Here is a 54,747-nt window from a genome sequence, read left to right as displayed (position 1 = left end):
GGCGCCCGGCGACACCTTCTGGGACACCGTCCGCAAGGGCGCCGAGGCCGCGGCGGCCAAGGACAACATCAAGCTGATCTACTCCGCCGACCCCAACGCGGGCAACCAGGCCAACTACGTGCAGAACGCGATCGACCAGAAGGTCGACGGCATCGCGGTCACCCTGGCCAAGCCCGACGCGATGAAGGGCGTGATCGGCAAGGCGAGGCAGGCCGGCATACCGGTGGTCGGCCTCAACTCCGGACTGAGCGACTGGAAGAAGCTCGGCCTGCTGGAGTTCTTCGGGCAGGACGAGAGCGTGGCGGGCGAGGCGTTCGGCAAGAAGCTGAACACCACCGGCGCCAAGAAGATCGTCTGCGTCATCCAGGAACAGGGCAACGTGGGCCTCACCCAGCGCTGCGACGGCGTGAAGAAGACGTTCCAGGGCACCACAGAGACCCTGTACGTGAACGGCACCGACATGCCGTCCGTGAAATCGACCATCACGGCCAAGCTGAAGCAGGACAAGTCCGTCGACACCGTCGTCACCCTCGGAGCCCCCTTCGCACTGACCGCGGTGCAGTCCCTGGGCGACGCCGGCAGCAAGGCGAAGGTGGCCACCTTCGACCTCAACAAGGAACTGGTCAAGGCGGTGCAGAACGGCACCATCGAGTTCGCCGTCGACCAGCAGCCCTACCTCCAGGGCTACCTGGCGGTCGACTCGCTGTGGCTCTACAAGAACAACGGCAACTACAGCGGCGGCGGTGAGCAGCCGGTGCTCACCGGCCCGGCCTTCGTCGACAAGTCCAACGTCGACAGGGTCGCCGCGTTCGCCGCGAAGGGCACCCGGTGATGAGCATGACCCAGCAGGCTGAGCCGGCGGTCGGCAGGCCGCCGGCGTCCGGCCCGAAGCAGACCGACGGCCGCACCGCCCGGCGCCCGCTGGCCCTCAGGCTGCTGGCCCGGCCCGAGGTGGGCGTCTTCCTCGGTGCCGTCGCCGTCCTGGTCTTCTTCCTGATCACGGCGCCGCCGGTGCGCGACGGCAGCTCGATGGCGAACATCCTGTACCAGTCCTCGACCATCGGCATCATGGCCCTCCCGGTGGCCCTGCTGATGATCGGCGGCGAGTTCGACCTCTCCTCCGGCGTCGCCGTGATCTCCTCGGCGCTCACCGCCAGCATGCTCAGCTACCAGCTGACCGTGAACGTGTGGACCGGTGTCGTCGTCGCCCTGATCGTGTCCCTCGGGATCGGCGCCTTCAACGGCTGGATGGTGGTGAAGACCGGGCTGCCCAGCTTCCTGGTCACCCTCGGCACCTTCCTGATCCTGCAGGGCGCCAACCTCGCCGTGACCAAGCTGGTCACCGGTAACGTCGCCACCGACGACATCAGCGACATGGACGGCTTCGGCCAGGCCAAGAAGATCTTCGCCTCCACCTTCGACGTGGCCGGGGTCCAGGTGAAGATCACCGTCATCTGGTGGCTGGTCTTCGCGGCCCTCGCCACCTGGGTGCTGCTGCGCACCAAGTACGGCAACTGGATCTTCGCCGTCGGCGGCAACAAGGACAGCGCCCGCGCGGTCGGCGTCCCGGTGACGTTCACCAAGATCACCCTGTTCATGCTGGTCGGCTTCGGCGCCTGGTTCGTCGGCATGCACAACCTGTTCTCGTTCAACACCGTGCAGTCCGGCGAGGGCGTCGGCCAGGAGCTGATCTACATCGCCGCGGCCGTCATCGGCGGCTGTCTGCTCACCGGCGGCTACGGCTCCGCGATCGGCCCGGTCTTCGGCGCGTTCATGTTCGGCATGGTGCAGCAGGGCATCGTCTACGCCGGCTGGAACCCCGACTGGTTCAAGGCCTTCCTCGGCGTGATGCTGCTCGGCGCCGTCCTGATCAATCTGTGGGTCCAGCGCACGGCCACCCGGAGGTGAAGCGATGACCGACCACACGACCCACGGCACCGTTCTCCAGGACACGCCACCCTCCGCCGACGGCCTCCTCGTCGAACTGCGCGGCGCGGGCAAGTCCTACGGCAACATCCGCGCCCTGCACGGCGTCGACCTGTTGGTCCACGCCGGCCAGGTCACCTGCGTGCTCGGCGACAACGGGGCCGGCAAGTCCACCCTCATCAAAATCATCTCGGGGCTGCACCAGCACACCGAGGGCGAGTTCCTCGTGGACGGACAGCCGGTGCGGTTCAGCACCCCGCGCGAGGCCCTGGACCGGGGCATCGCCACCGTCTACCAGGACCTGGCCACCGTCCCGCTGATGCCGGTGTGGCGGAACTTCTTCCTCGGCTCCGAAATGACCAAGGGCCCCTGGCCGCTGCGCCGGCTCGACATATCCCGCATGAAGCAGACCGCGGACCAGGAACTGCGCAACATGGGCATCGTCCTGGACGATCTGGAACAGCCCATCGGCACCCTCTCCGGCGGCCAGCGCCAGTGCGTGGCCATCGCCCGCGCCGTCTACTTCGGCGCCCGCGTCCTCATCCTGGACGAGCCGACGGCCGCCCTCGGCGTCAAGCAGTCCGGCGTGGTGCTGAAGTACATCGCCGCCGCCCGCGACCGCGGCCTCGGCGTCATCTTCATCACCCACAACCCCCACCACGCCTTCATGGTCGGCGACCACTTCAGCGTTCTGCGGCTCGGCACCCTCGAACTGAGCGCCGAACGCAGCGCGATCGGCCTCGAAGAGCTGACCCACCACATGGCCGGCGGTACCGAACTGGCCGCGCTCAAGCACGAGCTGGCCCAGGTGCGCGGCGTCGACGTGGCGGAGCTGCCCGAGGAGGGCGACCTCAGCGCACCCGTGGCCACCTCCCCGGAAGGAACCACCTGATCATGGCGCACCCCACTCCGCTCGACCGCATCCGGGTCGGCTCGGCCCCGGACTCCTGGGGCGTCTGGTTCCCCGACGACCCGCAGCAGGTGCCCTGGGAACGCTTCCTCGACGAGGTCGCCGAGGCCGGCTACGACTGGATCGAACTGGGCCCCTACGGCTACCTGCCCACCGACCCCGCGCGGCTCACCGACGAGGTGGCCAAGCGGAACCTGAAGGTCTCGGCGGGCACGGTCTTCACCGGCATGCACCGCGGCCCCGCCGTCTGGGAGGAGACCTGGGCGCACGTCAGCCAGGTCGCCGCGCTCACCCAGGCGATGGGCGCCCGGCACCTGGTGGTCATCCCCTCCTTCTGGCGGGACGACAAGACCGCCGAGATCCTGGAGCCGCCCGAGCTGACCGCCGGGCAGTGGGCGCACCTGACGAAGGGCATGGAGCGGCTCGGCCACGAGGTCAAGGAGGCCTACGGCCTGGACATCGTGGTGCACCCGCACGCCGACACCCACATCGACACCGAGGAGCACGTCGAGCGCTTCCTGGACTCGACCGACTCCGAGCTGGTCAACCTGTGCCTGGACACCGGGCACTACGCCTACTGCGGCGGGGACAGCGTCAAGCTGATCGAGACCTACGGCGAGCGCATCGGGTACCTGCACCTCAAGCAGGTCGACCCGGACGTCCTCGCCGAGGTCGTCGCGGGCGGGGTGCCGTTCGGGCCGGCGGTGCAGCGCGGGGTGATGTGCGAACCGCCGTCCGGGGTCCCGGAGCTGGGGCCGGTGCTGGAGGCGGCGCAGAAGCTGGGCGTGGAACTGTTCGCGATCGTCGAGCAGGACATGTACCCGTGCGCGCCGGACAAGCCACTGCCGATCGCGGTGCGCACCCGCCGCTTCCTGCGGTCCTGCGGGGCCTGAGGGGCCGGCTCGTCCTGCCGGACCGGGCCGCGGTGCTCATGACCGCGGCCCGGTTCCTGCGCTGTCCCGAGGGATTCGGTCACGGGGTGGCCGGGAACCAACGGGGGCACGCGGTCGTTTCGACTGACAACGGGGAACGCCCGCGCGGACGGGAGGACGAGATGACACACGGTACGGAAGCCCGCACCACGCCCCGGGAACCGGCCGACGCCGCGGCCCTGCGACGCGACCGCTTCGGCTCGCTGCCCGAGCGGATACGTCCCGAGGACACGGTGGAGACAAGGCCGGCGACCGTGCCGGACCCGGCGCGGGACACCTTCAACCCCGACGAGTGGCTGATCCGGTACTGCGGCTGACGCGGAACGGACGAGGCGGTGCCGGGCAGACACCCGGCACCGCCTCGGGGGCTCAGCCCTGCCGCACCTCCGCAAGCGTCACCGGCCGGTGCTCGTGCAGGGACAGCGTGCAGGCCTCGGCGATCCAGCCGGCCTCCAGGGCGTCCTCGACGGTGCACGGGGACGGCCGGGTGCCGGCCACGACCTCGGTGAACGCGGTCAGTTCGGCGCGGTAGGCGTCGGTGAAGCGGTCCATGAAGAAGTCGTGCGGGGCGCCGGACGGGAAGGTCACGCCGGGCTCGACCGAGCGCAGCGGCAGCTTGTCGTCCAGGCCGACGGCGATGGAGTCGGCGAACCCGTGGAGTTCCATGCGTACGTCGTAACCACGCTTGTTGTGCCGGGAGTTGGACACCACCGCGATGGTGCCGTCGTCCAGGGTCAGGATCGCGCCGGTGGTGTCGGCGTCGCCGGCCGCCGCGATGTAGTCGGCGCCCCGGTTGCCGCCCACCGCGTACACCTCGGTGACCTCACGGCCCGTCACCCAGCGGATGATGTCGAAGTCGTGCACGGAACAGTCGCGGAAGATGCCGCCGGACGCGGCGATGTAGGCCGCCGGCGGCGGCGCCGGGTCCAGGGTCGTGGAGCGGACCGTGTGCAGCGGGCCCAGCTCGCCGGACCGTACGGCGGCCCGCGCGGCGACGAAACCCGCGTCGAAGCGCCGGTTGTAGCCGATCTGGATCGGCACGTCACTGCCCTGCACGGCCTTGAGGACCTCCACGCCCTCGCCCATCGTCCGGGCGACGGGCTTCTCGCAGAAGACCGGGACGCCGGCCTCGACGCCGGCCAGGATCAGCGCGGGATGGGCGTCGGTGGCCGCCGCGACGACGAGGCCGTCCACGCCGGCCGCCAGCAGGGCCTCGGGCGAGTCCGCGACCTCGGCACCGAACCGCTCGGCGGCGGCCTTGGCCGCGTCCGCGAACGGGTCGGCGACGACGAGCGACTCGACGGCGTCGAGGCCGGAGAGGGTCTCGGCGTGGAAGGCGCCGATGCGGCCGAGGCCGAGGATTCCGATACGCATGGTGCTCCTAGAGTGCGGAAGGGCTGCGGGGAAGGTCAGTCGAGTCCGCCCAGAACGTTCTGGTCCCAGTCGATCACCGACCCGGTGACCACCCCGGACCGCTCGGACAGCAGGAGGACCACGAAGTCGGCGATTTCGTCCGGCCGGCCGAGCCTGCCCATCGGCAGCCGGGCCGCGGCCTGCTCCCGCCAGTCGTCCCGGGCACCGTGGAAGGCGCGCTGGGTGGCGTCCTCGCCCTCCGTCGCGGTCCAGCCGATGTTCAGGCCGTTGATCCGGATCCGGTCCCAGCGGTGGGCGTGCGCCGCGTTCCGGGTCAGGCCCACCAGACCCGCCTTGGCGGCGACGTACGGCGCGAGGAACGGCTGTCCGCCGTGCGCCGACGAGGTGATGATGTTGACGATCGTGCCGGGCGCCTTGCGGGCCGTCATGTCGGTGACCGCCGCCTGCATCGCGAAGAACGGCCCCTTGAGGTTGACCGCGATGTGCGCGTCGAACAGCTCCGGTGTGGTGTCCAGCAGCGTGCCCCGTGAGGTCAGCCCGGCCGAGTTCACCAGGCAGTCGATCCGGCCGTAGGCGTCGACCACCGCGGCGACCGCCGTCCTGGCCTGCTCGGCGTCCGCCAGGTCGGCCTGCACGTACAGCGCCTTGCCCCCGGCGGCCGCCAGCTCCGTCACCAGCGCCTCGCCCGGCTCCGGGCGCCGCCCGCTCACCGCGACGGAAGCGCCCTCGCGGACGGCGGCCCGCGCGATCGCGGCCCCCACGCCCTGGCTGCCGCCGTTGACGAGAACGACCTTGTCGTCGAGAAGTCCCATGACCCGCCTCAGCTCTCCCGGCGTTCCGCCGCCGTCCGCAGTTCCTCGCGCAGCCGCCCGGGCCGCCACCTCTCGCGCACCGCCCGCCGCACCAGGTCCGCCTGCGACGGCGGGGCCAGCCCGTCGACCGGCGGATCGCTGTCCAGGCTGGTGGGGAAGGGGTAGCCCTCGGCGCTCGCCGCGATCACGTTCTCCAGCCACTCCCCGGACACGCCCTCGGCGGCCCGCCGCAGCAGTACCGGGAAGACGGCGTTCGCCACCGCCTCGCGGTCCACGGTCTCCATCGCGCGGCCGAACGCGGACGAGATCTGCAGCAGGTTGGCCGTACGCCGGACGTCCGCGGTCCGGTTGGTGCCTGCGGCGTGGAAGAGTGCCGGGTTGAAGAAGGCGGCGTCGCCCTTGGCGAGCGGGAGTTGCACGTGGTGGGCCGTGAAGTACTCCTGGAACTCCGGGCGCCGCCAGGCCAGATAGCCCGGCTCGTAGCGCTGGGAGTACGGCAGGTAGAGCGTCGGGCCGGACTCCACCGGCATGGCGCAGTGGGCGACCGCCCCCTGGAGGGTGAGCACGGGGGAGAGGCGGTGCACGTGCGCGGGGTAGGCGGCGGCCACCGCGTCGCTCAGGAAGCCCAGGTGGTAGTCCCGGTGCGCAACCTGCCCGGCGCCGCCCGGGTTGACCACGTTCACCTGCGAGGTGACCTGGTAGCCCGGGCCCAGCCAGGCCGTGGCGAGCACGGCCAGGACGTCGCTCGCGTAGTAGTCGGCGAACGCCTCCGGGTCGTACAGGGCCGTCTTCTCCAGCGCGTTCCACACCCGGTCGTTGGCGCCCGGCGCGGCGAAGTGGTCACCCGCGGTCGCGCCGGCGGCCCGCTGCCCGGCGATCAGCGCCTCGAACACCGCCGTGACCCGGTCGACGACCGCCGGCTCCGGGAAGGCGCCCCGGACCACGACGATTCCGGGGCCGTCGGCGAGCGCCCGCACCAGCTCCGCGCGCAGCGCGTGCCGGTCGCCGGCCGTCCGCAGCCGGTCACCGTCGTACACGAGGACGTTGTCCACGACCGACGCGGCATGCGGGTAGCCGGCCGGCTCCGTGGTCCGCTCCACCAGGGCGCGGAACGCGCCGAGGTCGCAGTCCTGCTCGGAGAGCCAGGCGCGGCCTGGCACGGCGGCGACGGACATCGGTGTCCCTCTTTCGGTCACGGGAACGGCTTCCGGTCCCGGGAACGGGTTCCGGCCCGGAGGCGGCGCGGCCCTGTCATTCTTGTCAGTACAAACCCCTCGAACAACCAGCAGGCAGCCATCAAAAACCCCTCAAGGAGCCGGTCCATGGGCCACCCCTTCCCGATCCGGGAGATCGCACGTCAGGCCGGTCTGAGCGAGGCCACCGTGGACCGCGTGCTGAACGGCAGGGGAGGGGTGCGGGAGAGCACCGCGCGTGAGGTGCACCGGGCCATCGCCGACCTCGACCGGCAGCGCACCCAGGTCCGGCTGGTCGGCCGTACCTTCATGGTCGACATCGTGGCGCAGGCGCCCGAGCGGTTCACCACCGCCGTACGCGCCGCCCTGGAGGCCGAACTGCCCGCGCTGCACCCGGCCGTCGTCCGCTCCCGCTTCCACTTCCGCGAGACCGGACCGGTCCGGGAACTGGTCGGCACGCTGGACCGGATCGCCCGGCGCGGCTCGCAGGGCGTCATCCTCAAGGCGCCGGACGTCCCCGAGGTCACCGCGGCGGTCGGCCGGCTCACCGCCGCCGGGATCCCGGTCGTCACCCTCGTCACCGACCTGCCCGCCAGCGGCCGCGTCGGCTACGTCGGCATCGACAACCGCGCGGCCGGCGCGACCGCCGCCTACCTGATGGGCCAGTGGCTCGGCGACCGGCCCGGCAACGTCCTCACCAGCCTCAGCAGCGGCTTCTTCCGCAACGAGGAGGAGCGCGAGATGGGGTTCCGCAGCGTGATGCGGGCCCGGCAGCCGCAGCGCGCGCTGGTGGAGATCGCCGAGGGGCAGGGCCTGGACGCCACCCAGTACGACCTGGTCCGCGCCGCCCTGGAACGCGACCCGCAGATCCGGGCGGTGTACTCCATCGGCGGCGGCAACAACGCCACCCTGCGGGCCTTCGCCGACCTCGGCCGCGACTGCGCGGTGTTCATCGCGCACGACCTGGACCACGACAACACCCGCCTGCTGCGCGAGCACCGGCTGTCCGCGGTGCTCCACCACGACCTGCGGCACGATCTGCGCGAGGTCTGTCACGAGGTGATGCGCTTCCACGGCGCGCTGCCGCCCGCGGGGCCGGTGCTGCCCTCGGCGATCCACGTGGTCACCCCGTACAACATGCCTCCAGGCTGACCCACCGGCCGCTCTGCGCCGACTCCGCCATGGCGTCCAGCAGCGTCGCGCTGTGCACCGCGTCCGCGAGGGTGGCGCCGTACGGGGTGCCCTCGGCGACGGAGCGGACGAAGCGGTAGGCCTCGATCACCTTCAGGTCGTCGTAGCCCATCGCGTTGGCCGCGCCCGGCTGGAACGCGGCGAACTCGCCGGCGCCCGGGCCGACGTACACCGTGCTCACCGGCTGGTCCTGGTACGTCGTACCGCGGCTCACCTTCAGCTCGTTCATCCGGCGGAAGTCCCAGAACACCGCGCCCCGGGTGCCGTGCACCTCGAAGCCGTAGCTGTTCTGCTCGCCGACCGAGACCCGGCAGGCCTCCAGGACCCCGCGGGCGCCGGAGGCGAAGCGCAGCAGGCAGCTGACGTAGTCCTCGTTCTCGACCGGGCCCGGCTCGCCGCCGGCGGCCCGGGCGTGCCCGGCCGTCGCGCCGCTCGGACGGGCCCGCTCCGGCACGAACACCGCCGTGTCGGCGGTGAGCGAGGCGATGTCGCCGAGCAGGAAGCGGGCCAGGTCGGCGCCGTGCGAGGCCAGGTCGCCGAGCACCCCGCTGCCACCGCGCTCACGTTCGTACCGCCAGGTCAGGGCGCCGTCCGGATGGGCCGCGTAGTCGCTGAAGAGGCGGATGCGGACATGCGTGACCGCGCCGAGCTCGCCGGAGGCGATCAGTTCGCGGGCGGCCTCCACGGCGGGCGCGTTGCGGTAGTTGAAGCCGACCGTGCCCTGGACACCGGCCTTGGCGACGGCGTCGGCGACCGCGCGGGCGTCCCCGGCGGTCAGGCCCACCGGCTTCTCGATCCACAGGTGTTTGCCGGCCCCGGCCATCGCCACACCGATCTCCCGGTGCAGGAAGTTCGGCGCCGTGACGCTCACCGCCTGCACGCGCGGGTCGGCGGCCACCTCCCGCCAGTCGCGGGTCGCCGTGGCGAACCCGAACCGCTCGGCGGCCTCCTCGGCCCGCCCCGGCACCGCCTCGGCGACCGTGATCAGCCGGGGCCGCAGCGGGAGCCGGGGATAGTGGTGTGGGAGACGGGCGTACGCCTGGGTGTGCACCCGGCCCATCCAGCCGAACCCGACGACGGCGACACCGAGCGCATCCGCCATGACAGCCTCCCTTTTTGGACCGTTCCACATGGGGTCCAGGTCACCTTTGTTCGGACATGGCCAGCGTGTCAACCCTTTGACAGCGCGGCACGCCGCATGGAACGGTCCATGCCATGAGACCGCCGACGATCCGCGACGTGGCCGAACGGGCCGGCGTGTCAAAGTCGCTGGTCTCGCTGGTGCTGCGCGGCTCCGGCCCGGTGCGCCCGGAGAAGCGGGACGCGGTCCTGCGGGCCGTGCGCGAACTGGGCTACCGGCCGAACGCGGCGGCCCGCAGCCTGAGCGAACAGCGCACCCGCACCGTCGGCGTCCTCCTGGACGACCTGCGCAACCCCTGGTTCGTGGACCTGCTCGACGGGCTCAACGCGCCGCTGCACGCGGCCGGCCTGCGCATGCTCCTCGCCGACGCGCGCCTCAACCGGCGCATCGGCCACGACCTCGCCGAACCCTTCCTGGACCTGGGCGTCGACGGCCTGGTGGTGGTCGGCACGGTCCCGGACGCGGGCGGCCTCGGGTCGCTCGCGCGGCGGATCCCGGTCGTCGTCGCGGGCGCGCGCGAGGCGCAACCGCCGGGCGTGGACGTCGTCGCCGGCGACGACGAGCACGGCGCCCGGCTCGCCACCGAGCACCTGCTCGGGCTCGGCCACCGCCGGATCGCGCACCTCGCGGGCCACGGCGCCGTCGGCGCGCTGCGCCGGCAGGGCTTCGAGGCGGCGATGCGGGCGCACGGCGCCGAACCGCTGGTCGAACCCGGCGACCTGACCGAGGAGGGCGGCTACCGCGGGACCGTACGCCTGCTCAGCCGCCCCGAACCGCCCACGGCGCTCTTCGCCGTCAACGACATGGCCGCGGTCGGTGCGCTGTCGGCGGCCGGGGAGCTGGGCCTGCGGGTGCCCCACGACCTGTCGGTGGCCGGCTACGACAACACCAGCGTCTCCCGGCTGCGGCACCTCTGGCTGACCACGGTCGACACCTCCCCGCACGAGGTGGGCCGGCGCGCCGCCCGCTGTCTGCTGGACCGCTTCGAACGGCCGGAGCGCGAGGGCCGGGTCCAGCTGGCCGTGCCGACACTGGAGATCCGGGGTACGACGGGCCCGCCCGCGGCCGGCCTCACAGGCTGATCGCGTACGCCTTGCGCAGGGTCTCGTGCACCGTCCAGGTCGTACGGTCGCCCGCGCGGAGCACCGCCATGTCGCCGGGGCCCACCGTCAGCGTCGGCCCGTCCGCCACCTCGATCGTCGCCGACCCGCTGATCACCACGAACAGCTCGTCCGCCTCCGTGTCGGTGACCACGCCCGGGGTGATCTGCCAGATCCCGCGGATGTGCCGGCCGTCCGCCGACTCCCAGACCACCTTCCCGGTGACCTCCGGGTGCCCGGAGACGATCTGCTCCGGGTCCAGGGGCTCGGGTTCGAGGGCGGCGTCGGGGATGTGGAGCGCGAAGCTGGGGGTCATGCGGCCGACCCTAGTCGGCGCGCGAGCCGCGCCGCCGTCGACAGGGTGTGCGGCATCGGGCCCGGTCGCAGGACACTTCGTCGCGCCGCGCGGTGGCGGGGGCGCCCGGCGCGCGTGATCGTGGGGACATGGCTGACTCCACGGCGGTCGGCACGGCACCGTCCCGGCACCAGGGCACGCGCGAGGTCGTCCTCTTCGGCGGGGTGTACGGCGCCGTCCTCGCCAGCTCGATGGTCGCGGCGCTCACCCAGTACGGGCACACCTCCGCCGAGGTCCGCGGCTACGACGCCGCGTGGGTGCTGGTCACCGCGTGCGCCTCCGCCCTCGCCCACGGCTACGCCCACTACATCGCCGAACGCGTCCCGCACCGCCGCTGGGACATCGCGCTCGCCCTGCGCAACGAGTGGCCGCTCGTCACGGCCGTCCTGCCCACGGTCTTCCTGCTGGCGGGCGCGCGCTGGGGGTGGTGGCCCGCGAAGGGGGTCGAGTACGCCGCGTTCGTCCTCAACATCGCGATCCTGTTCGTCCTGGGCCTCATCACCGCCCGCTGGTCGGCCCGCAGCTGGCCGATCGCCGTCCTGATGGGGCTGGGGGACGCGCTGCTGGGCCTGATCGTGGTGGTGGCGAACGCACTGATCAAGTAGCCGACGGGGCATTGCCGGCCGCGGCGGGGCGCGTGACCGCCCCGGCGAGGTCAGCGGGAGCATCAGCAACCTGTCCGCCGTGATCGCCGCGGGCGGCGGCGTCGGCATGGTCGCCGCCGGTCCGATCGTGTCCGCGCTCGACTACCGCTGGCTGTTCTGGATCCCGGTGGCGATCGTCGCCGCGACGGTCCTGATCACCCTGCGGTACGTCCCCGAGTCGCCCAAGAGGGCCGAGGTCAAGGTCAGCTGGGGCGGTGCCGTACTGCTCTCCGGCTGGCTGGTCGCCCCGTTGCTGCCGCTCAGCCAGGCCGGCCGGTGGGGCTGGGGCTCGGCGAAGGTGCTCGGCCTGTTCGCCGCCGCCGTCGTACTGTTCGCGGTGTGGTTGACGGCCGGGGCCCGCTCGCGCAGCCCGCTCATCGACCTGCGGGTGCTGCGCCGGCCCTCGGTGTGGACGACCAACGCGGCCGCCCTGCTGTTCGGCGCCGGCATGTACTCCATCTGGTCCTTCCTGCCGGGCTTCGTCCAGACCCCGTCCGCGGCCGGCTACGGCTTCGGCGCCAGCGTGACCGCCTCCGGCCTGCTCATGCTGCCGATGCTGGTCGCGATGTTCCTCTCCGGCGTCCTGTCGGGCCGTCTGGAACCCCGGGTCGGCGCGAAGGCGTTGCTCACCACCGGTGCCGCCCTCGGCGCGGTGGCCTGCGGCTTCCTCACCCTGTGGCATGACGCGCAGTGGCAGATCGCCGTCGTCGCCGGCCTGTTCGGCCTCGGCATCGGACTCGCCTTCGCCTCCATGGCCCGATCGGCGCCGCGCTCACCAGCGTCCTGGTCACCGGCCGGCTCCAGCTCTCGGGCCTGCCGTACGCCTCCGGCTACACCCTCGGCTGGGCCCTGCTCGCCCTCCTCTGCCTGGCCGCGGCCGGCGCCGCCCTCCTCGTCCCGGTACGCCGCCCCACCCGCCCGGCCCCGACCCGGGCACCCGCCCGCGTGCGGTAGGGTTGACCTGCGTGATCACGCGGAACACCCGCGTGAGACCGCAACGGGACGTGGCGCAGCTTGGTAGCGCACTTGACTGGGGGTCAAGGGGTCGCAGGTTCAAATCCTGTCGTCCCGACCATGTTCATGCAGGTCGGAGGCCGTTCTCTCATCCATGAGAGGACGGCCTTTCGTGCGTCCTGGACCATGGTGGTCGCAATGTGGTCGCACGTCCAGCCTGCGGCCGGGAGCCCGAGGCGCTGAAGGCTGGCGGCGCGGCAGCGGCGCCCACACGCCCTCACCGGTCCTGACGGTCCGGAGGCGACGGCCGGCGCCGTCGTGCGCCCCGGTGCGAGGGTCTTCGACTTCACCGGTCGGCCGATGCGTGGCTGGGTCGTCGTGGACGCCTCCGCCCTCGTGGAGGACGGGCCCCTGCCCGAGTGGATCGATGCGGGCCGGACCTTCGCCGCCGGCCGTCCGCGGCCGGTCTTGACATGGCCTAGGACGCGCGTCCTAGAGGTTCGTCGGACCCACCACCGTGTTCGCGTTCATGCAGGCCATGGGGCTGGTCAACGACCACGTGGCCGAGTGCGTCATCCGCGCGCGGGTGGAGGCGGCGCGGTCGGCCTTCTCGCGCCCCTGCTGAACGTCGTGGCCGGGAGGCTCGCGGGGCGGGGCAGTGCAGCCCGATCAGCGCGGGTCAGGCCCTTCCGTCTTCCGCACGGGTGCGGATCCGCCCGGATGCCTGGAGCCTGGACAGCCGCTGGTGTTCCCGGGAGGCCCAGCGTCGTACACGGTCGGGGTCGAGGGGGGTGCCGTGGCCGACGTGGAGTCTGGTGGGGTTCAGGTCGAGCATCTCGCGCAGGCTGGCGAGGTTGAGCAGTGGATCGTCGTGGAAGGGCGGGTTGGCCGGCCGGCCGCGGACGAGGCCGAAGAAGGAGTTGGCGATCAAGTCACCGGCGACGAGGTCGCCCTGGTCAGTGAGGACGGAGATCGATCCGGCGGTGTGCCCAGGGGTGGGCATGATGCGCGCTGCGATCCCGAAGTCCTCCAGGTCCCTCTCGCCGGTCACGAGGACGTCGGGTTCGAACGGTTCGACCTGCATGTGCAGGTCCTTGTTCCTGGCCATGAGGTGGCCCATCGGACCGGTGGGCAGGTACGGCTCCCGGACCCGGCCGGTGCGGAACGGACCGAGGTCGGCGACGTGTCCCGCTACCGGCGCCCCGGTGAGGCGGTGCAGTTCGGCGGCGGAGCCGAAGTGGTCGATGTGGCCGTGCGTGACGACGATCAGCGACACGTCGGCGGGGTCGACGCCGTGGGCGGCGACCTGGTCGTGGATCCGCCGGCCGCTGCCGGGTGTTCCCGCGTCGACGATGACGGGCCGGCGGCCCAGCAGCAGGTAGGCGTTGATGTTGTGCCGGCCCATGACGGGGATCGGGACGACCTTGGTTCGGGACACGGTTCTCTCCTGGGGCATGGCTGACTTCCGCCGCGCGGCGGTCCGCGGGCGGTGGGGGACGGGGGGGCTTACCGGAAGCGGCGCCGGTACGCGGCGGGGGTGGTCCCGAGGCGGCGGCGGAAGGACCGGTGCAGGCTCTCCACGGAGCCGAGTCCGCTGAGGGCGGCGATCTCGGGCAGGCCGTGGTCGCTGTCCTGGAGCAGCCGGCGGGCGGCCTCCAGCCGGACGGATTCGACGTAGGCGGCGGGGGTGGTGCCAGTGCGCCGCTGGAACAGCCGGGAGAAGTGGCGCACGCTCAGGTGCAGCCGCGCGGCCAGGACCTCGGCGGACAGGTCCTCGGCGAGGTGTTCGCCGATCCACACGCGCACGTCGTCGATCCGGTCGCCGGGGTCGGCCGGAGCCGTGAGCGGGACGCTGAACTGGCTCTGGCCGCCCGCGCGTTTGACGTACATCACCATCGTGCGGGCAGTGGCCAGGGCGAGTTCCGGTCCGTGGTCCTCGGTGACCATGGCCAGCGCCATGTCCATCCCCGAGGCGATGCCGGCGCAGGTCCACAGCCGGCCTTCCCGGATGAAGATCGGGTCCGGATCGACGGTGACCTCCGGGTGGTCGGCGGCCAGCCGCGCGGCCGTCCGCCAGTGGGTCGTGGCCGAAAGTCCCTCCAGCAGTCCGGCCGCCGCGAGCAGGTGCGCGCCCGAGCAGATGGAGGCCACCCGGTGGGTGGTGGGTGCCGCTTCCCGCAGCCAGTCGATGATCGCGCCGTCGAGCACCGGTTCCACGCCGTGGTCGTCCACCCGGACGGCACCGGACACCAGCAGGGTGTCCACGTCGCCCGGCACCTCGTCCAGCGTCAGGTCGGCCATCAGCCGGATCCCGCCGGCGGTGGCCACCGGCTCGCCGTCGGGGGTCGCGATGCGGACGGTGTACCCGGGGCGGCTGGTTCCGGCGACCCGGGTGGCGACCGAGAACACCTCGGCCGGACCTGTGACGTTGAGCGGTTCGACGCCGGCGAAGGCGGCGATGACGACCCTGTGCGGCTGGAGCATGACCCGATCATGTCGCCCCCGCACCGAGGGCCGCAATGACCATGTTCTGTCAGATCCGGACACCAGACGCGTGCAGATCAACAAGCTGGAAGAGCTTGCGGACTGGGAACCCTCCTGACCCTCTTCCTCCTGGCTCCCCGCCCGCTCGCGAGCAGGCGGAGAGCCACGCGTCACCAATGAGGATCTCCCGGCCGGCCGCAGTGGGGCCCTCCGACCTGAAGTCGGAACCGAGCATGACGGTCTCCGCCGGGTATGCGGTCGGCGCCCCGCTCGGGGGACGCCCTCTTGGTGCCGCCCCTCCCTCAGACGGTGAAGGGCCGCTGCCGGATGAACCGGGTGTTGGTGCGGCCGGTCACGAACAGGTTCGGGCTCTGCGTCGCCGGCATCCTCGTGAGGATCTCGCGGTGGAACGCCTTGTAGCCACCAGCGAACTTGCCGCCGTTCCACACCTGGAGCAGGGTCCCGGTGAACAAACCGTTCACCAGGCCGTCGGCCGAGAGCTGGTTGTCCTGGCACGCCGAGATGAGCAGCACGGTCGCACCGAGGTCACGGGTGTCCTTGGCGTTGATCTTTCGCTGGATGTCGTCGTAGAGCTGCTTGTCTCGTTCGTAGACCTCGGCCTGCTTGTCCAGGGGCATGATCCTCGCTGTCGTCTCGACCTTGTTGGGGTCGTCCGTCTGGAACTGCTCTTCGAGGGCTTCCGGGGTGAGGATCTCGCGGACCCTGACGCCGCTGCCGCTGTGGCAGCTGTCCAGCAGACACAGAATCCGAACGCCCTCGGCGAAGCCTTCGAACTCTTTGTAGATCTCGTCGTCGATGTACTCCCGGTCGTAGAGACAGATGGTCTCGTCGAGCCGATCCGGCTCGTCCTCCGGGCCGTTGAGGTCCGCTATCTGTCCGCCGTGACCGGAGTAGGTGAAGAACAGCAGGTCGCCGGCCGTAAGGGCCTGCGCCGCCTTGCGAAGCTCCGTGGTGACGTTGCCGACCGTGGCGTCAGCGGTGAGCAATGTCGTGCGGTCCTGGAATCCAGCATCCTTGGCCAGCTGGTCCATGTCACGGGCGTCGTTTTCGCAGGCGATGAGTTTGCCGTCCCAACCGTGGTACTTGTTGGGGTCAACGCCGTTGAGGCCGACGTGAAGAGAGATGCCGCGAGTCATGGGGTCTCCTTCCGTGCGGAAGTGGAGGTCGCGGAGGGGCGGGCAGGACTGGGCGCCAGGTGCCACAGAGGCGAGCCCGTGCGAGCCTAATTCCGATCTTGAGACTAATCACCCGAACGGGGCATGGCAGATCCATTGGGCCATTGGGGTGATATATCCGAAACGGTTTCTTGATCTCTCAAGGTGCCGCTCGGGGACCGGCGTCGTAGACGACGAGGCCGTCGTGGCGAAGGCGGGCACCTGGTGTCGGGGTGTGCGCCATGAGGCGGCCGTCGTGCATCAGGTGCAGAACGAGCGCGCCGCGGGCCAGGACGGCGAAGTCGGCGATCAGGCGCCGGTGGCAGCGCCACCACACCGCCTCGCTGCACATCACCGCGGTACGCTCCTCACCTGCCTGCCGTATCAGGACGTCCATCGCGGTGACGAACTCCGGACTGCGCGTGTGAGCGGCGTAGCCACGGAAGGACTCGTTGCGCCAGACGGTGTCGGGCGAGTCCGGTGACGGCTTGCGCCACCCGCCCAGCCTCTGCTCCCACCGGTAGGCGATCTCCTCCTCCGGCATCCACCGGGCCAGCCGCTGACGTGACACGTCCGGGTTCCGGCGGCTGCCGGGCGCGGTACGGACGTCCACGACGGCGACGACGCCGGTTTCCCGCAGAAGCCCTGCCAGGGTTGCTCGATCGGCGGTGCCGTGACCGAAAGTGATCAGCTCCAGGTGCGCCTCGGACACGCTGTCTGCGGGGTCGATCCGGACGTGGCCCATACACCGAGTGCACCATGGGGGCCGTCGCGGCACTCACGATGATGCCGGGGCCCAGGCCGACCGGTCACCCAGCCGGCCCCGGACCTCACCGCCCGTGGGCGTCCCGGCGTGGGATCGGTCCGACGTCGGGGCGGCGGCCGGGGCGCAGGGCGGCGTGGGCCTGTCCGGGGCCGGGTCCGCCGCGGGCGGCCAGCGCGTCGGCGACGGCTCCGGTGGTGAAGGCGTAGACCGCCTTGTGCAGGACGTCCAGGACGACTTCCCCGCGCGGCCAGGTGCCCGGCGGCGCGCCCACGCCGGTTGCGTTCTCGAGGATCTGGTCGTTGGTGAGGCGGACGACGGTGAACTTGGCGGAGGCCAGCGGCCCGCGCAGGCCGGCCTGGGCCATGACCGAGCGCACGACACCGAGCAGGGCGGCCTGGCCGTAGTGCATGGCCAGGTTGACCGGCCGGGGTTGTGTGCCGGGGCGCTCGGGCAGGCCGGTCAGGCGCTGGAGGACCCGCGCGGGCACATGGGAATCGGGGCGGCCGGTGACGGCCTGCTCGATCTTCTCGCCGAGGGTCATCACCGCGCCCCCGACGGTGCCCGCGACCAGCCCCTGCCAGAGGGCGCTCCTGATCATGTGCCGCCGGGTACCCGGTGGCGGCCCCTTCACGCGCCCGCCCGACCGCGAGGTGCCGGGCCGTCGGCCGGCCGGCTCACCCGAACGCCGTGATCCGGTTCCGGCCGCCCGCCCCGGCTACACCGGCGGGGACCTGTACCCGACCGGCCCCGCACACCTACCGCTCTACCCGAGGGACGGTACGTACGGGCACTTGGTCCGCGACCTGGAGATGTTGCTCGGGTCCGCCAGTGACGGGCACAGGAACCGGGTGTAGCGGGTGTCGCTGTCGAGGAAGATCTTCAGCCAGGGGATCATGCGGCGCGTCACGTTCGAGTTGCCCCGGGTGGGGAAGGCGTGGCCGCCGCTGGTGAGTTCGACGAAGGCGCTCTGCGTGCCGGACGGCATACCGGCGTACAGGGCGTCCAGGTAGGACGGGGAGACCGTGCCGTCGTCCCGTGCTCCCATGATCATCGTCGGCACCCGCAGGGTGGACAGGTTCTGCGAGGGGGAGAAGGGCGCGAGCGGGACGGCGGCCTTCAGCGACGGCCGCCGTTCGGCCGCGCTGATCGCCCCGCCACCGCCCATCGAGTGGCCGATCACTCCCAGCCGGCTGGGATCGACCCGGTCGCGCACCGGGCTCTTGCGGGTGAGGTAGTCCAGCGCGGCGAGGAGCTGCGTGCCGCGAGCGGTGTCCCAGTCGGTGGGGCTGTTGGTGTCGATGCCGATGACGACGAAGCCGAAGGACGCGAGCCAGTGCCCCATCCAGGCTTCTTCGGCGTCGAACTTGGCGGTGTAGCCGGGCACGATCGCGACCGCGCCCCAGGTGCCCAGGCTGGTGTCCGTCGGATAGTAGATCCGGCCGCCGTTGAAGCCGTTCCCGGGCGGCACGCCGATCTCCGCGGTGGCGAACGTGCCGCGTGCGGCCGCGACGCTGCTCACCGTGGGGTTCGGGCCCCGCTGGTACGGGTTGAACCGGGCCGAAGCCGGCTGCGTCGAGACCAGCGTGGCGATCAGGCCGAGCACGGCCATGACCACGGCCGCCCTCACACGGGTGGTGATGGGGAGCATTCTGCCGTTCCTCCGTCCTCTTGTGGGGGGTACAACCCCGCTCTGTGCCGGTGCGTTACTCGAGGTGTCCGGCGAGCGGGAGGTTCTGCCGGCGCACGTCACCCGCGACGAGCCCGGCGATCCGCTGGGCGCCGTAGGTTTCGAAGTGCGTGTGGTCGTTGCAGGAGAAGGCGCCCACGGGACCTGATCCGTAGTCGCCGTTGTCGGGGCGGAAGCGCAGGCTGTTGTAGAGCGAGACGCTGAGCGTCTGCAGGTCGACGACCGGCGACCCGGTGGCGGACCCCGCGGCGAACGTCTCGGTGACGAAGCCTCGGTTCTTGGTCGCCGTGCCGCCGGAGCAGGTGACGGCGGCCACCGGGGTGAGCAGCACCGGGTGGGCGCCGCCCCGGGCCGGCGCGGCCCGCGCCATCATGGTCATCAGTTGCGGGTAGCGGGCCGTGCCGACGTGCCGGGGACAGGTCCGGGAGGAGTCGTTGATCCCGAACTGGATGAACAGGTAGTCGCCTGCCTTCATCCCGGTGGACGCGTTCAGCATCGCCTGCCGGCGTGCCGAGTAGGTGGGGGAGCCGAGGACGCACTCGCCGTCGGCGCCCATGGTGCCGCCCACGTTCGACTCGTACAGCCAGGTCTGGATGCTGCGTCCGCTCACGGCCTGGTTCTTGACGGTCACACCGCTGTCGAGGGCGCGGCGGCCGCGGCCGGCGTCTCGAGTTCGGCGAGCGCGGCCGCCGTGGCGATCGCGCCGGCGGTCGCGGTGCCGGCTTTGAGCAGGGTCCGGCGGCTGAGCCGCCCGGAACCGGACGGGTGGGTCCGGGACATGGGCTCTCCTTTCCGTGCACCGGCCGCAGCCGGCCCCCTGGCGGCGGGCCGATACCGGTGCAGCGTTGCCAGGTGGGCGGAGCGCACGCCACCGGCCGTCCCGTGCACGGGAGGTGTGCACGTTCCCAGAGCTACACGTCATCGCGGCCGAGCGCACAGCGAGTCGACCTGGTCAGAGCTTCGTGTTTCCGGTTCGAGGCAACTGAGATCGTTCCCGCAACGACCCTGGCGCATCACGAAGTTTCCCGACCTGGGTACTGACTGTCAATCAGTTGTGCGCGTCAGAATCACGGTTCCGAACAATGTCGAACATCGCAGTCGGACAGAATCCTTGACCGGCTGCCCCTGCCTGCCTGTCCCGGAAGCTGTCGCTTTGGTTTCCTGATGCGTACACTCCCCTGCGAAGTGTGATCATCGCGGTCGGAGGACGCGGCATGAGTGCACCTGGGACTCCTCGGCGTGAAGTGGTCACGGGGGTTCCGCGTGCGACCGGTCCGGCTCGGGGAGGGCGCGGGCCCGCGCGACCCGGTCCCGCCGTCGACTCCCTCGCCCTCGGCGACCTGATGCGCCGTCAACTCAAGCTGGGAATGGCGGCTTTCGGGATGCTCGTCGTCCTGCTCGGACTGCTGCCCCTCGTCTTCACGGCCCTGCCGGACCCGGCGGTGCGGCCGGGCAGCGCCCTGGTCGTGTGGGCCGTCCTCGGGGTCGCCGCCTACCCCGCGCTCGTGGTCATCGGCCGGTGGTACGTCGTACGCGCCGAGCGCAACGAACGGGACACCGCGGACCGCACCGAAGGGGCCTGACGGTGAGCGACGTCCAGCCGCACCCGTCCGGCCGCGCACCCGGAGCCGCCGGGTGAACCAGACGTACGGCATCGTGGCCGTGTCGGCGGCGGTCGTCGTGACCCTGGTGATCGGCTCGACGGGACTGCGCATCTCCCGCACCACCTCCGACTTCTACGTCGCCTCCCGTACCGTTCCGCCGTACCTCAACGCCATGGCCATCAGCGGCGAGTACCTCTCGGCGGCCTCGTTCCTCGGCATCGCCGGACTCGTCGCCGCCCAGGGCGTGGAGATGCTCTGGTTCCCCGTCGGCTACGCAGCCGGCTACCTCGTCCTGCTCGTGTTCGTCGCCGCCCCGCTGCGCCGCTCCGGTGCCTACACGCTGCCCGACTTCGCCGACTCGCGGCTGGAGTCCCGGGCCGCCCGGCGCGTCGCCAGCGTGCTCGTCGTCGGCGTCGGCTGGCTCTACCTGCTGCCCCAGCTCCAGGGCGCGGGCCTCACCCTCGGCCTCGTCACCGGCGCGCCGCGCTGGCTCGGCGGAGTGCTCGTCGCCGTCGTCGTCACCCTGGCCGTGGCCGCCGGCGGCATGCGCAGCATCACCTTCGTCCAGGCCTTCCAGTACTGCCTGAAGCTGACCGCTCTCCTCGTGCCAGCCGTCTTCCTCCTCCTCGCCTGGCACGGCGACCCCCGCCCCGCCGGCGCCCTGGACGAGCCGCCCACCTTCCGCCGGCACACCCAGGTCACCGTCGAGACCACCGTCCGCATCCGGATCGAGGCGCCCCTGCGGGCCGTGGCGACCGGCGCCGTGGACGGCCGGGACTACGACCACGACCGGCTGCTGCTGGACCCCGGGGTGCACGAGGTCCGGGCCGGCACGGCCCTGCGGTTCCCGCCGGACACCCCGGTGCCCGAGCGGGAGCCGGGTGACGGCCGGCGCGCCGGAGCCTCCAGCTGGGCGGCGCCGCTGTCCGGCGGCAGGGACGATCATCCGCTGTACACGACGTACGGGCTGATCTTCGCCACCTTCCTGGGCACCATGGGCCTGCCCCACGTCCTCGTCCGCTTCTACACCAACCCCGACGGCCGCGCCGCCCGGCGCACCACCGTGATCGTGCTCGCCCTGGTCGGCGGCTTCTACCTGCTGCCGCCGCTGTACGGCCTCCTCGGCCGGATCTACGCCCCCGACCTGCTGCTCACCGGCACCACGGACGCCGCCGTCCTGGTCCTGCCGGAACGTCTCGTCGGCGGCCCGGTCGGCGATCTGCTCGGCGCCCTGATCGCCGCCGGCGCCTGTGCCGCCTTCCTGTCCACCGCCTCCGGGCTCACCCTGTCCGTCGCGGGGGTGCTCAGCCAGGACGTGCTGCCCTCCCTCGGTGTCCGCCGCTTCCGGCTGGCCACGCTCCTGGCGGTCGCCGTACCCGTCACGGTGAGCGTGGCCGCCAGCAAGCTCCCCGTCGCCAACGCCGTCGGCCTCGCCTTCGCGGTGGCCGCCTCCTCCTTCTGCCCGCTGCTGCTGCTCGGCATCTGGTGGCGCGGCCTGACCGCGCCCGGCGCGATCGCGGGGCTGCTCACCGGGGGCGGCAGCGCCCTCACCGCGGTCGCCCTGACCATCGCCGGGCCCCTCACCGACGGCTGGGCGCACACCCTGCTCGCCTGGCCGGCCGTGTGGTCCGTACCGCTCGGCTTCCTGACCATGATCCTCGTCTCCCTGGCCACCCGGGACCGGATCCCGGCCGGCACCGAGGCCGCCATGGCCCGCCTCCACCTGCCCGAACGCCCGGCCTGCCAGGGCGCGTCGGCCACCCGCCGAGGAGTGACCACCCCATGACGACCCGCCGGCCCGCCGACGGCGCCCGCACATGAACGGGCTCCCCCTCCTCGCCGCCGCGACGCCCGTGGTGTTCGCCGTGGGTCTCATCGCGGGACGCCTCCTGGCCCGCCGGACCGACCGGGACGGCACGGACCACGGCAGGCCCGTGGAACGCGCCACCTTCCACACCCTGCACACCGCGTCCGCGGCCGCGCCCCCGCTGCGCGCCGGACTCACCGAGGACGCGGCCCGCAAGGCGGTACGACGGCTCCGGCCCCTGTTCGGCACGGCCGCGCTCGGTCTCACCGCCGAGGACCGGCTGCTGGCCTGGGACGGGCCGGGCCGGCACCACGCGGACACCGCCCTGGAGCGGGTCCGCCACGTCCTGGAGAGCGGTCGTACCGAGACCTTCACCGTCCGCTGCCCGGACCCGGACTGCCCCGTGCGCCGGGGCGCCGTCGCGCCGCTCACCGTCGACGGACGGGTGCTCGGCGCCCTCGTCGAGCTGGGCGCCGGGGAGTCGGCGTCCGCGGTCCGGGCCACCGAGGAGGTGGCGCGCTGGGTCTCCGTCCAGCTCGAACTCGCCGAACTCGATCGCACCCGCACGGGTCTGATCGAGGCGGAGATCCGTGCGCTGCGCGCGCAGATCTCCCCGCACTTCGTCTACAACTCCCTCGCCGCGATCGCCTCGTTCGTCCGCACCGACCCCGAGCGGGCGCGTGAACTGCTGCTCGAGTTCGCCGACTTCACCCGCTACTCGTTCCGCCGGCACGGTGAGTTCACCACCCTGGCCGAGGAGTTGCGCTCCATCGAGCAGTTCCTGGAGCTGGTCCGCGCCCGGTTCGGGCAGCGGCTGCAGGTGACCTTGCAGATCGCCCCCGAGGTGCTGCCCGTGGCGGTGCCGTTCCTGTGCCTCCAGCCCCTGGTGGAGAACGCGGTCAAGCACGGACTGGAGGAGAGTGCCGAGCGCAGCCGTATCGGCATCACCGCGCAGGACGAGGGGGCGACGGCCCGGATCGTCATCGAGGACAACGGAGTGGGCATGGAACCGGACCGGCTCCGCCGGGTCCTGCACGGCGAGGACGGCCCCTCGGCGGGCATCGGGCTGCGCAATGTGGACGAGCGGCTGCGCCAGGTCTACGGCGACGACCACGGGCTGGTGATCGAGACCGGCGTCGGAGCCGGGATGAAGATCACGATCAGGGTCCCCAAGTACCGCACCGGAGTGCACAGCACGCCCCCGCGCACCGCGTCCGGGAACGCCTGAGGGGCCCTCGCCGGACACGCCTGCTTGTCCGGGGGACGGCAGTGGTCACTTGATGCTGCGATCCCCTCAGCCCGTCACTGCGCCTGCTTCCGCTGCCGGCGGGCCGCCATCACCGCGTAGACGATGATCCCGGCGAACAGGAACAGCACGCCCTGGTAGACCGCCGCGTAACCGGCGCCCGCCATCAGCCAGAGCGTGAAGGCGGCGGCCACCGCGGTGATCACGGAGTCCCGCACCAGCCGGCCCCGGTCGACCGCCTCGGACCGGCCGGCCATCAGGTGGAAGATCTGCGCGGCGGCGGCCAGCAGGTACGGCACGGTCGCGGTGAACGTGGTGACCAGGACCAGCACCTCGAAGACCCTGCCCGAGCCCGAGAAGTAGTTGTAGACGGTGAGCAGCGAGGCGAGGACGACCGTCACGCCGACCCCGACCGTGGGCACGCCCCGCCGGCGGCGCGTGAAGGCGCTCGGGAACAGTCCGTCGCGTGCCGCCGCGTACGGCGTCTGGGCGCTCAGCAGGGTCCAGCCGTTGAGGCAGCCGGTCATCGACACCAGGGCGGCGAGCGCCACGGCCGTACCGCCCCAGCTGCCCCCGAACATCGCGTTCACGGCGTCCGAGAACGGCGCGGTGGAGGTGACCAGGCGGTCGTGCGCGACCGTGCCGAACACGGACAGTGTGCCCAGCAGGTACACCAGCGCGGCACCCGCGGTGCCGATGACGGTCGCGCGCCCCACGTTGCGCCGGGCGTTCCTGACCTCGCCCGCGCTGACGGCGGCGGACTCCACCCCGAGGTAGGAGAAGAGCAGCAGGGCGGCGGAGGCGGACACCGCGCCGACCGCGCCGTGGCCGCTCGTGTTGAACGGCCCCAGCCGGTCGGGGTCGAAGAAGAACAGCCCGCCGACCGCGACGAGCAGCAGCGGCACGAACTTCAGCACCGTGGACACCAGCTGGACGGCGCCCACATACCGGGTGCCGGCGAAGTTGGCGAGGGCGGGCAGCCACTGCAGGGCCAGCGCGGCCAGACAGGCGGTCCAGCGGTGGCCGCCGACCGGGATCAGCACGTCGAGGTACCCGACGGCGGCGACGGCGAGCGCGGCGTTCGACACCCAGGTGGTGATCCAGTACGACCAGGCCGCGAGGAACCCCGCGAAGTCGCCGAACGCCTCGCGGGCGTAGACGTAGGGACCGCCGGTGCGCGGGTCGCGTGCGGCGAGCCGGCCGAAGACCAGGGCGAGCGCGATGGCGCCGACGGTCAGCACGCCGAAGGCGACCAGGCTGACCGTGCCGTACGGGGCGATGGAGGCGGGCAGCAGGAAGATGCCGCCGCCGATGATGTTGCCCATGACCAGCGCGGTGGCGACGGGCAGGCCGAACCGGCGGGCGTGCCTGCCGGAGTCGCCGTGCGGGTCCTCGGCGGGGGCCGTGGGGGACTCCGCGGGGATCTCCGCGGGAGCCGGAGCCGGGACGGTTCCGGTGCTGTGCATGGGTGGTGCGCCTCTCATGGAACTGACGTTCCCGGGATCACCGGGACGGGGCCATGGTCGGGGATGCACCGTTCTGGCTCAAAATCGCCGTTTGTTGTCCTGTACGGGCCGCCTGAGCACGAAAAATACGTCGTGGCGCGGCCCTGGCGCCGCGAGATGTCCGGCGCCGCCCGCGCGGCTCCTCCGGGCGGGCGCGGTCAGTCCGTCGCCGCCCAGAGGCTGCGGACATGCCCGAGATGCCGGGTCATGATCGCGTGCACGGCCTTCTCGTCGTGCTCCAGCAGGGCGTCCAGCAGCTCCAGGTGCTCCTCGGCGGAGGCGAGCAGCCGGCCCGCCTCCACCAGCGCGGTCAGCCCGTACAGGCGGGAGCGTTTGCGCAGGTCGGCCACGACCTCGACCAGGTGGGCGTTGCCGGCCAGGGCGAGCAGACCGAGGTGGAAGCGGGTGTCGGCCTCGACGTAGGCGATCAGGTCGCCCGCCACCGCGGCGGTGACGATCTCCCGGGCCGCCGGGCGCAGCGCCTCCAGCGAGACACGGTCGGCCGTGCGGGCCAGCTCCACCACGGTGGGGATCTCGATGAGCGCCCGGATGTGCGTGTACTCGTCCAGCTGCCGGTCGGACACGGCGGTGACCCGGAAGCCCTTGTTCGGCACGGTGTCGACCAGCCCCTCCTTGGCCAGGTCGAGCATGGCCTCCCGCACCGGTGTCGCCGAGACGCCGAACCGGGTGGCCAGCGAGGGCGCCGAGTAGACCTCGCCGGGCCGCAGCTCGCCCGCGATCAGCGCGGCGCGCAGGGCGTCCGCGACCCGCTCGCGGTAGCTGCTCCGCCGGCCGCCCAGCCGGGGGAGCGCGGGCATCTCGGTGTCACGGGTGTTCTGTGCCATGTCACGCATCACCGGGGTGAGTGTAGAGGACGCTAGAGGACGAACCCCTCCGGGAAGGGGTCGCTCGGGTCCAGCAGGTACTGTGCGGTGCCCGTGACCCAGGCGCGGCCGGTGAAGCTGGGCAGCACGGCCGGCACCCCGGCGACCTCCGTGGCCCCCAGCAGCCGGCCGGTGAACCGGGTGCCGATGAAGGACTCGTTCACGAACTCGGTGTGCAGGGGGAGTTCACCGCGTGCGTGCAACTGCGCCATGCGCGCGCTGGTGCCCGTGCCGCACGGGGAGCGGTCGAACCAGCCCGGGTGGATGACCATGGCGTGCCGGGAGTGCCGGGCCGTGGCGCCGGGCGCGTACAGGTGGACGTGGTGGCAGCCCCGGATCGACGGGTCCTCGGGGTGCACCGGCTCCGCCTCCGCGTTGATCGCCGCCATCAGGGACAGGCCGGCCGCCAGGATGTCGTCCTTGCGGGCGCGGTCGAAGGGCAGCCCGAACGCGTCCAGCGGCAGGATCGCGTAGAAGTTGCCGCCGTAGGCCAGGTCGTAGGTGACGGTACGGCCGTCCGGCAGGGTGATCTTGCGGTCCAGCCCGGCCGCGAACGACGGCACGTTCCTGAGCGTCACGTTCCGGGCGGCGCCGTTCTCCACCGCGACCTCGGCGACCACGAGCCCCGCCGGGGTGTCGAGCCGGATGGTGGTCACCGGCTCCGTGACCTCCACCATGCCGGTCTCCACCAGCACGGTGGCCACCCCGATCGTGCCGTGCCCGCACATGGGCAGATAGCCGGAGACCTCGATGTAGAGGACGCCCCAGTCGCAGTCGGGACGGGTCGGCGGCTGCAGGATCGCGCCGCTCATGGCGGAGTGCCCGCGCGGCTCGTTCATCAGCAACTGCTTGACGTCGTCGCGGTGTTCGCGGAACCACAGCCGCCGTTCGTTCATGGTCGCCCCCGGGACGGTGCCGATCCCGCCGGTGATCACCCGGGTCGGCATGCCCTCGGTGTGCGAGTCGACGGCGTGCAGGACGAGCTTGCTGCGCATGGGGAGGCTCCTTACGCGAGGCCGGCGGCGACGGCCTTCTCGGTGGCCGCGCGGACCGCGGCCTCCTGCTCGGGCGGCAGCGGGACCCGCGGGGGGCGCACCGGGCCGCCGTACCGTCCGACGACGTCCATGGAGAGTTTGATCGCCTGCACGAACTCCGTCTGCGAGTCCCAGCGCAGCAGCGGGTGCAACTGCCGGTACAGCGGGAGCGCGGTGGTGAGGTCCCCGGCGAGCGCGGCGCGGTACAGCTCCGCCGAGGCGCGCGGCAGGGCGTTGGGGTAGCCGGCCACCCAGCCCTTGGCGCCGGCCACCGCCAGCTCCAGCAGTACGTCGTCGGCGCCGATCAACAGGTCCAGTTCCGGCGCGAGTTCGGCGATGCGGTAGGCACGGCGGACGTCACCGGAGAACTCCTTGACGGCGTGCACGAGACCCTCGCCGTGCAGCCGGGCGAGGAGTTCGGGCACCAGGTCGACCTTGGTGTCGATCGGGTTGTTGTACGCCACCACGGGCAGGCCCGCCCGCGCGACCTCCGCGTAGTGGGCGAGCACCGACCGCTCGTCGGCGCGGTAGGCGTTGGGCGGCAGCAGCATCACCGAGGCGCAGCCGGCCTCGGCCGCCTGCTCGGCCCAGCGGCGGGCCTCGGCCGAGCCGTACGCGGCGACGCCCGGCATCACCCGCTCGCCGCCGATCGCGGCCACGGCGGTCTCCACCACCCGCGCCCGCTCCTCGGGGGTGAGCACCTGGTACTCGCCGAGCGAGCCGTTCGGTACGACGCCGTCGCAGCCGCCCGCGACGAGCCAGGCGCAGTGCTCGGCGTACCGGTCGTGGTCGACCGAGAGGTCGTCGCGCAGCGGGAGGGCGGTGGCGACGAGGATGCCGCGCCAGGGGCGGTGCTGCGGGTCGGTCATGGGGCTCTCCCAATCAATAGGGTGTGACATGTTACTGAGGTGCGGGACGGGCTGAGGCCTTCCCGGCAGGGCGGGTCCCGCCCGTGTGCGGCGGGGCGTACGCGGTCCGTCTCCGGGGGGCGGACCGGTCGGTCTCCGGCAGGGCGGGCTCAGTCCGTCTCGGGAAGGGCGGGCTGTTCCGGCTCCGGCGGTGTGGGCTCATTCCGGCGCCGGCGGGGCCGACTCAGCCGGGTCCGGCAGACCGGCCAGGACGCCGAGCGGTACCGGCCGGGCGAACGGCCGCCGGCCGGCGGTGAGCGGGCATCCGCTCAGGCCGGCCACCGCGGGCGCGCACATCCGCCCCTGGCACCAGCCCATCCCGGCCCGGGTGAGCAGCTTCACGGTGCGCAGGTCGCCGGCGCCCAGCGTGCCGACGGACGCGCGCACCTGCCCGGCGGTGACCTCCTCGCAGCGGCACACCACCGTGTCGTCGGGGACCCGGTCCGCCCAGCCCGCCGGAGCGGTGTACACGGCGTCCAGGGCCGTGGCGAACTCCCGCAGCCGGGTCCGCGCCCGGGCGGCGGCGGCCCAGCGGCGCGGGTCGGGGGCGGTGCCGTGCAGCCGGGCGGCGGCCGAGCGTCCGGCGATGTGCCCCTCGGCGAGCGCGAGCGCCGCGCCGCCGACCCCGGTGGCCTCCCCGGCGGCCCAGACACCGGGCACGTCGGTGCGCTGCTCCTCGTCGACCTGTACGGCGGTGCCGGACAGAGCGCAGCCGAGGGTCTCGGCGAGGTCGGTGTGCGGCAGCATGCCGTGGCCGACGGCGAGGGTGTCGCAGGGGATGCGGCGGGCGCTGCCGGGCCGGAGGTGTCCGTCCCGGTCGAGCGCGGCCACCGTCACCGCCTCCAGCCGGTCGGTGCCGTGCGCGGCCACGACGGTGTGCCGGGCCAGCGTGCGCACCGCGTGCCGCAGCAGCCGGGCCGCGTATCCGGCGCCCTCGGCCAGTTTGCCGGGCTGTGCGGCCAGGGCGGGCGCCCGGCGCAGCAGCGCGGCGGGACCGGCCGACTCGACCAGCGCGGCGACCCGGGCACCGGCCGCGGCGAGCCCGGTGGCCACCGGCAGCAGCAGCGGCCCGGTCCCGGCGACCACGGCCGTCCGGCCGGGCAGCACCAGGCCGCCCTTGAGCATGGCCTGCGCGCCGCCGGCCGTGACGACCCCGGGCAGCGTCCAGCCCGGGAAGGGCAGCACCTGCTCGTACCCGCCGGTGGCCAGCAGGACGGCGTCGGCGCGGACGGTGACGCCCTCCTCCTGCGCGGGGCCGAGCAGGGCGTGCACGCAGAACGTTCCGGAGGCGGAGTCCCGCTCCACGCACCACACGTGATGGTCGGTCAGGTGCGTGATGCGGCCGGCCTCGCGGTGCCGGTCCAGGGCGTCCCGCAGCCGTTCCCAGGTGCGCCACTGGTGGTGCAGGGCCTGCGGCCGGCGGGCGCCGAGGGCGGGGGCGGGCTGCCGGTAGAACTGGCCGCCGGCCTGCTCGGCCGCGTCGACCAGGACGACCCGGACGCCTCGTGCGGCCGCCGCCAGCGCCCCGGCGAGGCCGGCCGGGCCCGCGCCGACGACGGCGAGTCGCGGTCGTTCAGTCATCGTCCCGGCCCGTCCCCTCCTGTGTGCGGATCACGTCGCCCGGGCGCGCCGGCACCAGGCAAGCCCGTTGGTTCGGGCGGCCGTTGACGGTCACCAGGCAGTCGAAGCACACCCCGATCCCGCAGAACACCCCGCGGGGCCGGCCGGCGCCGCGCGTGCTGCGCCAGGCCGTCACGCCCGCCGCCCACAGGGCCGCCGCGACCGTCTGGCCCGGCAGCGCCGACAGGGACCGGCCGTCGAAGGTGACGGTGCAGGCCTCGCCCGGCCGGGCGCGGGTCGACTCCAGCGGATTCACCGGACGTCGCCTCCCTCGGTGTCGAACCGCTCCGGCCGGAACGGTGTGAGATCCAGTTCGGGTGCCTTGCCGGTGAGTACCTGGGCGATCAACTGCCCGGTGCCGGGGGCGAGTCCGATGCCCGCGCCCTCGTGCCCGCAGGCGTGGAACAGGCCGGGCGCCCGCGGGTCGGCGCCGACGGCCGGCAGGTGGTCGGGCAGGTACGGCCGGAAGCCCGCGTATGTCCGCAGGGCGCGGACCCGCTCCAGGAACGGGAACAGCCCGATCGCCCCGGCCGCCAGCGCCCGTACCGCGGGCAGCGACAGCGAGCGGTCGAAGCCCACCCGTTCCCGGGTGGCACCGATCAGCACCGGACCGGCGGCCGTGCCCTCCACGACCGGTGACGTGCGCAGGGCGGCCGAGTCACTGGCCACGTCGGCCACGTAGTCCGCCGCGTACACCTTGTGCCGGACCATCCGCGGCAGCGGCTCGGTGACCAGCACGAAGCCGCGCCGCGGAAGCACCGGCAGTCGGACGCCGGCGAGCGCCGCGACCTCGCCGCCCCAGGTGCCGGCCGCGTTCACCACCGCCGGGGCGTGGATGTCGCCCCGGTCGGTGCGGACGCCGTACACCGTGCCGTCCGCCGTGCGCAGCACCCCGGTCACGGTGCGGTCGGTGTGCAGGGCGGCACCGGAGGCGCGGACCAGGTGGGCGGCGGCCAAAGCGGGCATGACCTGCGCGTCCTGCGGGTAGTGCACTCCGCCCGCCATGCCCGGTGCCAAGTGCGGCTCCAGCTCCGTCAGTTGCCTGGCGTCGACCGGTGCGGCGGAGACGCCGGCGCCGCTCTGGGCCGCCGCGAACTCCCGCAGCGCGGCCAGGGCTTTGGGGGTGGAGGCGACCACGAGGCCGCCCTTGGGCTCGTACTCGAGAGCGGCGCCGTGCTCCTCGGCCAGCCCGGCCCACAACCGTGCCGACAGCAGGGCGAGTCCGAGTTCCGGGCCCGGTTCCTTGTCGGAGACGAGCAGGTTGCCCTCGCCGGCGCCGGTGGTGCCGCCGGCAACCGGGCCCCGGTCCACCAGCCGTACGTCGAGTCCGGCCCGTGCGGCGTACAGCGCACAGGCCGCGCCCACCATCCCGGCCCCGACGACCACGACATCGCAGGTCAGTCGCTTCGTCACGGCAGTACTATGTCACATGTTTCTCTGGCTGAGGAGTCCCCGGCGCCGACCCCGATTCCCAGGCGTGGACGCCCCCTTGACGTCGTACGGAGCCGGATCGACACTCCAAGGAGGGAATCCTAGTGAACAGGTAGGGAATCATGGCGCGCCTCCGGACGGGCACCGGCTCCACGGGCCGGACGCCGTTGCGCGCCCCCCTGCTCACCTCCCGCCGCCACATCGACCTGCAGCGCGTCTGCAGCGCGATCAGCCGCCACCGCTGAGCCGGGCCCCGCTCGCCCCCCGGCCGCGCCCGCGCCGGCCGCGCCCCTCCGCACGCCCACCACCCGGGGAGACCCATGTCCATCGCTCCGCTCGCCGCCGTCCCGTCCGCCCGCCGCACCGCCCCCGTCTTCCGCGGACGGATCGGTCAGGACGCGCGCAGCGGCCACTACGCCGTGCCGCACCGCTACCGGCTCCACCTGTCCACCGCCTGCCCCGACGGGCTGCGCCTCGCCGTCGGGCACAGCCTGCTCGGCCTGGACGCGAGCTGTCCGGTCACCCTCCTGCCCCCCGTCCCGGACTGTCCCGGCGGCGGCCACTCGGCGCTGCGCCCGCTGTACGAGGCAGGCGCCCACCACTACACGGGCCCGGCGCTCGCACCCGTGCTGAGCGACGACTGGTCCGGACGCATCGTCAGCACCCACACCCCCGACATCCTGCGCGACCTGGACCGGTTCGGGCCGGGCGGCCGGGCCCGCCTGTACCCCTCCGGGCTGGAGTCCGTGATCGAGGCCGTCGAGCGGATGTGCGCCGAGGGCGTCGAGGAGGCCGCGCAGCGCGCCGGCCGGGCCGGCGCCGACCCGGCCGAGCGGGCCGCCGCCCTCGACGTGCTGCTCGACACCCTGGGCCGGCTGGAGCGGCGGCTGAGCGCAGAGGAGTACCTGGCCGACGACCGGCTCACCGCCGCCGACGTCGAACTGTGGGTGACCCTGGTGCAGCTCGACACCGTCCACCGCTGCCACCTCGACGCCTCCGCCGTGCACCGCATCGCCGGCCACCGCGCCCTGTGGGCCTACGCCCGCCGCCTGGCCGCGCGTCCCGCGTTCGGCCGCCACCTCGACCTCGACGGCATCGCCCGCCGCCACCATGGCCGCTGCCAGGGCCTGGAGGCCGCGGGGGCCGCTGTCCAGATCCTGGACTGGGCAGGCCATGCCGCGGACAGCCCGGACGCTTCTCGCAGGTGAGAGCGGCCAGGCAGTGTCCATGTGGCGGACGGCCGTTGACAATCGAACGGGCAACTGCCTTACTTACGGCTCAGAACGGTCATGAGCGTCAGCGCCAAGCCCTGGCTCGCTGACCGGCAACCCTCGCGTCGCGGTGGGGTGCCCCAGGTGACGACCGGACCGGACGACGCATTCGGTAAGCGCGAGGCCCCACGGGGCCGGAACAGTGACAGGTGACGCCATGGACGCAGCTCTCAGGACGGCCGCGAGCCGCCCCCAGGGCTGCGTACCGTCGTACGCCGGTCTCCTGGTCGCCGACCGGGCCGTCGATCTGCTCCGCGTGAACAGCGCACTGTGTACCGCACCGGGCTCTGCCCGCTGTCAGGGCTGACGTCTCCTCCCAGCCCCGCGTTCCCGCCGCACACCCACCGCCCGGTGTGCCGTTGTCCGCCCCGCCCCCGGTTCCGCGCCCGCCCGACGCGCCGCCTCGTGCCCCCGTGCCGACGCGGCCCACCTCCGACCGCGCGCGGCCCCGGGGTGTCCGACCTCCGCCGGAGCCCGCCATGAGCGAACCACCAGGCACCGCCGTCTCGACAGCCGAGCCGCCGGTACGCGCCGACACACCGTCAGAAACTCTCACCGCTCAGCGGGTTCAGCCGCTGCGCCGGCCCGGCCGGTGGATCGTCACCGCCGTGGTCCTCGTGCTCGTCGCGCAGATCCTGCACGGACTGGTCACGAACCCCTTCTACCAGTGGGACCGCTTCCGCTACTGGTTCCTGCGCCCGACCGTCCTCGACGGCCTCCTCGTCACCCTCGAAGTCGCCGCGCTCAGCGCGGTGCTGGGCCTCCTCGGCGGGATCCTGCTGGCCGTCGCCCGGCTCTCCGGAAGCCCGGTGCTGCGCGCGGTCAGCTGGACCTACACCTGGCTGTTCCGCTCCGTACCGCTGATCGTGGTGCTGATCTTCCTGTACAACTTCAGCGCCCTGTACAAGACGCTGAGCCTCGGGGTGCCCTTCGGGCCCGCCTTCGTCACCTTCAACGAGTCGCGGCTGGCCACGGACATGACGATCGCCGTCCTCGGCCTCAGCCTCAACGAGGCGGCGTACGCGTCCGAGGTGGTCCGCGGCGGCATCCTCTCCGTCGACCAGGGACAGCACGAGGCGGCCGCCGCGCTCGGCCTGCCCAAGGGCTACCAGTTCCGCCGGATCGTCTTCCCGCAGGCCCTCAGGTCCATCACCCCGAACTACGTCAACCAGCTGATCGGCCTCATCAAGAGCACGTCCCTGGTGTTCTACGTGTCCCTGCTCGACCTGTTCGGCGCCGTGCAGTCGATGGGCAACACCTACCCGGGTGACATCGTGCCGCTGCTGGTGGTCGCCACCGTCTGGTACCTGATCCTGACCAGCGCCGTGTCCGTCGCCCAGTTCTACGTCGAGCGGCACTACGCCCGGGGCGCCACGCGCACCCTGCCGCCGACCCCGGTGCAGAAAGCCCGGGCCGGCCTCGCCGGACTGCGCGACCGGCTGCGCAGGGAGGCCGCCGTATGACCACCGCACCGACGCTCGCCAAGCCCGCGCCCGCCGCACTCGAGATCCGTGGCGTCCACAAGTGGTACGGCACCCACCGCGTCCTCGACGGCATCGACCTGACCGTCCGCCCCGGCGAGGTCACCGTGATCATCGGTCCGTCCGGCTCCGGCAAGTCCACGCTGCTCAGGGTGGTCAACCACCTGGAGAAGCCCGAGATCGGCCACGTCAGCGTGGGCGGCGAACTCATCGGGGTGAAGCGGCAGGGGGAGCGGCTGAAGGAGCTGAGCGAGCGCACCATCCTCGCCCAGCGCAGCCGGATCGGCTTCGTCTTCCAGAACTTCAATCTCTTCCCGCACCTGACCGTCCTCGACAACGTCGCCGCCGCTCCCGTCGCCACCGGCAGGCTGGCCCGGCCGGCCGCCCAGGAACTCGCCCGCGAACTGCTCGGCCGGGTAGGCCTGAGCGACAAGGCGGGCGCCTACCCGCGGCAGTTGTCCGGCGGCCAGCAGCAGCGCGTCGCCATCGCCCGCGCCCTCGCCCTGCGGCCCGGGATCATCCTCTTCGACGAGCCGACCTCGGCACTCGACCCCGAACTCGTCGGCGAGGTGCTGGCCGTCATCAAGGACCTGGCGACCAGCGGCACCACCCTCCTCATCGTCACCCACGAGATCGGCTTCGCCCGCGAGGTCGCCGACCGGGTCGTCTTCATCGACGGCGGACGGATCGTCGAACAGGGCCCGCCCGGCCAGGTGCTGGACCGCCCCCGGCACGAACGGACCCGGGACTTCCTCGCCAAGGTGCTCTGACCGCCCGCCTGTTGTCGCACTCCCGCACCGCAACTCCCGACCCCCGGTCCTTCCCGGACCTTCCGTACCTCCCGACCTTCCGAACGACAAGGACAGCCATGCCCAGCCAGTTCTCCCGACGCAGCCTGATACGCGGCCTCACCGCGGCGACCGTGACCCTCTCCCTGGCCGGCGGACTCGCCGCCTGCGGGGGAGACAGCGACGCGGCAACCACCACCGACACGGCCGGCACGGTGACCGTGGGCCGGCTGTCCAACGGCGCCGCGAAGGAGACCGCGCTGAAGGTCTCCGAGGTGAAGTCGATCAGCGCCCACCTGCCCGCCTCCGTCCGCAAGAGCGGCAAGCTCGTCATCGGTGTCGGCGCCCTGCCTTCGGGGTCCGCACCGCTGAACTTCGTGGGCAGCGACCAGAAGACCCTCACCGGCTCCGAGCCCGACCTCGGCCGCCTGGTGGCCGCGGTGCTCGGCCTCGACCCCGAGGTCAGGAACAACACCTGGGAGAACCTCTTCGTCGGGGTCGACAGCGGCAAGGTCGACGTGGCCTTCTCCAACGTCACCGTCACCGAGGAGCGCAAGAAGAAGTACGAGTTCGCCTCCTACCGCAAGGACAACCTCGCCTTCGAGGTGCTGAAGAAGAGCACCTGGAACTTCGACGGCAACTACGAGAACCTCGCCGGGAAGACGGTCACCGTGAGCGCCGGCACCAACCAGGAGAAGATCCTCCTGGAGTGGAAGACCAAGCTGGCCAAGGAGGGCAAGAAGCTCACCGTCAAGTACTTCCCGGACCAGAACGCCATCAACCTGGCGCTGAGCAGCGGCAAGGTCGACGCGTACTTCGGCCCCAACCCCGCCATCGCGTACCGGGCCCGGCAGAGCGCGAACACCCCGAACCCGACCCGCAACGCGGGCACTTTCTCCGGTGCCGGTGCGACCCTCCAGGGCCTGATCGCCGCCACCGCCAAGAAGGACAGCGGGCTCGCCGAGCCGCTCGCCGAGGCCCTCAACTACCTCATCGAGCACGGGCAGTACGGCAAGTGGCTGGCCGCGTACAACCTCTCCAGCGAGTCCGTGGCGAAGGCGGAGGTCAACCCGCCCGGGCTGCCGCTCACCAACTCCTGACCGCCCGTCACACGGTTGACGTTCCCCGCAGAACCCGCAGAAAGGACTCCGCTTCCGTGGCCCACCCGACCGACGTCCGCCGAGGCGGAGTCCCACTGCTAACGGGTGGTCCCGCCCTCGACAACGCCGTCTGGGCCGCCCTCGACGGTCCGCACGCCCACCTCGCCGACCGGCACGGCCGGGCGGCCCGCTACCGGCCGGAGACGTACGCCTTCGCGGCGCTCGCCGACCCGGCGGACCCGGCGGCCTGGGCCGACCTGCACACGCTCGTCGGACCGGGAACCACCGTACGGGTCAAGCCCGTCGAGCGGGTCCCCGACGGGTGGGAGGTGCTCGGCGAGGGCGAGGGCGTCCAGCTCGTCGACACCGCGCTGCGGGCCGAACCGGCCCCGGAGGCGGTGCGCCTGGGCCCCGATGACCTCCCCGAGATCCTCGACCTGGTCGCCCGTACCCGGCCGGGCCCGTTCCTGCGGCGGACCGTCGAGATGGGCACCTATCTCGGCATCCGGCACCAGGGCAGGCTGGTCGCCATGGCGGGGGAAAGGCTGCGGCTGCCCGGCTGGACCGAGATCAGCGCCGTGTGCACCGACCCCGCCCACCGCGGGCGGGGCCTGGCGACCCGGCTGGTGCGCGCGGTCGCGGCGGGCGTCCGGGACCGCGGGGACACCCCGTTCCTGCACGCCGCTGCCGGCAACGCACCCGCGATCCGGCTGTACGAGTCCCTCGGGTTCACCCTGCGCCGCCGCTCCCGCATCGTGCAGCTGCGCAGCCCGGGAACAACCGGCGCCGGCCGGGCGTTGGGTGTCATGACGAGAGCCGCCAGGCGGACGCCGGTCCGGCCTGCCGCGCCCGACGGAGGGAGGTGACGGCCGTGACCCGGTTGCCCCGGCAGCCACGCCTGCCGCGCGCTCCGCACCCGTACCGCTCCGTCCGTCTGCACTCCCGGCCGCACATAGACCTCCAGCGCGTGTCCGCCGCGCTCTGTCGCCACTGACCTTTCCCCCGGCCTGCTCCCCGGCCCGGATCCTCCCTGCCGCGCTCGCCCGTGGCCGCCGCCGCCCGCCCCGGCCGCCGCCCGCACCGCGAGCCGGTGTTTCGCGTACGGACATCAAGGAAGGCACCGACGTGTCCTCGACCTCCCCCGCCCCCCTGCATCTCGCCGTCGCCCTGGACGGCACCGGTTGGCACCCGGCGTCCTGGCGCGAGCCGGCCGCCCGTCCCCGGGACCTGTTCACCGCCCGGTACTGGGCCGATCTGATCACCGAGGCCGAACGAGGCCTGCTCGACTTCGTCACCCTCGAGGACGGCCTCGGCCCGCAGTCCTCCCGGCTCCTCGCGCCCGACGAGCGCACCGACCAGGTCCGCGGCCGGCTCGACGCGGTCCTCGTCGCCTCCCGCGTCGCCCCGCTCACCCGGCACATAGGCCTGGTCCCGACCGTGGTGGCCACGCACACCGAGCCGTTCCACATCTCCAAGGCGATCGCCACCCTCGACTACGTCAGCACCGGACGCGCGGGCCTGCGCGTGCGGACCACCTTCCGCCCGGACGAGGCCGCGCACTTCGGCCGGCGCACCATCCCCCGGATCGACGGCTTCGACGCCCCCGAGGCGCGGGAGGTGATCAGCGAGCTGTTCGACGAGGCCGCGGACTACGTCGAGGTGGTCCGCCGGCTCTGGGACAGCTGGGAGGACGACGCCGAGATCCGGGACGCGGTGACCGGCCGCTTCGTCGACCGGGACAAGCTGCACTACATCGACTTCGAGGGCCGCTTCTTCAGCGTCAAGGGCCCCTCCATCACGCCCCGCCCGCCGCAGGGCCAGCCGCTGGTCACCGCGCTCGCCCACCAGACGGTCCCGTACCGGCTGGTGGCCCGCCAGGCCGACGTCGGCTACGTCACCCCCCAGGACGCGGACGAGACCCGGGCGATCGTCGCCGAGATCCGCGCCGAGCAGGAGGCGGCGGGCCGCGCCGGCGAGACCCTGCACGTCTTCGGCGACCTCGTCGTTCTCCTGGACGACAGCCGGGCCGAGGCGGAGGGCCGCCTCGACCGTCTCGACACGCTCGCGGGGGAGCCGTACACCAGCGACGCCCGGATCTTCACCGGGACGGCCGTACAACTCGCCGACCTGCTTGAGGAGTTGGCGGAAGGCGGGCTGACCGGCTTCCGGCTGCGGCCCGCGGTCGCCGGCCACGACCTGCCCCGGATCACCCGGGACCTGGTGCCCGAGCTGCAGCGCCGCCGCCGCTTCCGGGACGCCTACGAGGCCGGTACCCTGCGCGGCCTCCTCGGCCTGGCCCGCCCCGCCAACCGCTACGCAGCGGCCTGAACGCCGGAGAGGACGACCGTACGCCATGAGCAAGCCGCTGAAGCAGATCCACCTGGCCGCCCACTTCCCCGGGGTCAACAACACCACCGTGTGGAGCGACCCGGCCGCCGGCAGCCACATCGAGTTCAGCTCCTTCGCCCACTTCGCGCGGACCGCCGAACGCGCCAAGTTCGACTTCCTGTTCCTCGCCGAGGGACTGAGGCTGCGCGAACAGGGCGGCAGGATCTACGACCTCGACGTGGTCGGCCGCCCCGACACCTTCACCGTGCTGGCCGCGCTGGCCGCCGTCACCGACCGGCTCGGCCTGACCGGCACCATCAATTCCACCTTCAACGAGCCGTACGAGGTGGCCCGCCAGTTCGCCACCCTCGACCACCTCTCCGACGGCCGGTCCGCGTGGAACGTGGTCACCTCCTGGGACGCCTTCACCGGCGAGAACTTCCGGCGCGGCGGCTTCCTGCCGCAGGAGGAGCGCTACTCCCGCGCCAAGGAGTTCCTCGCCACCGCACACGAGCTGTTCGACTCCTGGCGCGGCGACGAGATCCTCGCCGACCAGGCCACCGGCACCTTCCTCCGGGACGCCGAGGCCGGCGCCTTCGTGCACCAGGGGCAGCACTTCGACATCCACGGCCGGTTCAACGTCCCGCGCTCCCCGCAGGGCCGGCCGGTCGTCTTCCAGGCCGGCGACTCGGAGGAGGGCCGCGAGTTCGCCGCCGCCGGCGCCGACGCCATCTTCAGCCGGTACTCCACGCTGAAGGAGGGCCAGGCCTTCTACACGGACGTCAAGTCCCGTCTCGCCACGTACGGCCGCCGCCCCGACCAGCTGCTCATCCTGCCCGCCGCGACCTTCGTCCTCGGCGACACCGACCAGGAGGCCGCCGAACTCGCCCGGCAGGTCCGCCGGCAGCAGGTCAGCGGTGCCACCGCCATCAAGCACCTGGAGTTCGTCTGGAACCGGGACCTGTCGGCGTACGACCCGGAGGGTCCGCTGCCCGACGTCGACCCGGTGGTCGCCGAGGAGCACATCTCCCGGGGCCGCGCCCAGGTGCGGATGTACCGGGACCCGGTCGCCATCGCCCGCGAGTGGCGGCAGCTCGCCGAGGCCAACAAGTGGTCCATCCGCGACCTGGTCATCAACACCGGCAACCGGCAGACGTTCATCGGCTCCCCGGCCACCGTCGCGCGGACCATCAACGACTTCGTGCAGGCCGACGCCTCCGACGGCTTCATCCTCGTCCCGCACATCACCCCGGGCGGACTCGACGCGTTCGCCGACAAGGTGGTCCCCCTCCTGCAGGAACAGGGCGTCTTCCGCGCCGACTACGAGGGCACCACCCTGCGCGACCACCTCGGCCTCGCCCACCCCGACGAGTCCGGCGCGGCCGAGCGGGCCGCGTCGTGAGGTTCCTCGCCACCAGTGCCTCCTCGGGGGGCCGTCCCGCGGTGTCGATGACGACGTGCGCGCGGTTCCCCGGCTCGTACTCCCGGCCGGTCACCTCCGGCCACCCGGGCAGCGGCGGCCCGGGCGCGTGCGCACGCGGCGCCGGTGCTCCGCGCGGGTGGACCGCCCCCGTACGTCGTGGCTGAGGGGGAGTCCGGGCGCCCGGGACGCGCGCGTTGTCCCGCAGACCGCACGTGGCTCCGGCGCCCACCGGCGCGCCGGTCCGTCGGCACGCCTGACTCCTCCCCACCACCGCACGGCGTTTCCGCAGCCGCAGCCGCACCGCGAACCGGGCGGCCGGCACACCGGTGCGGGCATGGACGTCACCTCCCCCGTGGGTGACGTCCATGCCCGTTCCCCCGGCGCCGGTCCGTGGCCCGCCGTCGCCGTGTGCCGTCACCAGCACATGACCGCCGTCTCCCCCGACCCCCACGTGGAGTACAGGCGGACCCGGACGACGTAGCGGCGGCCCTTGACGAGCCGGACGCGGACGGCGGCGTTCTCCGGTGTGCCGCCGTCGTCGTGGCCCGTGAGGAAGCGCGGTTCCCCGTCGCGCTCCTCGAAGACCACCAGTACGGTGTCGGCGTCGCCGAAGGTGCCCACGGTGTACTCGCGGGTCTCCGGCGGCTCGACGGTGAAATCGGCCTGCCCGCCCGGCCCGAGACCGAGCGGAGCCGACCGGAACGGCACCAGCGCGGCCGGCCCGGTGGGACCGGTGGGCGGGTACCAGCGCAGCACGAACTCCTTGTCCGCCGGGGACGGCGTGCCGGGCGGACGCAGCCCCCCGCGGTACTGCTCCGGCTCCAGCACCAGCCCCGGCCCGAACGGCAGCGTCATCACCGACTGCGGGTCCCACACCGAGCCGCCCGCCTCACAGGCGTCGAGCTGGCCCAGCACGTTCCGGTACGTCGTCTCCCGGCTGAAGAAGTTCGGCGGGCCCGCCAGCTCGGCGTACACGGCCTCGTCGTCCCAGTGCAGCCCGGCGAACGGACTCTGGTGCTCGTGCACCATGCCGAGCGCGTGCCCGATCTGGTGCAGTACCGTCCCGCGCTCCCCGGGCGCGGTCACGTCCCAGCCGAGGTTCATGGTGCGCTCGCCCCGGCCCACCGACAGGGCGTCCCGGCCCACCGCCGACCAGGACCCGGCACCGGCCTGGAACCCGATCCGCAGCTCCGCCTCGCAGCGGTCGCCGACCTCGGCGAAGCCGACGCCGATGCCGAGATCCCGCCACTCGCCGAAGCACGAGCGGACCACGTCCCGCTGCTCCTCGCCGCCCGCCCACGGCACCCGGCGCAGCTCCCCGGTCCCGGGGACCGGGATGACCGAGGCGTCGGTGCGGGCGTCCAGGAAGCAGTAGTGCAGCACGGTGCCGTTGACCCACATCCGCCGCCCCGCGAGCAGCGCGCCCAGCCGCTCGGCCGTCAGCCCCGGGGCGAACGCCGGGGCCGGCTGCCGCGGAAGCGAGCAGAGGCGTCGGGTCATGCGGCCAGAGTGCCGCCCGCCCCGCCCGGACGCCTGAGTCGGGGGCTACTCAAGTCGCCCTGTATCAAACCTGAGTACGCGCGCTCCAGATGATGTGAGGACCTACGAACAGGACGCCAAGACACTGGAGCTGCCCTGGCCGTTCACCGGCCGGGCGGACGAACTGGAGCTGGTGCGCGGTGCGCTGACCGCCGGCCGGCCCGGCATCGTGGTGACCGGCCCGGCGGGCCGCGGCAAGACCCGGCTGATCACGGAGGCCGTCCGGGGTACGGACCACGCCCGGGTGACCGGCACGCCCGAGGCCCCGGACCTGCCCCTGGCGGCGTTCGCGCACCTGCTCCCCGACACCGTCTCGCTGCACCGCGCGGTCCGCGCGCTGTCGGGTGTACGCCTCCTCGTGGTGGACGACGCCCAGCTCCTGGACGAGACCTCCGCCGCGCTGGTCCACCAGCTGGCCGTGCACGGCCGCACCCGCCTGGTCGTGGCCGCGGCGGACGGCCCGCCCGCGCCCGCGGCGGTCTCCCGGCTGTGGACCGGGGAACTGCTGCCCCGGCTGCCCCTCGACCCGCTGTCCCGCGAGGACACCGCCCAGCTGCTCGCCGGCGCCGGCCTGGAACCGCTCACCGTGCGCCGGCTGCACCAGGCCTGCCGGGGCGACCTGCGGCTGCTGCGCGACCTGGTGGCCGCGCTCGCCGGGTCCGGCCGGCTGACGGCCGTCGCGGGCACCGGCGAGCGGGCCTGGCGGGGCGCTCTGCCGGTCACCCCCGCCGTCCGCGAGCGGCTCGCCCCCGCCCTGGAGCGGTCCGGGCCCGGCGAACGCGACGTCCTCGAACGCCTCGCGTTCGCCGAACCCCTGCCGCTGCCGGCGGACGAGCTGGACCTGGCCGCCCTGGAACACCTGGAGGCGGACGGCCTGATCGACGTCGACGAACACGGCGCCGTCACCCTCGCCCATCCCCTGCACGGCCCCGCGCTGCGCGCCACGGCCGGCCGGCTGCGGGCCCGGCGGCTCGGCCGCGCGCCCTTCGCACACGGCCCCGCGCTGGCCGCCGAACAGCGCACGCTGGCCCGGCGGACGGAGCGGCTCGACGTCCGCCCGGTGCCGACACCGGTGGGGGAGTGGCTGGTGGCGGAGGGCGGCCCGCTGCCCGCCGGGTACGCCGCGGTCCGCGCCCGGTTCGCCCGCCTGCGAGGAGAGCTGCGGGAGGCAGCGGCCTGGGCCCGGGAGGGGCTGCGGGAGACCGCGTCGGACAGCGGGTGCCTGACGGAACTCGCGCTGGCCGAAGGCCGGTTGGGTGAGGTGACCGATCCGGACGGCGTCCACGCGCTCTACGACGCCGTACGCCTCGGCGAGCCCGAGCGGGCGGTCGGGCGGTTGCCGGCCGGGAGCGTGTTCGCCCGGCACGCGGACGCGCTCGCGCGCGCGGACGGCGCCGCACTGGACCGGGCCGCGGAGGCGCTGGCCGAGCGGGGCTTCCTGCTGTACGCGGCCGAGGCGCACGCCCAGGCGGTACGGGTGCACCGGGATCCGCGGGCCGCGCGGCTGTCCCGTACCCGGGCCGTCGCCCTGGCCCGGCGCTGCCAGGGGGCGCGTACGCCCGCGCTGGCCGGGCTGGTTCTCGGGGAACTCACCGCGCGGCAGCGGCAGATCGTCACGTTGGCCGCGGCGGGGCTGAGCAACCGGGAGATCGCCGAACGGTTGACGTTGTCCGTGCGGACGGTGGGGAACCATCTGTACAGCGCGTACACGCGGCTCGGCACGGGGGATCGGGACGCGTTGCCCTGGCTGGTGGAGATGCCGGAGACGGAGACGGCTTAGGGGGTGCGGGAGGCGGTTCGTGGCCGGGCGCGGGTGCTTCGTGGGGGTGCGCGACCCCTCTCACGCCGCCCCGAACGCCGCGAACGCCCAGCCCGTCGCCTGGTGGACCGCGTCGCCGGGCAGGGCCGCGCGGGCGTCGCGCAGGGCCTCGGGCAGCGAGAGGCCCGCGTCGAGGCCCTTGTGCAGCGACAGCATCAGCGGCACCACCGCCGCGTCGTTGACCGGTGCGCTGCTCGCCACCACCCCGGCCGTGCCCAGCGGCAGCAACGCGGCGACCAAGCCGAGGAGTTCGTCGGCGCCGACCGAGGCGAGGCGGGCGGTGTCGCAGCTGGAGAGGATGATCCGGTACGGACTGCGGGCAAGGCGCTCGAAGTCGTGGACGATCAGCGGGCCGTCGGCCATCCGGAGGGCGGAGAACAGCGGGCTGTCGGCGCGGAACGTGCCGTGCGCCGCGAGGTGGGCGAGGCACGCGCCGTCGAGTTCCGCCAGCACTCGCGGCACCTGCGCGGCCTCGCCCTCCAGGACTGTTGCCGAGCTGTACCGGTCCGCCAGTTCGGACACCTCCGCGCCGCCCGTCGCCAGGCCGGGGCCGCGCACCAGCACCGGCCGGCCGTCGTCCGGCGGCGGCGCCGTCTCCCGGGCCCGCAGCCAGCTGCCCGCCGACGGCGACACGCTCAGCACCCGCTCCCGCAGCGCGGGCAGCAGCGCCCACGGCACCTGGTGCAGCGCGCCCGGCGGCACGATCACCACCGGGCCCGAACCGAGATGCGGCACCGCCCCGGCCAGCAGCAGCTCCTGCAGCCGCCGGCCGGCGGCCTCCACGAGCGGCAGCCGGGCCTCGGCCCCGGGGTGCGCGAGCCGTCGCAGCCCCGCCTGTACGTGCTCGGCCTCGGCCACCGCCTCCGCGAGCGAACCACCCGCGAACCGCCGTACCCTGCCCTGCCCGCACAGCAGGACGTGCACCCGGCCGTCCACCACGGCCAGTTCGACCAGTCGTCCGTCGCCGAGCCGGTCCAGCAGCCGGCCCACGTCGAGCCGGTCGCCCGCGTCGGCGGCGGCCCCGCCCATGTGCCGGGTGCGCGAACGGATCTCCCGTTCCAGGCGGCGCTGTTCGCGCTCCAGCGCCGGCACCGGGCGGCCCTCCATCCGGGCGGCCTCCGCACGGGCCGCGATCTCCCGGTAGGCGGTCAGCCCGCTCAGCAGCGCCGGGTCGTCGGGCGGCCGGGCCGGCGGCGCGGACAGCACGGTCGCCCGCCACCGCTCGCTCCACCCGAGCAGTCGGCGCGGACCGCCCTGCGCGAGACTCACCTCCTGTGCCAGCGCGGCCAGTTCGGCGCCCTGCGCGGTCGCGTGGGCGCGCAGCTCCGAGGCGCCCAGCGTCATCCGGTGGTCGTCCAGCACGTCCAGACCGCGCCGGCACGCCTCCAGCACCCCGCGCCGGGAACCGGCCGCCCGCGCCCGCAGCGCCTGTGCCACCCAGCCCGTCATCCGGGCCGTCGGCGGCCCGCCGTGCCGGCTGCGCGCGGCCACCGCCAGGTGCCGTTCCGCGTCCGCCGTCCAGCCCAGCGCGAGCGCGATCCGGCCCGCGAGCAGCGACGCCTGCGGTGCGGCGGGCGAACCGAAGGAGGCCAGCCGCTCGGCGACCGCCGCCGCGTCCGCGACCATCCGCCCCGACCGGCGCCCGGCCGCCACCCGCGCCTCGAGCAGCACCAGCCGGGCGTGCGTCTCCCACCAGGTCCGGCGCTGCGCCGCGAACAGCCGTACGGCGACGGCGGCGCGGGCTATGGCGGTGTGCGCGTCTCCGGCCGACCGGGCGGCCCACGAAGCGGCGAGCAGCAGCTCGGCCTTGCGGGTGGACTGCCCGCCGATCCGGTCCAGCACCGCGATCGCCGCGTCCGCCTCGGCCAGCGCCTCCGGGGCGAGCCCCGCCGCCATCAGCACCTCGCAGCGCCGGATCGACAGGTTGTACGTGGGCGTGCCCAGCTTGGCGTAGCGTTCCTCGGCCTCGTCCAGCAGCCGCAGCGCCGCCGGGATGTCCCCGGACCGGAACGCGGCCAGCCCCCGGCTCTCCACCGCGTCCGCCTTGTCGTGCTCCTGGCCGGTGGTGTCCCACAGCCGCTCCGCCGCCGTGAAGTCCGCGACGGCCCGGTCCACCGCGCCCAGCGCCAGGTGCACGGTGGCCCTCAGGGTCAGCGCCCGCGCGGTCCAGATGTCGTCGGCGACCTGCCGGAGGACGGGCAGGGCCCGCCGTACGTCCTCCAGGGCCTCCCGGTGACGCCCCAGCACCCACCACACGTAGGCCCGCCGGTACAGCACCCGGGCCCGGGTGTGACCGCTGCCCCGGGCGACCCCCCGCTCGAAGGACGCGAGCCCCTGCCGCGTGCGCCCCGCGTGCACCAGTGCGACCCCCAGCGTGGCCAGCACGTCGGCCTCCCGGTCGGCCGACTCGGCGCGCGCGGCCAGGTCCCGGGCCCGCCGCAGGTGCCGCAGCGCGATCCGCAGATCGCCGAAGTCCCGCTGCCAGATGCCGAGGACCTGGTGGGCGACGCTGGCGTGGACCGGCGACGGAGCGGCGCGCAGCACGTGTTCGGCGCGTGCCCGGGCCTCGCCGGGATCGGCGAACACCATGGGCAGCAGTTCGAGAACCGACTCGCTTCCCGCTGTCACGTCTCGCATGGTAGTGGCCTGCTGTATCAGACGGTGACCCCACGACTCTCACTGTCGGACACCGTCTCGAGGGGGAGGACACCACATGGCACCACACCGCTTCCACGAGCAGTTCGAGCACATCCAGCGCTCGCTGCCGGACGTACCCCTGACCATGGGGCCGGACGACTCGGCCGGATTCCTCTACGAGAGGGGCGTCGTCCTGGTCCGGGACGGCGAGGAGGCCCGGTTCGTCGAGGACACCGTGCGCACCCACTTCACCGACACCCAGGGGCTCGTCCCCGACCACGTGCGCCGTGTCGGCCCGCAGGCCGGCCGCACCGGCGTCACCCGGATCCGGGTCGGCGACCCGGCCGGGGGCGAGGACACCGTGCCGCACGCGCTGCGCGCGGTGCGGGAGGCCGAGGACCGCCAGGGCCGCCGGCTGGCCGGCCGCAACCATGTGGTGCACATCGCGGTCAACGCCTGCCCCGGCGACGAGCCGGTGCCCGTCCCGCGCACCGAGCCCGCCAACCCGGCCGCCGCCGAGGGGAGTCACGACCCGGCCACCGCGGTCGGCGTGCTCGTGGTCGACACCGGTCTGGTGCACGACCACCGCTCCTACCCGCTGCTCGCCCACACCACGGGCGACGCCCAGCTGACCGAGACCGACGGCGACGGCGTGCTCCACCAGTACGTCGGCCACGGCACGTTCATCGCCGGGATCCTCGCGGCCGTCGCGCCCAACACCGACATCACCGTGCGCGGCACCCTCAACGACGCCGGTGCCGTGCTGGAGTCCGAGTTCGGCGCGCTGCTCTTCGAGGCCGTCGACCGGGACGGCTGGCCGGACATCATCAGCCTCTCCGCGGGCACCCCGAGCGCCGACACCGACGGACTGATCGGTCTGGACGGGTTCATGCGGGAACTGCGCGACCAGCGCACGCTGCTGGTGGCCGCCGCCGGCAACAACGGCAGCGACACCCCGTTCTGGCCCGCCGCCTACGCCGCCCTGCCCGAGTACGCCGACTGCGTGCTGTCGGTCGGTGCCCTGCGCGCGGACGGCGAGTCCGAGGCGTGCTTCACCAACCACGGGCCCTGGGTGCGCGTCCACGCCCCCGGCGAGCGCCTCACCAGCGCCCTCACCGGCTTCACCACGCCCGTGCCGTACATCTACCAGCACTCCACCTACGACGCCTGCCGGTTCGGCGCCGACTACCCGTGCACCTGCCAGTACCCCCGCCACACCGGCGTGCTGAGCGAGGGCCGGGAGAGCACCGGTGGCAAGCCGGACCAGGTGATGTTCGACGGTCTCGCGCAGTGGAGCGGCACCTCCTTCGCCACCCCGGTGGCCGCGGGACTCGTCGCCGCCCGCATGTCGGCGTACCGGGAGCGCGACCCGCGGGCGGCCGGCGCGGGGCTGCTGGCGGCCGCCACCGAGCGGGCGGAGGTGCGCGGGGCGCACGTGCCGGCGCTCCGGCCGCCCACCTGGCGCCCCGTCCCGGTCGGGGTCCCGGCCGTGCCCGCATGAGGTCCGGAACCCTCCACTCCGCGGCGTACGATGACAGGCCGTACACAAGGGGTGGAGCCGTGGACCGAGCAGAGGTCGGCGCGTTGGTCCAGTCTGCCGTCGACGGGGACGCCGCGGCCTGGAAGGCGCTGGTGGAAGGGATGAGTCCGCTGGTGTGGTCGGTGGTGCGCGCACACCGGCTGTCGGACGCCGACGGACACGAGGTCTTCCAGACCACGTGGTTCCGCTTCGCCCAGTACCTGGGCCGCATACGGGAACCCGACAAGGCCGGTGCCTGGCTGGCCAGTACCGCCCGGCACGAGTGCCTGAAGGTGCTCAAGGGGCTGGCGCGGCTGACCCTGACCGACGATCCGCGGGTGCTCGACCGGGCCAGCGAGGAGCGGACGCCGGAGGAGTCGCTGATCGACTCGGAGGAGGCGGCGGACCGGGCCGAGCGGGTCCGCCGGCTGTGGCAGGAGCTGGACGGACTGGGCGAGCGCTGCCGGCAGTTGCTGCGCGTGCTGATGGCCTCGCCGCCGCCCAGCTACGGGGAGATCTCGGCCGCGCTCGGTATCGCGGTCGGCAGTATCGGTCCGCTGCGCCAGCGCTGCCTGCGCCGGCTGCGGGCCCGGATGAACGCACGGGGTGCGGTGTGAACGGCGACGACGGCAGGCCCGAGGGGCCGGAGGAGTTCGCGGACGGGCTGCTGGAGGAGGAACTGCGCCAGGCGGCCGCCGTGCTGGACCCGGTCCCGGCCGAGCTGGTGCAGGCGGCCCTGGACGCGTTCGCGCTGCACGACCTGGACGCCCGGCTCGCCGAGCTGTCCTTCGACTCGCTCGTGGACGCGCTGCCGGTCAGGGGCGTCACGGACGCACCGCGGATGCTGACGTTCCGCGCGGGCGAGGTGACCGTCGACGTCGAGGTCACCGAGGACGGCCTGATCGGCCAGGTGCTGCCGCCGCAGCCGGCCCGCATCGAGGTCCTCGGCGGCCCGCAGACCACCCGCGGCCCGCTCACCGCGGACCCCCTCGGCCGGTTCACCAGCACCACCCCGCCGTCCGGCCCCTTCGCCCTGCGGCTGCGGACCGGCGCGGAGGTGATCGTCACGCAGTGGCTGCGGGCCTGACACGGCCGGCACAGGCGCGGCGGCGGGACGCGGCGAGCCGAAGGCCCGTGCCCCGGGATGCGCCCCCACCGGTGGGCCGGAGGCCCGGGCGGGGTGTGCCGGGCGCGAGCCGCGTCTCGGGCCGGAGGCCTGGGGAGGCAGGCCGGGGTCGAGTGGCGTGTCGGGTGGGGGGCCCGGGGCAGGCGGGCGGTCGAGTCGCGTGTTGGGCCGGGTGCTGTGTGCTGGGGCGTCGAGCCGTGCGTCGGGTGAGGGTGTGCCGGGGGAGGGATGGCCGGGTCCCGGCCGGGGGGCCGTGGCATCGGCCGGACGGCTACAGCGCGTCCACGAGTGCCGCCAGCGCGGTGGCGAGGTGGTTGAGGCCCGGGCCGGCCGGGCCGCCCGGTTCCGTCATGTAGGTGTCCCGCCGGATCTCCACCATCAGGGCGCCGACGCGGGCGTCCGTGCCGTAGAAGTCCAGCGGCACGTACGTCCCGGCGAACGGGCTGTTCAGCCCCGTTCCGCCGCAGCAGGCGAAGGCCGTGCGGGCGGCCTCGGTCAGCTCCGGCGAGGTGTGGAAGGCGTCCGTGCCCAGGCACACCGGCGGGCGCGGGCCGGTGCCGTGGAGTTCGTACGGCAGCGGTTCGCTCGGATACGAGTGCACGTCGATGATCAGGGCCCGCCCCGTCGCGGCCAGCCGGGCGGCCACCGCCTGCGTCATGGCCGCGGCGTACGGCCGGAAATAGCGGGCGAGCAGCGGCTCCGGGTCGGTGTCCGCGGGCCGCAGCACGCCCCGGTGCGTGGTCCGCGTGTACACGGCGCCCATGCCGACGGCCGCCATTTCCTCCCGCTCGTCCGGGAACCGCTCCGGGTCCACCACCAGCCGCGACAGCCGGTTCACGAACCGCCAGGGCCGCACCCCGGCGAGCGCGGCGGCCCGCTCGGCGATCTCTGCGGTGTGCGCGTCCGTGATCCGGTCCAGCTCCCGCTCCAGCTCCCCGTCGTCCAGGACGATCCCGGCGCGCACGTCCCGCGGTATCGCCCGTGCCGAGTGCGGCACGTGCAGCAGCACGGGGGAGTCCGGGTCACCGGGCAGGAGGTCGAAGGAGGTCACGGGCTGCTCCAGGGCGTTGTCGGTGGCATGGGCGTGATCAAGGTGCCACACACCACTGACAGCGGCCCGCGGCACGCACGACCGCGCCCCGGCCGGGCGGTGCCGGCCGGGGCGCGGTCGTGCGGGCGTCCTGGGCGTCAGCTCAGGGACGCCAGGGCCTCGTTCCAGGTGGCCGACGGGCGCATGACCGCGTCCGCCTTGGCCTTGTCGACCTGGTAGTAGCCGCCGATGTCGGCCGGCCGGCCCTGGACGGCGTTCAGCTCGTCCACGATCTTCTGCTCGTTCGCGGCGAGGGTCTCGGCGAGCGGCGCGAAGGCCTTGGCCAGGTCGGCGTCGTCGGTCTGCCTCGCCAGCTCCTGCGCCCAGTACAGGGACAGGTAGAAGTGGCTGCCGCGGTTGTCGATGCCGCCGACGCGCCGGGTCGGGGACTTGTCCTCGTTGAGGAAGGTCGCCGTGGCGCGGTCCAGGGTGTCGGCGAGGACCTTGGCGCGGGTGTTGCCGGTGGCCGCCGCGTACTGCTCGAAGGACGGCACCAGGGCGAAGAACTCACCGAGGGAGTCCCAGCGCAGGTAGTTCTCCTTGACCAGCTGCTGGACGTGCTTCGGCGCCGAGCCGCCGGCGCCCGTCTCGAACAGGCCGCCGCCCGCCATCAGCGGGACGACCGACAGCATCTTGGCGCTGGTGCCCAGCTCCAGGATGGGGAAGAGGTCGGTCAGGTAGTCGCGCAGCACGTTGCCGGTCACCGAGATGGTGTTCTCGCCGCGGCGGATGCGCTCCACCGACAGCTTGGTGGCCTCGACCGGGGACAGGATGCGGATGTCCAGGCCCTCGGTGTCGTGCTCGGGCAGGTACTGCTTGACCTTGGCGATCAGCTGCGCGTCGTGGGCGCGGGTCTCGTCCAGCCAGAACACCGCCGGGTCGCCGGTGGCGCGGGCGCGGGTGACGGCCAGCTTGACCCAGTCGCGGATCGGGTCGTCCTTGGTCTGGCAGGCGCGGAAGATGTCGCCCTGCGCGACCGGCTGCTCGATCAGGACGTTGCCGTTCTGGTCGGTCAGGCGGACGGTGCCGGCGGCCGGGATCTCGAAGGTCTTGTCGTGGGAGCCGTACTCCTCGGCCTTCTGCGCCATCAGGCCCACGTTCGGGACCGAGCCCATGGTGGAGGGGTCGTAGGCGCCGTTGGCCCGGCAGTCGTCGATGACGGCCTGGTACACACCGGCGTAGGAGGAGTCCGGGATCACGGCGAGGGCGTCGTGCTCCTGGCCGTCCGCGCCCCACATGTGGCCGGACGTGCGGATCATGGCCGGCATCGAGGCGTCGATGATGACGTCCGACGGCACGTGCAGGTTGGTGATGCCCTTGTCGGAGTCGACCATCGCCAGGTCCGGGCCCTCGGCGATCTCGGCGTCGAAGGACGCCTTGATCTCGGCGCCCTCGGGCAGGTTCTCCAGGCCCTTCAGGATGCCGCCGAGGCCGTCGTTCGGGGTGAGGCCGGCCGCCTTGAGGGTCTCGCCGTACTTCGCGAACGTCTTCGGGAAGAAGGCGCGCACCACGTGACCGAAGATGATCGGGTCGGAGACCTTCATCATCGTGGCCTTCAGGTGGACGGAGAACAGGACGCCCTCTTCCTTGGCCCGGGCGACCTGCGCGGCGAGGAACGTGTTCAGCTCGGCGACGCGCATGACGGAGGCGTCGACGACCTCGCCCTCGCGGACCGGTACGGACTCCTTCAGGACGGTGGTGGTGCCGTCCTCGCCGACCAGCTCGATCTTGAGCGCGCCGGCCTCGGAGACGACGACGGACTTCTCGGTGGAGCGGAAGTCGTTCTCGCCCATGGTCGCCACGTTGGTCTTGGACTCGCCGGTCCAGGCGCCCATGCGGTGCGGGTGGGTCTTGGCGTAGTTCTTCACCGAGGCCGGGGCACGGCGGTCGGAGTTGCCCTCACGCAGCACCGGGTTGACGGCGGAGCCCTTGACCTTGTCGTAGCGGGCGCGGATCTCGCGCTCCTCGTCGGTCTTCGGGTCGTCCGGGTAGTCCGGCAGCGCGTAGCCCTTGGCCTGCAGCTCGGCGACGGCGGCCTTCAGCTGCGGGATGGACGCCGAGATGTTCGGCAGCTTGATGATGTTGGCCGCGGGGGTCTTGGCCAGCTCGCCCAGCTCGGTCAGCGCGTCGGGGATGCGCTGGTCCTCGTTCAGGTACTCCGGGAAGACGGCGATGATGCGCCCGGCCAGCGAGATGTCACGCGTCTCCACGGGCACACCGGCCTGCGAGGCGTACGCCTGGATCACCGGCAGGAACGAATGCGTCGCCAGGGCCGGGGCCTCGTCTGTGTAGGTGTAGATGATGGTCGAGTCAGTCACCGGGTGCTCCGCTCCACGTCTGCAACATTGCTCGACATCAAGATATCTCGTGATCGGGGTCGGCTCGACAGGGGTCCTGGCCGGAAAAAGCGCCGCCCGCCATCTCGCGCGCGATCCAGTGGCAGATGACGTCCACCACGTACACGTGTTCGTCCCGGGTCAGTGTCCGCCCCTTCGGGATCCCGTGCCAGCGCTGGAGGCAGCCCCGGCAGCAGGTGGCGGTCGCGTGCTGGGCCACGAAGACCGGATGCCCCCGGTACGGCGTCTGCTTGCCGTCCTTGTACGGCTCGGCCGGCGCCAGTCGCTTCGCGACCAGGTCGTACGCGTGCCACCGCAGGGTTGCCGGGCCCTTCAGCCCGGCGGTCGCCCGGTCCCGCCCGCGCAGATGGAACCGCGCCCGGAACGGCTGCCGGGCGAGGGCGTCCAGCAGCTGGTCGAGCGAGCGGGGGGCGGGGGAGGAGGTCATGCTGCTTCGAGGGTAGTCCGTGAGCGGAACGTCCGCCGACGGCGTACGCCGGCCCGGGCGGGAGGCTCGCCGTTCACGGTCCGGCGTCCACCCGCTCCCAGGGGCTGCGGCCGGTGCCCCGCCGCCAGGCCTCCAGGTCGTCGCCGTTCACGCACACGATCCCGCACTGCAGCGCGTACTCGAGGGCGGGCGCCGTGAAGTCGCTCGTGGTGACCACCGCGGCGACATCGGCCTCGTGGATGGTGAAGCAGGTCCCGCCGAAGCGCTGCATGTCCTGGGAGCCGACCTTGTTGTCGTCGCCGTACTGCTTGCACTGGATGACCAGGCGCCGCCCGTCCGGGGTGAGGGCGACGACGTCCGCCCCGAGGTCGCCGGCTCCTCCCACCACTTCCACCTCGCGGCACTCGCCGAGCACGCACAGCTGCGCTATCGCCTGCTCGAAACCGTCGGGGTCGAGCGCGGCGAAGTCGGCCGCGGGGAGGGGGGCGGCGGGCTCGGCCACCGGTGCGGCGGCGAGACTGTCGGAGGCCTTGTCGGCGGCTTCCTCCAGCGCCCGGGCGGCCCGGCGCGCGTACCTTCCGGCAGGGAGGCGGCGCCGCCGGGAACGGAGCCGGAGCGCGGTGGCAGCGGCGAGCACCGCCAGGACACCCGCCCACAGCGGGCGGCGTTCGACGATGCCCGCCGCCGTGCGCGCCAGGAACGACAGGACGCACAGGATGATCGCGAGCAGCACGAAGAACATCGCGGTGCTGCGCAGGTCGAAGCGCCGACGGCGCTCCGCCCCCCGGACCTGGCGCACGGGTATGGTCATGCCGGCTTCCTCCTGACAGCGACGAAGATCTCCTGGCTACGGATGCCCAAGATCCACGCCCGCTCCCAGGAGCGGCCCGGCCGGTGTGGCTCAGTCGGCCACGGCCGCCCCGCCGGTGATGTCCTCCCCGGTGCGCTGGTGCGGGATGACCGCCGAGCCCGGCTGGAGGGAGACCGTGCGGGTGGGGGCCGGGATGCGGATGCCCTCCTCGCGGTAGCGCCGGTGCAGGCGCTTGATGAACTCGTGCTTGATCCGGTACTGGTCGCTGAACTCGCCGACGCCGAGGATCACCGTGAAGCCGATCCGGGAGTCGCCGAAGGTGTGGAAACGGATCGCGGGCTCGTGGTCGGGGACGGCGCCGGTGACGTCCTTCATGACCTCCGTGACCACTTCCGCGGTGACCCGCTCCACGTGCTCCAGGTCGGAGTCGTAGGCCACCCCGACCTGCACCAGGACGGTCAGCTCCTGTTCGGGGCGGGTGTAGTTGGTCATGTTGGCCTTGGCGAGCTGGCCGTTGGGGATGACCACCAGGTTGTTGGAGAGCTGGCGGACCGTCGTCTGGCGCCAGTTGATGTCGACGACGTAGCCCTCCTCGCCGCTGCTCAGCCGGATGTAGTCGCCCGGCTGGACGGTCTTGGAGGCGAGGATGTGGACGCCCGCGAAGAGGTTGGCGAGGGTGTCCTGGAGGGCCAGGGCGACCGCCAGACCGCCGACGCCCAGGGCGGTCAGCAGGGGCGCTATGGAGATGCCGAGGGTCTGCAGGACCACCAGGAAGCCGATGGCCAGGACCAGGACCCGGGTGATGTTGACGAAGATGGTCGCCGAGCCCGCGACCCCCGAGCGGGACTGGGTGACCGTCCGCACCAGACCGGCGATCACCCGGGCCGCGGAGAACGTCACGACGACGATCACCCAGACCTGGAGCACCTGGTACACGTGATGCTGGACGGTCTTGGTGCACGGCAGGACGGCCGTGGCCGCCGCAGCGCCGCCCGCGATCGCCGCCCAGGGGACGACCGAGCGCAGCGCGTCCACGATGACGTCGTCACCGCTCCAGCGGGTGCGTTTGGCGTGCTTGGCGAGCCAGCGCAGCAGGGTGCGCGACATGAAGGCGAGCACCAGGCCGGCCCCCAGGGCGATGCCGGCGAGGACGAGGTCGTCCAGGGTCAGCGTGCGGTTCACCGGTCACCTCCGGGGCGCGGAACCGCTGCGGAGCACCACTTGTGAAATCTCGTCACGTTGTCACCTGCTCGATGTCCGGGATGTGCGATCGCGCCGGCCGGAGGAACTCCGGTGACCGGCGCGCTCGTTCATCCTGCCGTATCCGGCACGCCGGTCCGTACCGGGACCGGCGCTCTCCGGACAGCCGGCTCAGACGATGCCCTCGGCGAGTTCCGCCTGGTCGCGGTCGCTGCCGTACGCCGCGGTGGTCGGCGTGCCGTACGACCGGCGGGCGACGTACCACCAGACGCTGGCGAGGACCAGGACCACGGCGAGGGCGACGGAGGCGTAGTTCATCGTGCCGACCGTGACCGGCGACGCCTGCGGCAGGCAGAACAGGATCGTCACGCACGCCACCCAGACGACCGCGATCCAGCCGATCGGCCTGCTCCAGCGGCCCAGGTGCCACGGCCCCGGCCGGAACCGGTCACCCGCGCGCAGCCGCAGGTACACCGGGATGGCGTAGGCCGGGGTGATGCCGATGACGTTGATGGCGGTCACCGCGTTGTAGGCCGTCGTCGAGTACAGCGACGGCAGGGCCAGGACGCAGGCCACCACGACGGACAGCCAGACGGCGGCGACCGGGGTCTGGGTGCGGCTGCTCACCTTGCGCCACAGGTGGGAGCCGGGCAGCGCGCCGTCCCGGCTGAACGCGAACACCATCCGGCTGGCCGCGGCGACCTCGGCGTTCCCGCAGAACAGCTGGGCGACGATGACGACGAGGAGCAGCGCGCTCGCGCCGTCGGTGCCGAGGCCGTCCAGCAGGATCTGGGCGGGCGGCACGCCGGTGTCGGTGGTGCGGGTGGCGTCGTAGTCCTGGATGGCGAAGGTCAGACCGGCCAGCAGCACGAAACCGGCCAGCCAGGACACCCAGATGGCGCGGACTATGCCGCGGGAGGCGGCCACCGAGGCGTGCGAGGTCTCCTCGGACAGGTGGGCGGAGGCGTCGTAGCCGGAGAAGGTGTACTGCGCGAGGAGCAGGCCGATCGCGGCGACGTACAGCGGGTTGTCCCAGCCGGTCTCGTTGACGAACTTCGTGAACACGAAGGACGGAGACCGGTGGTGGTCGGGGATGACGGCCAGTGCGCCGACGATCAGGGCGACGCCCGCCAGGTGCCACCACACGC

The 54,747-nt window shown here is 73.1% G+C and carries 52 protein-coding genes, 1 tRNA gene, 2 pseudogenes and 1 riboswitch (2 of these 56 running past the window's edge); of the genes and pseudogenes, 27 read left to right on the top strand and 28 right to left on the bottom strand.

Annotated elements, in window-relative coordinates; genetic code table 11:
- From ACIP4Y_RS07160 to ACIP4Y_RS07140, 5 genes are all read left to right on the top strand, one after another.
- On the top strand, window positions 1-832 hold the 3' portion of the coding sequence (locus tag ACIP4Y_RS07160) for a sugar ABC transporter substrate-binding protein (RefSeq protein WP_401388918.1). Its footprint begins 188 nt before the window's first position; the window shows 832 of its 1,020 coding nt (coding positions 189-1,020); its start codon lies off the left edge, out of view; the stop codon is at window positions 830-832.
- Window positions 832-1,908, top strand: coding sequence for an ABC transporter permease (locus ACIP4Y_RS07155; protein ID WP_358638654.1), 1,077 nt, complete (start codon window positions 832-834; stop codon window positions 1,906-1,908). Before ACIP4Y_RS07160 ends, ACIP4Y_RS07155 begins: the two co-directional genes overlap by 1 nt.
- Before the next feature lie 4 nt (window positions 1,909-1,912).
- Complete coding sequence (locus ACIP4Y_RS07150) at window positions 1,913-2,818, top strand: ATP-binding cassette domain-containing protein (protein ID WP_401388915.1); 906 nt, start codon at window positions 1,913-1,915, stop codon at window positions 2,816-2,818.
- A 2-nt stretch (window positions 2,819-2,820) separates the two neighbouring features.
- Window positions 2,821-3,729: a sugar phosphate isomerase/epimerase family protein gene (locus ACIP4Y_RS07145; RefSeq protein ID WP_401388912.1), complete on the top strand. Its 909-nt coding sequence runs from the start codon at window positions 2,821-2,823 to the stop codon at window positions 3,727-3,729.
- Window positions 3,730-3,890: 161 nt separating this feature from the next.
- Window positions 3,891-4,085: a hypothetical protein gene (locus tag ACIP4Y_RS07140; RefSeq protein WP_401388910.1), complete on the top strand. Its 195-nt coding sequence runs from the start codon at window positions 3,891-3,893 to the stop codon at window positions 4,083-4,085.
- A 52-nt stretch (window positions 4,086-4,137) separates the two neighbouring features.
- Here ACIP4Y_RS07140 and ACIP4Y_RS07135 read toward each other — a convergent pair whose 3' ends face one another.
- The 3 genes from ACIP4Y_RS07135 to ACIP4Y_RS07125 are packed head-to-tail and all read right to left on the bottom strand — an operon-like array spanning window position 4,138 to window position 7,129.
- On the bottom strand, window positions 4,138-5,142 hold the full coding sequence (locus tag ACIP4Y_RS07135; protein WP_401388908.1) for a Gfo/Idh/MocA family oxidoreductase: 1,005 nt from the start codon (window positions 5,140-5,142) through the stop codon (window positions 4,138-4,140).
- A 35-nt stretch (window positions 5,143-5,177) separates the two neighbouring features.
- A complete protein-coding gene (locus tag ACIP4Y_RS07130; protein ID WP_401388905.1) occupies window positions 5,178-5,954 on the bottom strand; it encodes an SDR family oxidoreductase in 777 nt (258 codons plus the stop codon).
- Between the two features lie 8 nt (window positions 5,955-5,962).
- Window positions 5,963-7,129 carry a phytanoyl-CoA dioxygenase family protein gene (locus ACIP4Y_RS07125; protein WP_401388902.1) on the bottom strand — a complete coding sequence of 389 codons (1,167 nt, stop codon included), beginning with the start codon at window positions 7,127-7,129 and terminating at the stop codon, window positions 5,963-5,965.
- A 147-nt stretch (window positions 7,130-7,276) separates the two neighbouring features.
- Here ACIP4Y_RS07125 and ACIP4Y_RS07120 point away from each other — a divergent pair, with 147 nt between their 5' ends.
- Window positions 7,277-8,299: a LacI family DNA-binding transcriptional regulator gene (locus tag ACIP4Y_RS07120; protein WP_401388899.1), complete on the top strand. Its 1,023-nt coding sequence runs from the start codon at window positions 7,277-7,279 to the stop codon at window positions 8,297-8,299.
- Here the strand turns inward: ACIP4Y_RS07120 and ACIP4Y_RS07115 are convergent.
- On the bottom strand, window positions 8,271-9,440 hold the full coding sequence (locus ACIP4Y_RS07115) for a Gfo/Idh/MocA family protein (protein WP_401388896.1): 1,170 nt from the start codon (window positions 9,438-9,440) through the stop codon (window positions 8,271-8,273). The genes ACIP4Y_RS07120 and ACIP4Y_RS07115 overlap by 29 nt on opposite strands.
- Before the next feature lie 113 nt (window positions 9,441-9,553).
- Between ACIP4Y_RS07115 and ACIP4Y_RS07110 the strand changes: the two genes are divergently transcribed.
- Window positions 9,554-10,561 (top strand): LacI family DNA-binding transcriptional regulator, encoded by a 1,008-nt coding sequence (locus tag ACIP4Y_RS07110; protein ID WP_401388893.1) that lies wholly within the window; start codon window positions 9,554-9,556, stop codon window positions 10,559-10,561.
- Here ACIP4Y_RS07110 and ACIP4Y_RS07105 read toward each other — a convergent pair.
- On the bottom strand, window positions 10,551-10,895 hold the full coding sequence (locus tag ACIP4Y_RS07105; protein ID WP_401388891.1) for a cupin domain-containing protein: 345 nt from the start codon (window positions 10,893-10,895) through the stop codon (window positions 10,551-10,553). The two genes, ACIP4Y_RS07110 and ACIP4Y_RS07105, sit on opposite strands and share 11 nt — an antisense overlap.
- Before the next feature lie 128 nt (window positions 10,896-11,023).
- Between ACIP4Y_RS07105 and ACIP4Y_RS07100 the strand changes: the two genes are divergently transcribed.
- From ACIP4Y_RS07100 to ACIP4Y_RS07085, 4 genes and pseudogenes are all read left to right on the top strand, one after another.
- Complete coding sequence (locus ACIP4Y_RS07100; RefSeq protein WP_401388888.1) at window positions 11,024-11,539, top strand: hypothetical protein; 516 nt, start codon at window positions 11,024-11,026, stop codon at window positions 11,537-11,539.
- 4 nt (window positions 11,540-11,543) lie between these two features.
- Window positions 11,544-12,532, top strand: a pseudogene (locus tag ACIP4Y_RS07095) (MFS transporter); the annotation flags it as partial.
- Window positions 12,533-12,576: 44 nt separating this feature from the next.
- Window positions 12,577-12,653, top strand: a tRNA-Pro gene (locus ACIP4Y_RS07090).
- Window positions 12,654-13,040: 387 nt separating this feature from the next.
- A pseudogene (locus ACIP4Y_RS07085) lies at window positions 13,041-13,157 on the top strand (DNA-3-methyladenine glycosylase I); the annotation flags it as partial.
- A gap of 54 nt (window positions 13,158-13,211) precedes the next feature.
- On the opposite strand, the gene ACIP4Y_RS07080 reads toward ACIP4Y_RS07085, so the two are convergent.
- The 8 genes from ACIP4Y_RS07080 to ACIP4Y_RS07045 form a co-directional block, all read right to left on the bottom strand.
- A complete protein-coding gene (locus ACIP4Y_RS07080) occupies window positions 13,212-13,970 on the bottom strand; it encodes an MBL fold metallo-hydrolase (RefSeq protein WP_401388885.1) in 759 nt (252 codons plus the stop codon).
- A gap of 68 nt (window positions 13,971-14,038) precedes the next feature.
- Window positions 14,039-15,016, bottom strand: coding sequence for a GlxA family transcriptional regulator (locus tag ACIP4Y_RS07075; protein ID WP_401388881.1), 978 nt, complete (start codon window positions 15,014-15,016; stop codon window positions 14,039-14,041).
- Between the two features lie 302 nt (window positions 15,017-15,318).
- On the bottom strand, window positions 15,319-16,173 hold the full coding sequence (locus ACIP4Y_RS07070) for a caspase family protein (RefSeq protein ID WP_401388878.1): 855 nt from the start codon (window positions 16,171-16,173) through the stop codon (window positions 15,319-15,321).
- Between the two features lie 178 nt (window positions 16,174-16,351).
- Window positions 16,352-16,936: a DUF488 family protein gene (locus tag ACIP4Y_RS07065; RefSeq protein WP_401388875.1), complete on the bottom strand. Its 585-nt coding sequence runs from the start codon at window positions 16,934-16,936 to the stop codon at window positions 16,352-16,354.
- Between the two features lie 85 nt (window positions 16,937-17,021).
- A complete protein-coding gene (locus ACIP4Y_RS07060) occupies window positions 17,022-17,555 on the bottom strand; it encodes a hypothetical protein (protein WP_401388872.1) in 534 nt (177 codons plus the stop codon).
- Window positions 17,556-17,720: 165 nt separating this feature from the next.
- The gene (locus ACIP4Y_RS07055) at window positions 17,721-18,605 is read right to left on the bottom strand and encodes a dienelactone hydrolase family protein (protein ID WP_401388869.1); all 885 of its coding nucleotides are present in this window, start codon (window positions 18,603-18,605) and stop codon (window positions 17,721-17,723) included.
- A 55-nt stretch (window positions 18,606-18,660) separates the two neighbouring features.
- On the bottom strand, window positions 18,661-19,254 hold the full coding sequence (locus ACIP4Y_RS07050; RefSeq protein WP_401388867.1) for a carbohydrate esterase: 594 nt from the start codon (window positions 19,252-19,254) through the stop codon (window positions 18,661-18,663).
- A 17-nt stretch (window positions 19,255-19,271) separates the two neighbouring features.
- Window positions 19,272-19,424, bottom strand: coding sequence for a hypothetical protein (locus tag ACIP4Y_RS07045; RefSeq protein WP_401388864.1), 153 nt, complete (start codon window positions 19,422-19,424; stop codon window positions 19,272-19,274).
- A 587-nt stretch (window positions 19,425-20,011) separates the two neighbouring features.
- Here ACIP4Y_RS07045 and ACIP4Y_RS07040 point away from each other — a divergent pair.
- Genes ACIP4Y_RS07040 through ACIP4Y_RS07030 form a run of 3 tightly spaced genes read left to right on the top strand, consistent with a single transcriptional unit; the run spans window position 20,012 to window position 23,283 of the window.
- Window positions 20,012-20,227 (top strand): hypothetical protein, encoded by a 216-nt coding sequence (locus tag ACIP4Y_RS07040; RefSeq protein WP_401388861.1) that lies wholly within the window; start codon window positions 20,012-20,014, stop codon window positions 20,225-20,227.
- 52 nt (window positions 20,228-20,279) lie between these two features.
- A complete protein-coding gene (locus ACIP4Y_RS07035) occupies window positions 20,280-22,034 on the top strand; it encodes a cation acetate symporter (RefSeq protein ID WP_401388858.1) in 1,755 nt (584 codons plus the stop codon).
- A 31-nt stretch (window positions 22,035-22,065) separates the two neighbouring features.
- Window positions 22,066-23,283: a sensor histidine kinase gene (locus tag ACIP4Y_RS07030; RefSeq protein ID WP_401388855.1), complete on the top strand. Its 1,218-nt coding sequence runs from the start codon at window positions 22,066-22,068 to the stop codon at window positions 23,281-23,283.
- Between the two features lie 74 nt (window positions 23,284-23,357).
- On the opposite strand, the gene ACIP4Y_RS07025 is transcribed toward ACIP4Y_RS07030, so the two are convergent.
- From ACIP4Y_RS07025 to ACIP4Y_RS06995, 7 genes are all read right to left on the bottom strand, one after another.
- A complete protein-coding gene (locus ACIP4Y_RS07025; protein WP_401388853.1) occupies window positions 23,358-24,767 on the bottom strand; it encodes an amino acid permease in 1,410 nt (469 codons plus the stop codon).
- A gap of 197 nt (window positions 24,768-24,964) precedes the next feature.
- Complete coding sequence (locus ACIP4Y_RS07020; protein WP_401388850.1) at window positions 24,965-25,660, bottom strand: GntR family transcriptional regulator; 696 nt, start codon at window positions 25,658-25,660, stop codon at window positions 24,965-24,967.
- 23 nt (window positions 25,661-25,683) lie between these two features.
- Window positions 25,684-26,685 carry a proline racemase family protein gene (locus ACIP4Y_RS07015; protein ID WP_358638700.1) on the bottom strand — a complete coding sequence of 334 codons (1,002 nt, stop codon included), beginning with the start codon at window positions 26,683-26,685 and terminating at the stop codon, window positions 25,684-25,686.
- Window positions 26,686-26,696: 11 nt separating this feature from the next.
- The gene (locus ACIP4Y_RS07010) at window positions 26,697-27,593 is read right to left on the bottom strand and encodes a dihydrodipicolinate synthase family protein (protein ID WP_401388847.1); all 897 of its coding nucleotides are present in this window, start codon (window positions 27,591-27,593) and stop codon (window positions 26,697-26,699) included.
- A 198-nt stretch (window positions 27,594-27,791) separates the two neighbouring features.
- Window positions 27,792-29,213, bottom strand: a complete 1,422-nt coding sequence (locus ACIP4Y_RS07005; RefSeq protein WP_401388844.1) for an FAD-dependent oxidoreductase — start codon at window positions 29,211-29,213, stop codon at window positions 27,792-27,794.
- Window positions 29,206-29,508, bottom strand: a complete 303-nt coding sequence (locus ACIP4Y_RS07000) for a (2Fe-2S)-binding protein (protein WP_401388841.1) — start codon at window positions 29,506-29,508, stop codon at window positions 29,206-29,208. The genes ACIP4Y_RS07005 and ACIP4Y_RS07000 overlap by 8 nt, the downstream gene beginning before the upstream one ends.
- Complete coding sequence (locus tag ACIP4Y_RS06995) at window positions 29,505-30,665, bottom strand: NAD(P)/FAD-dependent oxidoreductase (protein WP_401388838.1); 1,161 nt, start codon at window positions 30,663-30,665, stop codon at window positions 29,505-29,507. The genes ACIP4Y_RS07000 and ACIP4Y_RS06995 overlap by 4 nt, the downstream gene beginning before the upstream one ends.
- 140 nt (window positions 30,666-30,805) lie before the next feature.
- Here ACIP4Y_RS06995 and ACIP4Y_RS06990 point away from each other — a divergent pair, with 140 nt between their 5' ends.
- The 9 genes from ACIP4Y_RS06990 to ACIP4Y_RS06950 all read left to right on the top strand — a co-directional run bounded on the left by ACIP4Y_RS06990 (window position 30,806) and on the right by ACIP4Y_RS06950 (window position 39,053).
- Window positions 30,806-30,928, top strand: coding sequence for a putative leader peptide (locus ACIP4Y_RS06990; protein WP_358638709.1), 123 nt, complete (start codon window positions 30,806-30,808; stop codon window positions 30,926-30,928).
- A gap of 75 nt (window positions 30,929-31,003) precedes the next feature.
- The gene (locus ACIP4Y_RS06985) at window positions 31,004-31,891 is read left to right on the top strand and encodes a glutathione S-transferase C-terminal domain-containing protein (RefSeq protein WP_401388834.1); all 888 of its coding nucleotides are present in this window, start codon (window positions 31,004-31,006) and stop codon (window positions 31,889-31,891) included.
- 77 nt (window positions 31,892-31,968) lie between these two features.
- Window positions 31,969-32,079: riboswitch (SAM riboswitch) on the top strand.
- Window positions 32,080-32,433: 354 nt separating this feature from the next.
- Window positions 32,434-33,417: an amino acid ABC transporter permease gene (locus ACIP4Y_RS06980; RefSeq protein ID WP_401388831.1), complete on the top strand. Its 984-nt coding sequence runs from the start codon at window positions 32,434-32,436 to the stop codon at window positions 33,415-33,417.
- Window positions 33,414-34,205 (top strand): amino acid ABC transporter ATP-binding protein, encoded by a 792-nt coding sequence (locus tag ACIP4Y_RS06975; RefSeq protein ID WP_401388828.1) that lies wholly within the window; start codon window positions 33,414-33,416, stop codon window positions 34,203-34,205. The genes ACIP4Y_RS06980 and ACIP4Y_RS06975 overlap by 4 nt, the downstream gene beginning before the upstream one ends.
- Window positions 34,206-34,303: 98 nt before the next feature.
- Window positions 34,304-35,323, top strand: coding sequence for a transporter substrate-binding domain-containing protein (locus tag ACIP4Y_RS06970; RefSeq protein ID WP_401388825.1), 1,020 nt, complete (start codon window positions 34,304-34,306; stop codon window positions 35,321-35,323).
- Window positions 35,324-35,379: 56 nt separating this feature from the next.
- On the top strand, window positions 35,380-36,189 hold the full coding sequence (locus ACIP4Y_RS06965; RefSeq protein WP_401388822.1) for a GNAT family N-acetyltransferase: 810 nt from the start codon (window positions 35,380-35,382) through the stop codon (window positions 36,187-36,189).
- Complete coding sequence (locus ACIP4Y_RS06960) at window positions 36,186-36,317, top strand: putative leader peptide (protein ID WP_401388820.1); 132 nt, start codon at window positions 36,186-36,188, stop codon at window positions 36,315-36,317. Before ACIP4Y_RS06965 ends, ACIP4Y_RS06960 begins: the two co-directional genes overlap by 4 nt.
- A 131-nt stretch (window positions 36,318-36,448) precedes the next feature.
- Complete coding sequence (locus ACIP4Y_RS06955) at window positions 36,449-37,651, top strand: LLM class flavin-dependent oxidoreductase (protein WP_401388817.1); 1,203 nt, start codon at window positions 36,449-36,451, stop codon at window positions 37,649-37,651.
- A 25-nt stretch (window positions 37,652-37,676) separates the two neighbouring features.
- Entirely contained in the window at window positions 37,677-39,053 is a 1,377-nt protein-coding gene (locus ACIP4Y_RS06950; RefSeq protein ID WP_401388814.1) for an NtaA/DmoA family FMN-dependent monooxygenase, read from the top strand.
- 435 nt (window positions 39,054-39,488) lie between these two features.
- Here ACIP4Y_RS06950 and ACIP4Y_RS06945 read toward each other — a convergent pair whose 3' ends face one another.
- Entirely contained in the window at window positions 39,489-40,574 is a 1,086-nt protein-coding gene (locus tag ACIP4Y_RS06945) for a M12 family metallopeptidase (RefSeq protein ID WP_401388811.1), read from the bottom strand.
- 94 nt (window positions 40,575-40,668) lie between these two features.
- On the opposite strand from ACIP4Y_RS06945, the gene ACIP4Y_RS06940 reads away from it, so the two are divergent.
- On the top strand, window positions 40,669-42,393 hold the full coding sequence (locus tag ACIP4Y_RS06940; protein ID WP_401388808.1) for a LuxR C-terminal-related transcriptional regulator: 1,725 nt from the start codon (window positions 40,669-40,671) through the stop codon (window positions 42,391-42,393).
- 60 nt (window positions 42,394-42,453) lie between these two features.
- On the opposite strand, the gene ACIP4Y_RS06935 is transcribed toward ACIP4Y_RS06940, so the two are convergent.
- Window positions 42,454-45,069, bottom strand: a complete 2,616-nt coding sequence (locus ACIP4Y_RS06935; protein WP_401388805.1) for a CHAT domain-containing protein — start codon at window positions 45,067-45,069, stop codon at window positions 42,454-42,456.
- Window positions 45,070-45,145: 76 nt separating this feature from the next.
- Between ACIP4Y_RS06935 and ACIP4Y_RS06930 the strand changes: the two genes are divergently transcribed.
- From ACIP4Y_RS06930 to ACIP4Y_RS06920, 3 genes are read left to right on the top strand one after another with little or no spacing between them, the layout of a single operon-like run.
- Window positions 45,146-46,570 carry a S8/S53 family peptidase gene (locus ACIP4Y_RS06930; protein ID WP_401388802.1) on the top strand — a complete coding sequence of 475 codons (1,425 nt, stop codon included), beginning with the start codon at window positions 45,146-45,148 and terminating at the stop codon, window positions 46,568-46,570.
- Complete coding sequence (locus ACIP4Y_RS06925; protein ID WP_358638733.1) at window positions 46,567-47,205, top strand: sigma-70 family RNA polymerase sigma factor; 639 nt, start codon at window positions 46,567-46,569, stop codon at window positions 47,203-47,205. Before ACIP4Y_RS06930 ends, ACIP4Y_RS06925 begins: the two co-directional genes overlap by 4 nt.
- Window positions 47,202-47,675, top strand: a complete 474-nt coding sequence (locus ACIP4Y_RS06920; RefSeq protein ID WP_358638735.1) for a hypothetical protein — start codon at window positions 47,202-47,204, stop codon at window positions 47,673-47,675. Before ACIP4Y_RS06925 ends, ACIP4Y_RS06920 begins: the two co-directional genes overlap by 4 nt.
- A 310-nt stretch (window positions 47,676-47,985) precedes the next feature.
- On the opposite strand, the gene ACIP4Y_RS06915 is transcribed toward ACIP4Y_RS06920, so the two are convergent.
- The 6 genes from ACIP4Y_RS06915 to ACIP4Y_RS06890 form a co-directional block, all read right to left on the bottom strand.
- Window positions 47,986-48,765: an N-formylglutamate amidohydrolase gene (locus tag ACIP4Y_RS06915; RefSeq protein WP_401388798.1), complete on the bottom strand. Its 780-nt coding sequence runs from the start codon at window positions 48,763-48,765 to the stop codon at window positions 47,986-47,988.
- Between the two features lie 137 nt (window positions 48,766-48,902).
- Window positions 48,903-51,122, bottom strand: coding sequence for an NADP-dependent isocitrate dehydrogenase (locus tag ACIP4Y_RS06910; RefSeq protein ID WP_401388795.1), 2,220 nt, complete (start codon window positions 51,120-51,122; stop codon window positions 48,903-48,905).
- 37 nt (window positions 51,123-51,159) lie between these two features.
- Window positions 51,160-51,588, bottom strand: coding sequence for a DUF4186 domain-containing protein (locus ACIP4Y_RS06905; protein ID WP_401388792.1), 429 nt, complete (start codon window positions 51,586-51,588; stop codon window positions 51,160-51,162).
- Between the two features lie 73 nt (window positions 51,589-51,661).
- Window positions 51,662-52,399 (bottom strand): restriction endonuclease, encoded by a 738-nt coding sequence (locus ACIP4Y_RS06900; RefSeq protein WP_401388789.1) that lies wholly within the window; start codon window positions 52,397-52,399, stop codon window positions 51,662-51,664.
- Window positions 52,400-52,489: 90 nt separating this feature from the next.
- On the bottom strand, window positions 52,490-53,581 hold the full coding sequence (locus ACIP4Y_RS06895) for a mechanosensitive ion channel family protein (RefSeq protein ID WP_401388786.1): 1,092 nt from the start codon (window positions 53,579-53,581) through the stop codon (window positions 52,490-52,492).
- A 189-nt stretch (window positions 53,582-53,770) separates the two neighbouring features.
- Window positions 53,771-54,747, bottom strand: partial view of an amino acid permease gene (locus tag ACIP4Y_RS06890; protein WP_401388783.1) — the 3' portion only. The gene runs 568 nt beyond the window's last position; the window shows 977 of its 1,545 coding nt (coding positions 569-1,545); its start codon lies off the right edge, out of view; it ends in the stop codon at window positions 53,771-53,773.

This window comes from Streptomyces sp. NPDC088810, assembly GCF_044750305.1.
In the GTDB taxonomy this organism is placed as follows: Bacteria; Actinomycetota; Actinomycetes; order Streptomycetales; family Streptomycetaceae; genus Streptomyces.
The sequence above is the reverse complement of the archived record's forward strand: the minus strand, read 5'-3'. Positions and strand labels throughout refer to the sequence as shown.

What these genes read in the sequence shown, in the direction of transcription:
- ACIP4Y_RS07155 (WP_358638654.1), top strand. Translation starts at nt 832, where the DNA reads ATGAGCATGACCCAGCAGGCTGAGCCGGCGGTCGGCAGGCCGCCGGCG.
- ACIP4Y_RS07150 (WP_401388915.1), top strand. Translation starts at nt 1,913, where the DNA reads ATGACCGACCACACGACCCACGGCACCGTTCTCCAGGACACGCCACCC.
- ACIP4Y_RS07145 (WP_401388912.1), top strand. Translation starts at nt 2,821, where the DNA reads ATGGCGCACCCCACTCCGCTCGACCGCATCCGGGTCGGCTCGGCCCCG.
- ACIP4Y_RS07140 (WP_401388910.1), top strand. Translation starts at nt 3,891, where the DNA reads ATGACACACGGTACGGAAGCCCGCACCACGCCCCGGGAACCGGCCGAC.
- ACIP4Y_RS07135 (WP_401388908.1), bottom strand. Translation starts at nt 5,142, where the DNA reads ATGCGTATCGGAATCCTCGGCCTCGGCCGCATCGGCGCCTTCCACGCC.
- ACIP4Y_RS07130 (WP_401388905.1), bottom strand. Translation starts at nt 5,954, where the DNA reads ATGGGACTTCTCGACGACAAGGTCGTTCTCGTCAACGGCGGCAGCCAG.
- ACIP4Y_RS07125 (WP_401388902.1), bottom strand. Translation starts at nt 7,129, where the DNA reads ATGTCCGTCGCCGCCGTGCCAGGCCGCGCCTGGCTCTCCGAGCAGGAC.
- ACIP4Y_RS07120 (WP_401388899.1), top strand. Translation starts at nt 7,277, where the DNA reads ATGGGCCACCCCTTCCCGATCCGGGAGATCGCACGTCAGGCCGGTCTG.
- ACIP4Y_RS07115 (WP_401388896.1), bottom strand. Translation starts at nt 9,440, where the DNA reads ATGGCGGATGCGCTCGGTGTCGCCGTCGTCGGGTTCGGCTGGATGGGC.
- ACIP4Y_RS07110 (WP_401388893.1), top strand. Translation starts at nt 9,554, where the DNA reads ATGAGACCGCCGACGATCCGCGACGTGGCCGAACGGGCCGGCGTGTCA.
- ACIP4Y_RS07105 (WP_401388891.1), bottom strand. Translation starts at nt 10,895, where the DNA reads ATGACCCCCAGCTTCGCGCTCCACATCCCCGACGCCGCCCTCGAACCC.
- ACIP4Y_RS07100 (WP_401388888.1), top strand. Translation starts at nt 11,024, where the DNA reads ATGGCTGACTCCACGGCGGTCGGCACGGCACCGTCCCGGCACCAGGGC.
- ACIP4Y_RS07075 (WP_401388881.1), bottom strand. Translation starts at nt 15,016, where the DNA reads ATGCTCCAGCCGCACAGGGTCGTCATCGCCGCCTTCGCCGGCGTCGAA.
- ACIP4Y_RS07070 (WP_401388878.1), bottom strand. Translation starts at nt 16,173, where the DNA reads ATGACTCGCGGCATCTCTCTTCACGTCGGCCTCAACGGCGTTGACCCC.
- ACIP4Y_RS07065 (WP_401388875.1), bottom strand. Translation starts at nt 16,936, where the DNA reads ATGGGCCACGTCCGGATCGACCCCGCAGACAGCGTGTCCGAGGCGCAC.
- ACIP4Y_RS07060 (WP_401388872.1), bottom strand. Translation starts at nt 17,555, where the DNA reads ATGATCAGGAGCGCCCTCTGGCAGGGGCTGGTCGCGGGCACCGTCGGG.
- ACIP4Y_RS07055 (WP_401388869.1), bottom strand. Translation starts at nt 18,605, where the DNA reads ATGCTCCCCATCACCACCCGTGTGAGGGCGGCCGTGGTCATGGCCGTG.
- ACIP4Y_RS07045 (WP_401388864.1), bottom strand. Translation starts at nt 19,424, where the DNA reads ATGTCCCGGACCCACCCGTCCGGTTCCGGGCGGCTCAGCCGCCGGACC.
- ACIP4Y_RS07040 (WP_401388861.1), top strand. Translation starts at nt 20,012, where the DNA reads ATGGCGGCTTTCGGGATGCTCGTCGTCCTGCTCGGACTGCTGCCCCTC.
- ACIP4Y_RS07030 (WP_401388855.1), top strand. Translation starts at nt 22,066, where the DNA reads ATGAACGGGCTCCCCCTCCTCGCCGCCGCGACGCCCGTGGTGTTCGCC.
- ACIP4Y_RS07025 (WP_401388853.1), bottom strand. Translation starts at nt 24,767, where the DNA reads ATGCACAGCACCGGAACCGTCCCGGCTCCGGCTCCCGCGGAGATCCCC.
- ACIP4Y_RS07020 (WP_401388850.1), bottom strand. Translation starts at nt 25,660, where the DNA reads ATGCGTGACATGGCACAGAACACCCGTGACACCGAGATGCCCGCGCTC.
- ACIP4Y_RS07015 (WP_358638700.1), bottom strand. Translation starts at nt 26,685, where the DNA reads ATGCGCAGCAAGCTCGTCCTGCACGCCGTCGACTCGCACACCGAGGGC.
- ACIP4Y_RS07010 (WP_401388847.1), bottom strand. Translation starts at nt 27,593, where the DNA reads ATGACCGACCCGCAGCACCGCCCCTGGCGCGGCATCCTCGTCGCCACC.
- ACIP4Y_RS07005 (WP_401388844.1), bottom strand. Translation starts at nt 29,213, where the DNA reads ATGACTGAACGACCGCGACTCGCCGTCGTCGGCGCGGGCCCGGCCGGC.
- ACIP4Y_RS06990 (WP_358638709.1), top strand. Translation starts at nt 30,806, where the DNA reads ATGGCGCGCCTCCGGACGGGCACCGGCTCCACGGGCCGGACGCCGTTG.
- ACIP4Y_RS06985 (WP_401388834.1), top strand. Translation starts at nt 31,004, where the DNA reads ATGTCCATCGCTCCGCTCGCCGCCGTCCCGTCCGCCCGCCGCACCGCC.
- ACIP4Y_RS06980 (WP_401388831.1), top strand. Translation starts at nt 32,434, where the DNA reads ATGAGCGAACCACCAGGCACCGCCGTCTCGACAGCCGAGCCGCCGGTA.
- ACIP4Y_RS06975 (WP_401388828.1), top strand. Translation starts at nt 33,414, where the DNA reads ATGACCACCGCACCGACGCTCGCCAAGCCCGCGCCCGCCGCACTCGAG.
- ACIP4Y_RS06970 (WP_401388825.1), top strand. Translation starts at nt 34,304, where the DNA reads ATGCCCAGCCAGTTCTCCCGACGCAGCCTGATACGCGGCCTCACCGCG.
- ACIP4Y_RS06950 (WP_401388814.1), top strand. Translation starts at nt 37,677, where the DNA reads ATGAGCAAGCCGCTGAAGCAGATCCACCTGGCCGCCCACTTCCCCGGG.
- ACIP4Y_RS06945 (WP_401388811.1), bottom strand. Translation starts at nt 40,574, where the DNA reads ATGACCCGACGCCTCTGCTCGCTTCCGCGGCAGCCGGCCCCGGCGTTC.
- ACIP4Y_RS06935 (WP_401388805.1), bottom strand. Translation starts at nt 45,069, where the DNA reads ATGCGAGACGTGACAGCGGGAAGCGAGTCGGTTCTCGAACTGCTGCCC.
- ACIP4Y_RS06930 (WP_401388802.1), top strand. Translation starts at nt 45,146, where the DNA reads ATGGCACCACACCGCTTCCACGAGCAGTTCGAGCACATCCAGCGCTCG.
- ACIP4Y_RS06925 (WP_358638733.1), top strand. Translation starts at nt 46,567, where the DNA reads ATGAGGTCCGGAACCCTCCACTCCGCGGCGTACGATGACAGGCCGTAC.
- ACIP4Y_RS06905 (WP_401388792.1), bottom strand. Translation starts at nt 51,588, where the DNA reads ATGACCTCCTCCCCCGCCCCCCGCTCGCTCGACCAGCTGCTGGACGCC.
- ACIP4Y_RS06900 (WP_401388789.1), bottom strand. Translation starts at nt 52,399, where the DNA reads ATGACCATACCCGTGCGCCAGGTCCGGGGGGCGGAGCGCCGTCGGCGC.